Genomic DNA, 50,112 nt, shown 5'->3' on the forward strand with positions numbered 1-50,112 from the left:
CGGGATGCTGACCAGACGCCGCATCGACAGCTCCTCCCCCACCGCGAGTTCGCTGAGGACGGAGGGCCCCGCGCCGCTGACCGCCGACGCCTTGACCGCCGTGGTGGAGGACAGCTCGATCAGCGGGCGGGCGAGGCCGCCGAGTGCCGCGTCGAGGACCTGGCGGGTGCCGGAGCCGCGCTCACGGAGGATGAGCGGCGTGGCGGCCAGCTCCTCCGCCCCCAGGGGGCGCCGGCGGCGGGCCCAGGGGTGTCCGGGCGCGGTGACGACGATCAGCCGGTCGTGGGCGATGACGACGGAGTCCAGGCCCGTCGGGACCGACAGCCCCTCCACGAAGCCCAGGTCCGCCTCGCCGGACAACAGCAGTTCCGCGACCTTCGCCGAGTTGCCGGCGAGGAGCGAGACCGCCGTGTCGGGCCGCGCGGCGTGCAGCGCGAGGAGCCAGCCGGGCAGCAGGTACTCGGCGATGGTCATGCTCGCCGCGACCCGCAGACGCGAGTCCCGGCGGTCGCGCAGGGCCCGCGCGCCCGCGTCGAAGGCCGCCGCGGCCTCCACGACCCGGCGGGCCCAGTCCGTCACCAGGGCGCCCGCGTCCGTGAGCCGGGAGCCGCGCGGCGAGCGGTCGACCAGGGCCACGCCCAGCTGCCGTTCCATGGAGCGGATCCGGCTGCTGGCGGCGGGCTGGGTGATGCCGACCTCGCGCGCCGCCGCGCCCAGACTGCCCAGCCGCGCCACCGCCAGCAGCAGCTCCAGCGCGGCCAGGTCGGGCACCCGGTGCGCCAGTGATGCGGTGTGCTCTCGCTGCCCCTCGACCTCGCTCATAAGACCAGCTTATGCCCTCATAGAAGGGAACTCCCTGGTCAGGGGCGGGCGGCGGAGGGAACGTGGAGTCATGGTCACCGCAGCCCACCCCCTGTCCGCCACCTCGGTGCCCCGGCCCGCCCAGGTCCGGCACCTCGGCCCCAACTGGTACGCCTCCGTCATGGGCACCGCCATCCTCGGCTCCGCCGGTGCCGCGCTCCCCGCGCACTCGCAGGCCCTGCGCGATGTCTTCGCGGGGGCCTGGGCACTCTCCCTGGTCATGCTGGTCGTCCTGCTGACGGCCCGTGCCCTGCACTGGACCCGCCACACCGACCAGGCCCGCGCCCACCTCCTCGACCCGGCCATGGCCCCCTTCTACGGCTGCCTGTCGATGGCTCTGCTCGCGGTCGGCGGCAGCGCCCTGACCGCCGGGCAGCCGCTGATCGGCACCGGCACCGCCGTCGCCCTGGACGCCGTCCTGTTCACCACCGGTACGGCGATCGGACTCGCGGCCGCCGTGGCCGTGCCGTACCTGATGGCCGTACGGCATCGGGTCGACCCGACGCAGGCCACCCCGGTGTGGCTGCTGCCGCTGGTCGCGCCCATGGTGTCGGCCGCGCTCGGCCCGCTGCTGGTGCCGCATCTGCCGCCCGGACAGCCCCGCGAGACCCTGCTGCTGGCGTGCCTGGCGATGTTCGGGCTGAGCCTGCTGGCGACACTGCTGATGCTGCCGCTGGTCTTCGCCCGGCTGATCGGTTCCAGCCCGCTGCCGCTCGCGCTCACCCCGACCCTGTTCCTGGTCCTGGGCCCGCTCGGGCAGTCCACCACCGCGGTCAGCAAGATCGCCGACCTGGCACCCGGGGTCGTACCGGCCCCCTACGACCGCGGCCTCGACGTCTTCGCCGTGCTGTACGGGGTGCCGGTCATGGGGTTCGCGCTGCTGTGGCTGGCGCTGGCGACCGCGCACGTGGTGCGGGCCCGCCGGCAGGGCATGGGGTTCGCGATGACCTGGTGGGCGTTCACCTTCCCGGTGGGCACCTGTGTCACCGGCGCCATGGCGCTGGCCCGGCACACCGGTCTGGAGGCTTACGACGGGCTGGCCGTCGGGCTGTACGCCGTCCTCGCCGCCGCCTGGCTGGCCGCCGCCACCGGCACCGTACGCGGCCTGCTCAGCGGCGAGCTGCTCGCAGGGCCTCGGCCAGCACTCGTGGCGCTGCCCGCAAGGACGGTCCGTACCAGGTCAGGTGCCGCCCGCTGACCAGGGCGCACGGCAGCCCGGGGAAGGCCTCCGGGCCGTCGTCGGCGGTGAAGCGGTAGGGCTCGTCGGGCAGGACCACCAGATCCGGGCCGCTCGCGCGCAGCTCCTCCAGCGGGATGCGGGGGTAGCGCTCGGGGTGGTCGGCGTACGCGTGGTCGATGCCGAGCCGGGCCAGGACGTCGCCCGCGAAGGTGTCCCGGCCGAGGACCATCCAGGGCCGCCGCCAGATCGGGACGACCGCCGTCGTACGCGCCGCGGGCTCCGGCAGCGCGTTCCAGGCCGCCGCCGCCTCCCCCAGCCAGCTCGGGCGTCCTCGCGCACCGCACGCGGCGAGCACCCGCTCCAGCTCGGCGAAGGCCTGCGGCACGCTGCGCACCTCGGTGACCAGCACCCGAAGACCCGCCGCGCGCAGCGCCTCGAGATCGGGGCCGCGGTTCTCCTCCTCGTTGCCGATCACCAGGTCGGGAGCGAGCGCGACGATCCGGTCCACCCGCGGATTCTTGGTGCCACCGATCCGGGTGACGTCCAGCCCCACCGGGTGACTGCACCAGTCGGTGGCACCGACGAGGACCGCGGGCAGCGTGACGGCGACCGCCTCGGTGAGGGAGGGGACCAGCGAGACGACCCGCACCGTGCGACTCCGTGAACTCGGCGAACTCAGCGGGACCGGTCCTGAACCGCCTCGATGTGTTCGGCCACCGCCACCACGATCACCCGCGTGTCCGGCACCGTCGCCCGCCACCGGTGCCGCACCCCACCGGTCAGGTACAGGGTGTCTCCGCGGCCGAGCCGGTACGCACGGCCCTCGGCCTCGATCTCCACCGCGCCGTCGGCGACGTACATCAGTTCGTCGTTGCGGTGCTGGAACTCGCGGCCGGCGTCGTGGTCACCGGTGATCTCGGAGGCGTGCAGCTGGTGGTGGCCGCGCACCAGGGAGCGGGTGCGGGGCTCGAAGTCGTCCTCGGCGGTCGGGTCGGCGCGCACGACGTCCACGCTGGCCGCCGGGTCGGCGGCGGCGAGCAATTCGACGGCCGTGGTGCGCAGGGCGTCGGCGAGCTTCTCCAGGGAGGTGCTGCTGGGGCGCGCCCGGTCGTTCTCGACCTGGCTGAGGAAGGGCACCGAGAGACCGCTGCGTTCGGCCACGGCCGCGAGGGTCAGTTCCAGCGCACGGCGGCGCCGCCGGACGGCCGCGCCCACCCGCACGGGCTGCTCTTTGTGGTCGCCCATCGCTCCGGCTCCCTCCCTCGCTCGTCGTGCCGCTGTCCGGGGGCCCGGGCCGGGGCACACCCCTACTGAAGACTTCTCTGCACCCTACGCATGTTCGGCAAACCGTTTCACGCGCCTGTCACATCCCCGACATGCCGCCGAGCCCCCAACCTCACGGTTCGCGCCAGTGTGACAGGGGTCCGGACCTGCCCGCGACGTGCTCCCGGACCGGGGTGAATATGCCGACCAGCTGGGCCGGGCACCCCGGCGAGGGCCAATGTCCGTCACGGAACGTGGTTGGCCGGATTCTTGTCGTGCCCGGACGGGCTGCGGACGCCGCGAAGGGCGGCCGCGCCGGACGCTCGGCGGCGTCCGGCGGCGGCCGCCCCTCGGGTGGCGGTCCGAGCGGGTCAGGTCACCCGGCCGCCCGACTGCGGGCGTCCTCCTTGGCGACGGGGGCCCACTTGTCGACCAGGCCGGGGTTCGTGCGCAGCCAGGTGCGGACGGCGTCCTGCTCCTTGCCCTTGCCGGCCTTCTGGATCTGCGCCTCAAGGCCGGTGAGCTGCTTCTCGGTCATGGAGAAGTCCTTCAGCCAGCGGCCGACCTGCGGGTTGTCGCCGGTGAAGCCCTTGCGGGCGAGGGTGTGCACACCGTCGCCCTTGCCCCAGGCGCCCTCGGGGTCCTTGAGCTTCTTCAGGTCGTAGTCGTTGTAGGCCCAGTGCGGGGACCACAGGGTGACGACGACCGGCTCCTTCTTGGCGTAGGCGCGCTTCAGCTCGGCGAGCATCGCCGGGGTGGAGCCGTCGATCACCTCGTACGAGTCCTGCAGCCCGTACTCCTTGAGGACCTTGCTCTTGAGCAGGCCCATCTCGCCCGCGCTGGGCTCGATGCCGACGATCTTGCCGCCGAACTCGGAGGCGTGGTCCTTCAGGTCCGCGAGGGAGTTCACGTCCTTCACGTACGAGGGGACGCTCAGCTCCAGGGAGGTGGGGCCGAACCACGAGCCGAGGTCGTCGAGCTGCTTGCCGTACTTCTTCCAGTACTCGGCGTGGGTGGTGGGCAGCCACGAGTCGGTCTCGAAGTCGATCTGGCCGGTGGCGAGACCGGTGTAGAGCGGGCCGGCCGCGTACTGGGTGGTGGTGACCTTGAAGCCTCGCTCCTCCAGGATCTCCTTCCACAGGAAGGTCGAGGCGACGCCCTCGTCCCAGGGGATGTAGCCGATCTTGATCTCCTTGCCCTTGCCGACGTTCGTGCCGGAGGCCTCGGAGGTGCCGGTGGAGGAGCCGAAGACGCCCATGCCGCCCGCGACGAGCGCGAGGACGACCACACCGACGACGGCGACGGCCGGACGCGGGCGGTACGTCCACGCGCGCGTGGGCGCCTTGGCGGCGGCCCTGCGGCCCAGCGGGGAGAGCTGGGTGCCGAGCGCGCCGGTGATCCGGTCCAGGTAGATGGCGAGGACGACGATGCCGACGCCCGCCTCGAAGCCGTAGCCGATGTCGAGCTGGCCGATGGCCTCGTTCACGGCGCCGCCGAGACCGCCGGTGCCGACCATGCCGGCGATGACGACCATGGACAGGCCCAGCATGATCACCTGGTTGACGCCGGCCATGATGGTCGGCAGGGCGAGCGGCAGCTGGACGCGCCACAGGATGTCGCGCGGCGTGGTGCCGAACGCCTCGGCGGCCTCGACCAGTTCGGCGTCGACCTGGCGGATGCCCAGCTCGGTCATGCGGACGCCGGGGGCGAGCGCGAAGATCAGGGTGGCGACGACTCCGGCCGCGGTGCCGAGGCCGAAGAAGAGCATGGCCGGGATCAGCAGCACCATCGACGGCATCGTCTGGAGCAGGTCCAGGACGGGGCGCACGGCCGCGCTGACGGCCCTGGAGCGGGCGGCCCAGATGCCGAGCGGCAGGGAGATGACCAGCGCGATCACGGTCGCCACGAGGACCAGGGCGAGCGTGGACATGGCCCGGTCCCACAGGTCGAGCGAGTCGACCAGCGCGAATCCGGCGAAGGCGAGGACACCGGCGACGAGGCCGCGCAGCCACCAGGCGATGACCGCGAGGATGCCGGCCATCAGCAGCGGCTCGGGCGCGCTGAGCACGGCATCGATGCCGTTGTACATGCCCTCCACGACGGCCTTGACGGCGTCGAAGAGCCAGGAGAGGTGGTCGACCAGCCAGTTGACGCCGGAGTCGACCCAGTCGCCGAGGTGGATCCTAGGCACGGGCGATCACCTTCTCCCCGCCCTTGTCGCCGTTGTCGTCGCATGCCGTGGGCTCGCCCTGTTCGTCGCCGAGGAAGCCGACGAGGCGTCGGCGGGGGACGACGCCGACGAGGGCGCGGCCCTCGCCGAGGACGGCGACCGGGTGGGTCAGCCGGGCGCTGATGGCGCACAGCTCGGTGAAGGGCGTGTCGGGGCTCGCGGTCTCGCAGCCGCAGTCGGCCTCGTCGCCGCGCACGTCGGTGTCCATGACGGCGGCGGCGGTCAGCACGCGCGCGCGGTCGACGTCCTGGATGAAGGAGGCGACGTAGTCGTTCGCGGGGCGCAGCAGGATGTCCTCGGCGGTGCCGGTCTGCACGATGCGGCCGTCGCGCATGACGGCGATGCGGTCGCCGAGGCGCATGGCCTCGTTGAGGTCGTGGGTGATGAAGACGATGGTCTTCTTCAGGGTCTTCTGCAGCTCCAGCAGCTGGTCCTGCATGTCGCGGCGGATCAGCGGGTCCAGGGCGCTGAAGGACTCGTCCATGAGGAGCAGGTCGGCGTCGGTGGCGAGGGCGCGGGCGAGGCCGACGCGCTGCTGCATGCCTCCGGACAGCTCGTCGGGCCAGGAGTCCTCCCAGCCGGCCAGTCCGCACAGGGCGAGCGCCTCGTCGGCGCGGCGCTCGCGCTCGGCGCGGGGCACGCCCTGCACGGCCAGGCCGTAGGCGGCGTTGTCGCGGACGCTGCGATGCGGGAACAGGGCGAAGTGCTGGAAGACCATGCTGATCTTCTTCGAGCGCAGCTCGCGCAGTTCGCGGGCGGTCAGCTCGGTCAGGTCCTGGCCGTCGAAGCGGACGCTGCCCGCGGTCGACTCCAGCAGGCCGTTGAGCATGCGCAGCAGAGTGGACTTGCCGGAGCCCGACAGACCCATGACGACGAAGATCTCGCCCGCCTCGACGCGGAAGGAGGCGTCGATCACGGCGGCGGTGATGCCGTCGGCGCGCAGTTCCTCCCGGTCGGCGCCCTGCCTCAGGCGTCGCACGGCTTCGTCCGGTCGTCTGCCGAACACCTTGAACAGGTGCTCGGTCTCAAGCCTCGGTTGCACGCGTACCTCTCGTCTCGGTGACAGAACTGGAGACGAAGAGTCGCCGACGGTTGAAAAGAGCAACCACTCTCACTCCGAGGCGGCGCCTGCCCAGGTCAAGAGCGGGCAAACCCAGCAGTGGCCGGGCTCACGGCGATGCGCATCACGCAACGCGTTCCGGGACGAAGGGCACCTGTCAGTGCCGTACGGCATGATGCGAGCGTGACCGGACGACTCATGCTCCTCGACACCGCATCGCTGTACTTCCGCGCCTATTTCGGCGTCCCGGACTCGGTGAAGGCACCGGACGGCACGCCGGTGAACGCCGTGCGCGGGCTGCTGGACTTCATCGACCGGCTGGTCAAGGACCACCGGCCGCAGCAGCTGGTGGCCTGCATGGACGCCGACTGGCGGCCGCAGTGGCGGGTGGACCTCATCCCCACCTACAAGGCGCACCGGGTCGCCGAGGAGCACGAGGGCGCCCCGGACGAGGAGGAGGTGCCCGACACCCTCTCCCCGCAGGTGCCGGTCATCGAGGACGTACTGGACGCGCTCGGGATCGCACGGGTCGGCGTCGCCGGGTACGAGGCGGACGACGTGATCGGCACGTTCACCGCGCGCGCCGAGGTCCCGGTGGACATCGTCACCGGCGACCGCGATCTGTACCAGCTGGTGGACGACGCGCGCGGAATCCGGGTGCTGTACCCGCTGAAGGGCGTCGGCACGCTGCAGCTCACCGACGAGGCGGTGCTGCGCGAGAAGTACGGCGTGGACGGCCGGGGGTACGTGGATCTGGCCCTGCTGCGCGGCGACCCGAGCGACGGACTGCCGGGCGTGCCCGGGATCGGCGAGAAGACGGCCGCCAAGCTGCTGGCCGAGTTCGGCGACCTGGCCGGGATCATGACGGCGCTGGACGACCCGAAGGCCAAGCTCACGCCCTCGCAGCGCAAGCGGCTCACCGAGGCCCAGCCGTATGTCGCGGTCGCACCGAAGGTGGTGCGGGTGGCCGACGACGTGCCGCTGCCGGATGTCGACACGGCCCTGCCGCACACCCCGCGCGACCCGGCCGCTCTGGAGAAGCTGGCCGAGCGATGGGGGCTGGGCGGCTCCCTGCAGCGACTGCTGACCACGCTCGCCGTATGACCACGACCGCGGCCACAACCGCACGAGCTTGATCGGAATATTCCGGCAAAGGCCGCCCCTCCGAACTCGGAAAGAGGTGTTTTCCAGAAGCGAGATGCTAACTTAGGTAAACCTAACCGACTCGCAGGAGGTCGTGATGGCAGAGCGCCCGGGACGAGCGCCGCGCAAGCACCGCACCGCCCAGGTGATCCGCACCGAGCGACTGACCCCGCACATGCAGCGGGTCGTGCTCGGCGGCGAGGGCCTCGCCGACTTCGCGGCGGACACCTGCACCGACCACTATGTGAAGCTGCTCTTCGGCCCGGTGGGCGTGACCTATCCGGAGCCCTTCGACCTGGAGCGGATCCGCGCGGAGTTCCCCCGTGAGCAGTGGCCGGTGACCCGGACGTACACGGTGCGAGCCTGGGACGCCGAACAGCGCCGGCTCACCCTGGACTTCGTCGTCCACGGCGACGAGGGCCTGGCCGGCCCGTGGGCCGCCCGCGTCCAACCCGGCGAGACCGTGCGGTTCATGGGCCCCGGTGGCGCCTACGCCCCCGACCCGGCGGCCGACTGGCATCTGCTCGCGGGTGACGAGAGCGCGCTGCCCGCGATCGCGCGGTCCCTGGAGGCGCTGCCCGCCGGTGCCCGCGCACACGCCTTCGTGGAGGTGTCCGGCCCCGAGGAGGAGCAGAAGATCGACTCCGATGTGGAGGTCGTCTGGCTGCACCGCGGGGACCGGCCGGTCGGCGAGGCGCTGGTGGAGGCCGTGCGCGCGCTGCCGTTCCCGGAAGGCCGGGTGCACGCGTTCGTGCACGGCGAGGCGGGCAGCGTGAAGGAGCTGCGCCGGCTGCTGCGGGTCGAGCTGGACATCCCGCGCGAGGACCTGTCGATCTCCGGCTACTGGCGCCTGGGGCACAACGAGGACGGCTGGCAGGCCTCCAAGCGGGACTGGAACGCCCGTATCGAGGTCGAGCAGGAGGGCGGCGCGACGGCCGCCTGAGAGCGGTCCGCTCTCAGGGTGCCGTCTCGTTGATCTTGCCGAAGGGGATGTGCACGCTCGGCGTGGTCCGCGAGGTGCTCTGCAGGTGGGTCACCTGGTCGTCGAAGAAGATGTGCGGTCTGAGGACCTTCATGACCGCGCCCTTCTCTATGCCGCCGAGGAAGAAGGCGCCGTTGACCCGCACGCCCCACTGCTTGAGGCTGCGCACGGCCCGTTCGTGCGCCGGAGCGTTGCGCGCGGTCACGAGAGAGACGTGCACCCTGCTGGTGTAGTCCGGATCGGTCGCGCGCCGCTCCTCCTCCCGCCGCTGTATCCGGTTCACCCCCGCCAGGAAGTCGCGCAGCGGCCCCGGATCGTGCGGGGTCGCCGCGTTGCGGGCCTCGTAGGCGCGGAACTCCTCCAGACCGTCGGTCTGGTACACCCGCTCGGCGGCGTCGCCGGCGAGCACCCCGTCGAAGTCGAAGGCGATCCGCAGCTCGCGGTCGGCGGGGTCGTCCGCGTACGACGATCCGAGCACATGCCCGGCCGGCAGGCCGTCGGCGACCGCCTCGCGCACGTCGTCGCCGTTCGCGGACAGGAACAGGGACATGTTCAGCGCGGTGATGAACGCGTACGGCGATCTGCCCTGCATGAACACGGCCCGGCTGATGGGCAGTTCATGAGCCTGGATCGACCGCATGACCCGCAGGCCGGTGTCGGGGTCGTTGCGGGAGAGGATGATGACCTCGACGAGCGGGTCTCCCGGCTCGCCGAGGTCGTTCAGCGACAGCAGCCGGCGGATGAACGCGAAGGCGACCCCGGGCCGGAGCGTGTCGTCCACCTTCTGCTCCTGGTAGGCCCGGTAGGCCTCCTCGCCCTGCTCGCGGAAGACCGCGTCCGACTCCCGTAGATCGAACAGGGCACTGGAGGCGACACCGACGACGAGTCGGTCCGCGAGGTCATAGGCCGGCATGCGCTACATCATCACACCGACCGCTGGTAGGAGCGGAAGGTGCGGATCGACAGCCACACGGCCGCGATCGCCAGGGCGAGCAGCGCGCCGCCGCGGCCGAGGATGTCGCCCGGGTCGGGATGGTCCGACAGCGCCGAACGGCCCGCGACCATCGCCCAGTCGAGTGGGTTGAAGTCGGCGATGTGCCGCATCCAGCCGGGCATCTGCGCGGGCGCCATGAAGGCGCTGGAGAGGAAGGTCAGCGGCAGCAGCAGGAAGGTGTTGATGCCGATGATCGACTCTCGCTCGCGCACCAGCATGCCGAGCGCGTTGGACAGGGCCCCGAAGACCGTGCCGAGCAGCACGGTGGCCAGCACGAGGACCGCGACACCGCCGACGCCGCCGGGGTAGTCGGCTCCGCCGAGCAGGCCCAGCAGGACGATGACCACCGACTGGAACGCGGTGACCAGCCCGTTGTTGACGACGTTGCCGTTCATGAGCGCGGCCCGGCTGACCGGCGTCGTCAGGAAGCGGTCGAGGGTGCCGCGCTGGATCTCCTCCAGCGTGCCCATGCCGGCCCACATGTTGGAGCCGAGGGCGCTCATCACCACCACGCCCGGCACCAGGTAGTCCAGGTACGAGGTGGTGCCGAAGCCACCCAGCTCGACGACCTTCTTGAAGAGGTTGCCGAACAGGAACAGCCAGATCACCGGCTGGATCAGGGTGACGATCGCATAGGCGGGCTGGCGGGCGAACACCCGCAGTTGGCGCTGCGTCATGTACCAGGTCTGGGTGAGTGCGGCGCTCATCGCACACCCCCGGCGAGGACGGCCTCGGGCCCGGCCTGCACCTCGGCGTAGCGGCGGCCGGCGTGGCGGAGGTAGACGTCGTCCAGCGAGGGCCGGGCGACGGTGGCCGAGGCGACACTGGCTCCGGCCCGGTCCAGCGCGGCGAGCAGCGCGGGCACCGCGGCCGCTCCGTCGTCGACGCGGACGCTGATCCGGCGCCCCTCGCACAGCGCCTCGTGCACGGCGGGCAGTGCGGTCAGGGCGTCGGTGAGCCGGGTGCGGCCGGCCTCGCCGACCGGCTCGCCCAGCTCCATGTGGACGGCGTCGCCGCGCAGTTCGCCCTTCAGGGCGTCCGGGGTGCCCTCGACCACGATCCGGCCGCGGTCGACGATCGCGATGCGCTCGGCGAGCCGGTCGGCCTCCTCCAGGTAGTGCGTGGTGAGCAGGATCGTCAGGCCCTCCTCGCCGGCCAGCCGGCCGATCTCCTCCCACATCGCGGTGCGTGCCTCCGGGTCCAGTCCGGTGGTCGGCTCGTCCAGGAACAGCACCTCGGGCCGGTGCACGAGCCCGAGGGCGACGTCCAGGCGGCGCCGCATGCCGCCCGAGTAGCCCTTGACCGGCCTGCGGGCGGCGTCGGCGAGGGTGAACCGCTCCAGCAGTTCGTCCACCCGGCGGTTCAGCGCGGCGCCGCTCAAGCCGTAGAGGCGGCCCTGGAGTTGCAGGTTCTCGCGGCCCGTCGCGACCGGATCGGCGCCGGACTGCTGGGCGACCACGCCGATCGCGCGGCGCACCCGGCGGGGGTCGCGCAGCACGTCGTGCCCGGCGACGGTGGCGGTGCCGGAGTCGGGGCGGGCCAGGGTGGTGAGGATCTTGACGGTGGTGGACTTGCCGGCGCCGTTGGGGCCGAGGAGCCCGAAGACGATACCGGGTGCCACGGTGATGTCCATGCCGTCGAGGGCGGTGACGTCACCGGGGTAGGTCTTGGTCAGCTGACGCGCCTCCACTGCGGGCGCACGGGTGTTCATGGCGACTGCTCTCCTGAATGAGCGGATGACGGAAGATCCGCCGAGCGAGCGGATCATGGAAGATCCGCGTGAAGAGCGCCGGGCTATCCTGGGTGTGCCGCACCTCGATGGCCCGGAGCCGCCGCACGGCGGATCCGTTTCGGGGTTCGCGACCCCGGCGGAGCTGCTGCAACAGCCCTGCCGGGGTCGGACTTCTCACCTGGGTTCACAGGAATTCGGCCGGCAGCTCCCCCGTCTCGTGATAGCGCCGCCAGCCCTCCACACCTGGCAGCGTGCCCTTGCGGATCTCCTCCAGGAAGCCGCGGACCCAGTCGGTCTGCGCCTGGAGCATGTGCAGCTGGTACTCCGTCTCCACGAGGAAGAGCCGCGGAAGGGTCTCGCAGAGCTTGTCCAGCGCGCCGCGCCCGCCGGCCACCTGCACCTCCAGGGTGCTGAGCCGCTCCTGGAGCAGCCGCACCACGTCGTCGGGGTGCAGGACCCCCATGACGGACAGGGCGGTGTCGAAGATCGGGTACTCCCTGACCGGTACGGCCATCAGGTCCGACAGCCATTCGGTCAGCTCCTGGCGTCCGGCGTCGGTCAGTCCGTACACCGTGCGCTCGGGGCGGTTGCCCTCCCGCTCGACGTCGGTCACCTCCACCAGGTCGTGCTTCTGGAGGCTCTGTACGACCGTGTAGAGCGAGCCGTAGTTGATCTTCGTGCTGTTGTCCTTGCCCTGACGGCGCAGGGTCTGGGCGATCTCGTACGGATGCATGGGCTTCTGCCAGAGGGTCGCCAGGACCGCGAGCGCCAGCGGATTGCCGAGCTTGCGTCGCTTCACGGCCATGGCCATCACCTCGTTCCCGAATATCCGTAGCCGAACATATCGCGTTCCGACCCCGAGGGCAACACACACGATGTATCGCGTCTATTCGGGCCGTACGGAGGGAGGGTCAGTCGCCTCGTACACGGGCGTGCAGATGCATGTCGTGCCAGCCGTCGGGGTGCAGCAGGGCGCTGCGCCGGGTGCCCTCCGGGGCAAAGCCGGCCTTCACGGCCACGCGGCAGGAGGCCTCGTTGTCGGTGGCGTGGGAGAGTTCGAGGCGGTGCAGGCCGATCTCGTCCAGCGCCCAGCGCGACAGGGTGGTGGTGGCCCGCACCGCGACACCCCGGCCGCGCGCCCGCGCGACCGTCCAGTACGCGACCTCGGCGACACCGTCGCCGAGCACGATCTGGCGCAGCGCGACCCGGCCCAGCAGTTCGCCGGTGTCCGCGCCCACGACCGCCCACTGGGCCTGGTTCTCCTCCTTCCAGCAGGTCTGCCACTGCGCGATCCAGCCGGCGACCTCCTCCTCGGAGTCGGCGGCCCTGATGTGCCACTGGTGCATGACGGGATCCTGGAAGGCGGCGTGCACGGCCGGCGCGTCCCGCGCCTGCCAGGGGCGCAGCAGCAGGCCGTCGCCGGTGGGAAGGGTGGGCTGGGCGGTGCGGGCGAGGGTGCCGGCGGGTACGACCGGGCTGGTGAGATACGGCATGATCCACATCCTGCCGAGCGCCCGGCCGCCGGTGCACCCGCATTCCGCCGCCTCGTACCCTTGACCCCGATGAGACGCCGCACGCCACCCCCGCCCGCCCCGCTCCCCCAGCGCGACGGTGTCGATCCCGTGCGGGTGCGGCTGCCGTACGGCGGGACGTGGGCCACCGTGCGGGAGCATCTGGTGGAGCGGCTGACGGGGGCCGGTCCAGGAGTGGTCTCCTCGATGTTCGACGCCGGGCTGGTCGTCGGCGCCGACGGACGGGCGGTGGCGCCGGACGCGCCGTACGAGCCGGGGATGTTCGTGTGGTTCCATCGCGAACTGCCGGCCGAGGTGCCGGTGCCGTACCCGGTGGAGGTGATGTACCAGGACGCGCACATCGTCGTGGCGGACAAGCCGCACTTCCTCGCCACGACCCCGCGCGGCACCCATGTCGCCCAGACCGCGCTGGCCCGGCTCCGTCACGAGCTGGGCATCCCGACGCTGACGGCGGCGCACCGTCTGGACCGGCTCACCGCGGGTCTGGTGCTGTTCACCGTACGGCCGGCGGAGCGCGGGGCGTACCAGACGCTGTTCCGGGACCGGCGGGTGCGCAAGGAGTACGAGGCGGTCGCCCCGTACGACCCCGCGCTGGTCCTGCCCCGGACCGTGCGCAGCAGGATCCTGAAGGAGCGCGGGGTGCCGGCGGCCCGGGAGGTCGAGGGCGAGCCGAACGCCGAGACGTTCGTGGAGCTGACGGAACACCGGGGCGTGCTGGGCCGGTACCGGCTCCTTCCGGCGACCGGGCAGACCCATCAGCTGCGGGTGCATCTGAACGCGCTCGGCGTGCCCATCCTCGGCGATCCGCTGTATCCCGAGGTGACCGCCCCGGTGCCGGCCGGTGACTTCCGGCGCCCGCTGCAACTGCTCGCACGGAGGCTGGAGTTCACCGATCCGGTCACCGGCAGGGCGCACGCGTTCGTCAGCGGCCGTGTGCTCCGGGCGTGGTCGTCCTACGAGGACTGGGCCGAGGGCCAGGGGGCCGGTCCCGTCGGCGACCGCGGCGCCCCCGCGCGGTGGGGCGGGAGCGCGGGCCGAGGCCCGGCCTGATCCAGGTGCGGGGGACCTGGCCTGTGGCCACGCTCCGCGGTCCTTACTCTCCGCGCCACCAGTCGAGCAGGCGCCTCCAGACGCCCCGTCGGCGGGCCGGTCGCGGTGCCGTCGGATAGGGCTCGGCCGCGGCGGGGGGCGGGGTGCTGGGCCGCGGCCCGGCGGCCGGGACCTGCTCGGCGCGCGGGGTGCCGACCTGCCAGGTGGAGCGCTGCGCCGGGACGGCCACGGGCCGGGGCGGGAGGTTGACGTCCTGCTGCGGCTTCGGTTCGAAGCGCACGGGCAGGGCCACCAGATGCCGGGAGGCGATGGACGAGCGCCAGTGCAACTCCTCCTCCGGGCAGTCGAGTTGGACGTCGGACAGCCGCATCAGCAGCGCGTCGACGCCGACGTCGGCGATGGCACGGCCGATGTCCTGGCCGGGGCATTCGTGCGGGCCGCCACCGAAGGCGAGATGGGAGCGGTTGCCCTGCATGCTCGCGGACAGGTCCGGGCGGATGCGCGGGTCGAGGTTGCCCGGCGCGGGCGCGAAGAGCAAGCCGTCGCCCTTGCGGATGCGCTGCCCGCCCAGCTCGGTGTCCTGCTTGGCGTAGTAGCCGAAGACGGTGCTGAACGGCGGCTCGTCCCACAGGGACTGCTCGATCGCCTCCGGCACGGTCATCTGGCCGCCGCTGAGCTGGGCGCGGAAGCCCGGCTCGGTGAGGACCATGCGCAGCGCGTTGGCGAGGAGGTTCGCGGTGGCCTCGTAGGCCGCGAAGAGGACGAGCCGCAGGTGTTCGCGGACCTCGTCGTCGCTGAGTCCGGCCGGGTGGGTGACGAGGTGACTGGTGAAGTCGTCCTCGGGCCGGGCGCGGCGCCGGGTGGTGAGCCGGCTCAGCGCGTCCATGACGTAGGTGTGGCTCTGGATGGCGGTCTCGGTGCCCTTCAGGGCGTCCCGAGCGGCCTGCACCATCCGGTCGTTGTACTCCTCGGGCATGCCGAGGATCTCGCACATGACGGCCATCGGCAGATGCTCGGCGAACTGCGACACCAGGTCGGCCCGGCCGCGTTCGCAGAAGCTGTTGACCAGGCCCTGGGTGTAGCGGCCGATGTGGCGGCGCAGGGTGCGCTGGTCGATGGTGGCCATGGCCGAGGTGACCGCCGCGCGCAGCCGCTGGTGCTCGTCGCCCTCGGCGTGCGAGCAGATCGGCTGCCAGGCGATGTGCGGCATGAGCGGGTGGTCGGGTTTGACGGTGCCGTCCGCCAGCGGGCTCCAGATCCGGCTGTCGCGGGTGTACAGCGAGGGGCTGCGCACCAGATGCAGGTTCTCGGCGTGGCCGAGGACCACCCACATCGGTACGTCCTCGTGCAGCAGCACGGGCGCCACGGTGCCGTGCTGCGCCCGCAGCCGCTCGTAGAGGTCGCCCAGGTCCTGTGCGTCGGGGCCGTAGAGCCGCTGTGGACCACCGGCGCCGAGGCCGTGCGCGGGGCAGCCGGGCGGCGGGCCGGGGGTGGGGTCTGTGTCGGTCAGCGAGGGGGAATCAGGCGTCACGGTGTCGCTCCGGAACGGGAAGGTGTGGGGGTCGTTCGACTGCGGATCGGATCAGGTGAGGGCACGGGACAGGGCGATCGAGTGCAGGAAGCGCATGAGGGTCATCAGCACGTCTCTGCTGGAGGCCCGGCGGCGTACGTCGCACTCGACGATCGGGATCTCCGGGATCAGATCGAGCGCGGTGCGCAGCTCCTCGACGGGGTAACGGGGCGCGTCGGGAAAGGTGTTGACGGCGACGACGAAGGGCACACCGCATTCCTCCAGCCGGCCCATGACGTCGAAGCTGACCTCCAGACGCCGGGTGTCGACGAGGACGACGGCGCCGAGCGCGCCTTCGAACAGCCCGTTCCACAGGAACCAGAAGCGCTCCTGGCCGGGGGTGCCGAACAGATAGAGCACCAGTTTGTCGCTGATGCTGATGCGGCCGAAGTCCATGGCCACGGTGGTGGCCGTCTTGGAGTCGGAGCCGTAGTTGTCGTCCACGCCGATACCGGCCTGGGTCATGGTCTCCTCGGTGGTCAGCGGTCGGATCTCGCTGACGGCACCGACCATGGTGGTCTTGCCGACGCCGAAACCGCCCACGATCACGATCTTCACCGCGGCCTGGGCCGTGTGCGGCAGATGATCCTCGGTGCGCGGGCCGGGGATGGCGTCAGAGGCGTTGAAGTCCATGCATCACCGCTTCGAGGATGGAACGGTCGGGAACCGACTGACGGGCGATCGGGGAGCGGGCCTGCACCAGTTCGGCCGTGATCATCTCGGTGATCAGGACGGTCATCGCGCTGAACGGCAGGTTCAGATAGGCCGACAGCTCGGCCACGGACAGGGGGTTGGTGCACAGCCGCAGTACCGAGCCCTGCTCCGGCGAGGCGGCCGGCTGGGGCGCGGAGCGCGCCACGATCAGCGTCACGAGGTCGAGTTCGGCGCGGGCGCCGTCCTCGGATCCGGCGACCGTGTACAGCCGTTCGGGGTTCTTGGGTTCGGCCTCGCCGTCCGCCTGTTCCGGCGGCTGCGGCTGCGGCTGCGGTGGCTGTGGAGGCGGCGGGGGCTTCGGCTCGCGCCGTTTGCGTCGCGGAGCAGTCATACGGTCTGCCCGTTCCGCCGGGGCGGACTGGTGAGATGGGCGCCGATCCGGACGACGAGGTCGCGCATCATGCCGCTCATCCGGCCGGGCTCGCAGGTCACGTCGGCGAGTACGGCGAGGAAGGCGTTGTCGCCGGCGTTCATGAGGTAGAAGTAGCCGCCGTCGATCTCGAAGACGACGACCTGCATGTCACCGGCGCCCGGGAGTTCCTGGATGATGGCGCCGGCCAGGCTCTGCACGCCCGCGCAGGCGGCGGCCACCCGGTCGGCGGCGTCGGGGTCGCCACCGTAGCGGGCGATACGCAGTCCGTCGGCGGAGAGGACCACGATCATCTCGATGCCCGGCACGCCGTCATTGAGCTGCTTGAGCATCCAGTCGATGTTGCCTCGCTGCTGGATCACTTGAGGTCCCTCTCGTCGTCGGCCTCGGCCTCGCCCTCGCCGGGCTCGTCCGCATAGTCGTTGAGCAGGTGCACGTACTTTTCCGGATGCCGCGTGAAGTCGGTCAGTTCGGGCCCGGTGGCGCCCTCGGGCATGCCCTTGCGCAGGCCGTTCCAGAAGTCCTCGATGCCCTGGCCGATCGGCCGCTCCCTGAGCTTCTTGATCTCGGGGTCCATCTCGGGTTCGGGGTCGGGCTTGGGCTGCGACCAGATGGTGGGCCTGCCCTCGCGCTCGGCGCGCTCGATCTCGGCCTGCTCGGCGATGCGCTGGCTCAGCGGGGTCTTCACCCGGCTGCGGCGCTGCGGCAGACCGCCCGCGGTCCACTCGGTGACGACGGGGACGTCGTCCTCCATGGAGATCCCGGCCGGGATCTTGGGGCTGGTGGGGCGGCGCTTCTTGGGCGGGCGCTTGGGGCCCTCCACGGCGCCGAGTTCGGGCATCGGCGTACCGGTGGCACCGATGCCGTGGGCGGCGCCGACGCCGGGCTCGGTGGTCGTCATCACGCGCGGCACGATGAGGATCGCGCGGACGCCGCCGTAGGCGGAGGCCCGCAGCGAGACCTCCATGTCGAACATCTTGCTCAGGCGGCCGACGACGGCGAGGCCGAGGCGCGGGTTCTCGCCGAGGTTGTGGGCGTCGTCGAGGTTCTTGGCGTCCTCGATCATCTTCTCGATGCGGGCCCGGGACTCCTCGCTGAGGCTGACTCCGGCGTCCTCGATCTCGATGGCGATACCGGCCTGCACCTCGGCCGCGGTGACATGCACCTTGGTCGTGGGCGGCGAGTAGCGGGTGGCGTTGTCGAGGAGTTCCGCGGCGGCGTGGATGACCGGCTCGACGGAGGTGCCCTTGATGTTGATGTTGACGATGGAGTTCAGCTGGATGCGCCGGTACTCCAGGATGCGCGACATGGCGCCGCGCATGGTGCTGTAGAGGGAGACGGGCAGGGGCCACTGGCGGCCGGGGCGGCCGCCGCCGAGGACGCCGATGGTGTCGGCGAGACGGCCGATCAGCGAGGTGCCGTGGTCCAGGCGCAGCAGGTCGTCGAAGACCTCGGGGTTGCGGCCGTGGTCCTCCTCCATCTCCCGCAGTTCGTTGGACTGCTGGTGGACGATGGCCTGGATGCGGCGGGCGATGCTCACGTAGGAGCGCTCGGTGGCGTCGCGCATCGAGATCTCGTGGTCGGCGCCGCGCAGGGCGACCCGGAACATCTCGCGGTACATGTCCGGCAGGGCGCGCAGCTCGGGGTCGACGTCGTAGATGTTCTTCAGGACGTCCCGGAGCGGTTCTCCGGCGCGCAGCCGCAGCAGACCGGTGGGGATGATGTCGGTGGCGAACTTGTCGATCAGTTCGTCCTGGGCGGCGATCCGGTGCTCCAGATACGCGGCGTGCCGGGCGTGCTGGTCCTGTTCCTCGCGGAGCCTGCGCCCACGGCGGGCGGCCTCGGCGCCCGTGGCGAGGACCAGCAGCACGGCCAGGGCTCCGACCGCGCCGATGGCGATCCGGGCCGAAGCCGGCGACAGGGCGACAGCGGCCCCGGTCGCGCCGGCCATCAATATGGCCGGCGGCAACAGCACGCGCGCATAGGGACGTTCACGGCGACCGGGAGGCTTCTGAACACTCACCATGGATGCCTTCTGAGACGAGTCGGCTGGGTGTCGGGAGAGCTTTTGGGGGGAAGATTCATGGAACTGATGGGATCTATCGCATGTTTGGGAACAGGCGCACGAATTCACCTCAACTCGGTGCGCCGCGGGCGAGCTTAGTCCGACCGGATCATCGCCGTGTCATATTCGGCAAGCACCTGAAATCGCCCCCGCAGCCGGAGTACGCTCATCTTCATTTACACACTCAGCTGCTATTCGAACACGTTCGGTAACGGCATGCGGGCATACGAAAACCGCCCACTCCTTCGAGTGGGCGGAGGGTCAACTGCCCCGAGGGGCGCGGGGAACTGCGCACACGACCGCAGCCCACCCGCACCCGCGGACCGAGCAGGTCACCCCACCGACGAGTAGGCGACCACACCTCGCAGCAACTGGTCGACGGCCTTCCGCGCGCTCTTGGCCACGGTCGAACCCTGCACGGGCGCCGCCGCCGAGATCTGCCCCAGCACGTCGATGACCTGCTTGCACCACCGTACGAAGTCCCCCGCGGGCATCTCCGCCTCGCGCAGCACCTCGTCGAGCCCCTTGCCCGAGGCCCACATGTACGCGGCCCAGGCGAAGCCGAGATCCGGCTCGCGCTGGCCGACGCCCTCGGTCTGGTTGATCCGGAACTCCTCTTCCAGAGCGTCGAGCCGGCCCCAGATCCGGACCATCTCACCGAGCGCGGCCTTCGCCTTGCCCGAGGGCAGCTTGGGCGCCATCGCGTCGTCGCCGACCCGCGCCTCGTACACCAACGCCGACACGCACGCGGCGAGTTCGGCGGGGCCGAGGTCCTCCCAGACGCCCTCTCGCAGGCATTCGCTGGCCAGCAGGTCGAGTTCGCCGTACAGCCGGGCGAGTCGCCTGCCGTGCTCGGTGACCTCGTCGGCGCGCAGATAGTCGAGTTCGGTCAGCAGCGCCACGATCCGGTCGAAGGTCCGCGCGATGGTGTTCGTACGGCCCTCGATGCGACGCTCCAGCTGTGAGGTGTCGCGCAGCAGCCGGTGGTAGCGCTCGGCCCAACGGGCGTGGTCCTCGCGGTCGTTGCAGCCGTGGCAGGGGTGGGCCCGGATCTCGGTGCGCAGCCGGGCGATCTCCTGGTCGTCGGCGGCCTGCGAACGCTTCTTGCGGGCGCGCTCCGGCGGGATGTGCCCGGCCTTGGAGCGCAGCGCGGAGGCCAGGTCCCGGCGGGACTGCGGGGAGCGCGGGTTGAACGACTTCGGGATCCGCATCCGGTCCAGCGGCTCGACCGGCACGGGGAAGTCCATCGACGCCAGCCGCTTGACCTGCCGCTCGGCGGTGAGCACCAGCGGACGCGGGCCGTCGTGGTGGTCGAAGCCGCGATGGCCGTTGGAACGGCCCGCGGGCAGGCCGGGGTCGAGCACCAGGGCCAGCCCGGCGTACTTGCCCGTGGGGACGTGGATGACGTCGCCGGGCCTGAGCCGCTCCAGGGCGGTGACGGCCTCGGCGCGTCGCTGGTTGACGCCCTGCCGGGCCAGCTCGGTCTCGCGGTCCTTCAGCTCGCGGCGCAGCCGCGCGTACTCCTCGAAGTCGCCGAGGTGGCAGGTCATGGAGTCCTTGTAGCCGGCCAGGCCCTCTTCGTTGCGCTGCACCTGGCGGGAGATCCCGACGACCGACTTGTCGGCCTGGAACTGCGCGAAGGAGGTCTCCAGAAGCTCGCGCGAGCGGTGCCGGCCGAACTGCTCGACCAGGTTGACCGCCATGTTGTACGACGGCCTGAAGCTGGAGCGCAGCGGGTACGTGCGCGTGCCCGCGAGACCCGCCAGGTGCTCGGGGCTGATACCGCGCTGCCACAGCACGACCGCGTGGCCCTCGACGTCGATGCCGCGGCGGCCCGCACGGCCGGTCAGCTGGGTGTACTCGCCGGGGGTGATGTCGGCGTGCTGCTCGCCGTTCCACTTGACGAGCTTTTCCAGCACCACCGAACGGGCGGGCATGTTGATGCCGAGGGCGAGGGTCTCGGTGGCGAACACCGCCTTGACCAGGCCGCGGACGAACAGCTCCTCGACGACCTCCTTGAAGGTCGGCAGCATGCCCGCGTGGTGGGCGGCGATACCGCGCTCCAGGCCCTCCAGCCATTCGTAGTAGCCGAGGACGTGCAGGTCCTCGGTCGGGATGGAGGCGGTGCGCTCCTCGACCAGGGCGCGGACCCGCTCCCTCGCCTCCTCGTCATTGAGCCTGAGGCCCGCGTACAGGCACTGCTGGACGGCGGCCTCGCAGGCGGCGCGGCTGAAGATGAAGGTGATGGCCGGGAGCAGACCCTCGGAGTCGAGGCGCTCGATGACCTCGGGCCGGCCCGGTGTCCACACGCGCGAGCGCTGTCTGCGCTCGCGCTCCCGGTCGGCCTCGCGCATCGCCCGGCCGCGCCTGCGGTCCTGGTACGACGGTCTGGTGGCCTCCATACGGGCCAGGCGGACGAGGTCGGGGTTGACGGCCTTCTTGTGGCCCTCGCCCTCCTCGAACAGGTCGTACATCCGGCGCCCGGCGAGCACGTGCTGGAACAGCGGCACGGGCCGGTGCTCGGAGACGATCACCTCGGTGTCGCCGCGGACGGTGTCCAGCCAGTCACCGAACTCCTCGGCGTTGGACACGGTCGCCGACAGTGACACCAGGGTCACCGAGGCGGGCAGGTGGATGATCACCTCTTCCCAGACGGCGCCGCGGAAGCGGTCGGAGAGGTAGTGCACCTCGTCCATGACCACATGACCGAGGCCGAGGAGGGTCTGGGAGCCGGCGTAGAGCATGTTCCTCAGGACCTCGGTGGTCATCACGACCACCGGGGCTTCGGAGTTCACGCTGTTGTCGCCGGTGAGGAGGCCGACCTTGTCCGTGCCGTAGCGCCGGCACAGGTCGGCGTACTTCTGGTTCGACAGCGCCTTGATGGGTGTCGTGTAGAAGCACTTCTTGCCCTGCTGGAGGGCGAGGTGGACGGCGAACTCGCCCACGATCGTCTTGCCCGAGCCGGTGGGGGCGGCCACCAGCACGCCCTTCCCCGCCTCGAGCGCCTCGCAGGCCTCGATCTGGAAGGGGTCGAGGCCGAAGTCGTACATCTCGCGGAAGGAGGCGAGCGCGGTGGCCTGCTCGGCTGCCCGCCTGCGGGCTGCCGCATACCGCTCGGCCGGTGAGAGGTCCTCTGTCATCGTGCTTTCGAGCGTACCGGGCCCCACTGACAACCGGACGATCATTATCCCGATCGTGCGCCTCACGGGACGACGGTGGCGACGGAGGTGAGCGCCCGGATGCCGGTGCCGACACGGCGATGCCCCCGCCGGTGGGGCGGGGGCATCGTGCGCGGCCGGGTGGGGCCTGGGCTCAGGTCACGTCGTCGTAGCCGTTGACCCGGTCCGTGCTCGACTGCTCGGGCAAGGCCCGGCTGGCCGGGACCGGCTCGACCGCACCGATGTCCTCGGGGGTGAGGTCCAGGTCGGAGGCCTCGTCGTCGTCCGGACCGTCTTCCTCGCGCCGTCGCTTGCGCCGGTCGTTCGCCAGCGAGAAGAGCACCGCGCCGAAGTACAGCACCCAGATCGGTCCGGCGAGGGCCAGCATGGAGAGCGGGTCGGTGCTGGGCGTGGCCACGGCCGCGAAGACCGTGATGCCGAGGATCATGCCGCGCCACCAGCCGAGCATGCGCTGGCCGGTCAGTATCCCGGTGAGATTGAGCATGATCAGCAGCAGCGGAAGCTCGAAGGAGAGACCGAAGACGATCACCATGCGGGTGACCAGCTGGAGCAGGTCGTCCAGCGGCAGCAGGTTCTTGATGTTGCCGTTCGGCGTGAAGTCGATCAGCACCTTCGCCGTGGTGGGCAGCACCTCGTAGGCGAAGAAGGCACCGGCGAAGAACAGCGGGGCGCCGGTGAAGACGAAGGCGTAGGCGTACTTCTTCTCGTGCCGGTGCAGACCCGGCGCGACGAACGCCCACAGCTGGTAGAGCCAGATCGGCGAGGCGGCGACGACGCCCGCCGTCAGGGAGACCTGGAGCGCCAGCGTGAACGGGGCGAGGAGCCCGTTGATCGTGATCTCCGCACACTGGTGCTTGGTGGAGGACTTCGCCAGCTGTTCGAAGGTCTCAGCGCAACCGACCGAGTCGAGGATCGGCTTGGTCAGGAAGTTGATGATGTCGTTGTAGAAGAAGGCGGCGACGATCGTCACGACGACGATGGCCAGCAGCGCCTTCGCGAGCCGGTTGCGGAGCTCACGGAGATGATCCGCGAGGGGCATCCGCCCCTCGGGGTCTCTCTCCTTCTTGCGGGCAGACTTGGGCAACCCACGTCCTCATCTCGTGCGGGAGGCCGGGGACTTCCGGCCCTGCGTCAGCGCTGGTTGGTGTCCGTCGGCTCGTTGACCGGCCGCGAGCTGGTCACGTCGCCGGGGGACGCCTGGATGGTGCGCTGAGCCGGAGGCTGTTCGTTGGAGGCGGGCGCCTGGGCGGAGGTGTTGCCCTCCTCCTTCATCGCCTTGGCCTCGCTCTTCAGGATGCGGGCGGACTTGCCGAGCGAGCGGGCCATGTCCGGAAGCTTCTTCGCGCCGAACAGCAGCACGATGACGACGAGGATGAGAATGATCTCGGGGGCTCCGAGCCTTCCGAACATAAGTCTTTACCTTCTCACCGAGGCGGCTGGGGTGGGATGCTGTCCGACCAGTCGGACATGTGTCCGATGGTCGTGCTGGCAGCGATCGTAACGCTCAGGGGTAAACGTGAGGCAATCCCCGTGCGTACTCCCGGTCCGCGGTACGGGCCTCGTTCTCCACACCGCGACAAGCAGCGTACCTGTCCCGATGGGCGGCGTGACAGGGCGAAGTGACACAAAGCGCTTGCGTCGCGGGGTCCGCAGACGTCACCCGGCGAGGCTCACAGGGCGTCCGCGGCGCGGGCCGCGCCGGCGGCGGCACGCTCCAGGTCCTCGGCCGCCCTGTTGATACGGCCGGCGGAGTCCGCGACCTGCCGCCCGAGCCGCCGCGCCTCCAGGAAGACCCGCACGGCGAGCACCCCCAGCACCGCGAGACCCAGGAAACCCACCGCTACCGCGAACATCGGCCAGAACATGAGGTCGAGACTAGACCGTCCCCGGCCCCGCGCCGCAGCCACCCACACCCCGTGCGGCCCGGCGGGGCTTCCGCCGACGCCGTCGTGCCCTACACCGTGGAGTGCAGCCGCAGTGTGCTGACACCGCCGCCGGTCAGCAGCTCGACGATGCGCTCCCCCGCGGGCTTGCGGACGGCGGCGCCACAGTCGGGGCAGGTGAAGGAGTAGAACGTCGTACGGCTGCTGGCGCCGATGGCGAGGCGCAGCGCGCCCGCAGCGAGCTCGAAGCGGCCCCGGCAGTCCGGGCAGCCCGCCTTGAACACCACGGGGACCACTCTTCTCATCCCGGCGAAGGCGGCCGCCACCGTCATCTCATCCCCACCGGACACCGGAGACTCGCTCAAAGCCCTCGCTCCTCATTCTCTGGTCGTTCGCCCTCGGGGCGCCGACGCTCCGCCGCACGTGCCGCGATGTGCCGTCCTCGGTCAGCGGCGCCGCCGCGGCCGGACGCGCCCGTGCGGCGGAGCCACAGGTCCGACCCGGCACCACGCCCCTTCGGGGCCTCGCCTCACCGGCCGGAGCCCGCCGGCTGCGCCGTGTCGTACGCCGCCAGCGCCTCGCGGGCCGCGCGGCGGGCACTGTCGGCCAGGTCGGGCGGAGAGACGATCCGGCCGTCCGGGCCGAGCCGCAGCGCCAGCCGGCGCAGCGAGGCCGGATCGGGGGTGCGCAGAGTGATACGCAGCCCGCCGTCGGCAAGCTCATCCGCGCTGTCGTGCGGGTAGTACTCGGCCACCCAGCGACCGCCCGGGCCGACCTCGATCACGACCTCCGGATCCTCGGCGGCCGGCTGCACCAGGGCCTCGGAGAGGTCACGCAGTTCTATCTCCGGCGGCGCGGACGGCTCGTCCAGGATTCTGATCTCGGCGACCCGGTCGAGCCGGAAGGTGCGCCTGGCCTCGGAGCGGCGGCACCAGGCCTCGACATAGGTGTGTCCGACGCTGACCAGGCGGATGGGGTCGATCTCGCGCTCGGTGACCTCGTCCCGCGCCGGGGAGTAGTAGCGGATCCACAGCCGGCGGCGCTCGGAGATCGCCCGGTCGACGTCGGCGAAGACCCCGCCCTCGGACTCGAACGTCACCGACAGCCGGGAACTGGCGCCCGCGGCCTCACCGGCGGCGGCCTCCACCTTGGCGGTGGCCCGCAGCAGCGCCTGCCGGTCGCCCTCGCGCAGGCCCGGCAGGGTCGCGACCGCGCGAGCGGCCACCAGCAGGGCGGTGGCCTCGTCGGCGGCGAGCCGCAACGGCTCGGCCGCCTCCTCGCCGAGCGCGGCCGAGTTGTGCCACCAGATGCGCTCGCCGTCGGTGTCGATGTCCAGCAGATCGCCGCCGCGGAAGCTGGTGCCGCACATGGGCAGCAGATCGAGGTCGGCGACCAGCTCGTCCTCGGTGATGCCGAAGGCGCGCGCCACATCGGCGATCCGGGCGCCGGGGCGCTCCCGGAGATAGGTCACCAGCGAGAGCATCCGCCGGGTCTGGTCGATGGCGTTCACGGGCCTGACCGGTTTGCCTGCCACAGTCCTGCTCCCCCTCAGCCCTTGGCCACGGCCCGCAGCCGGTCGACCACGTCCGCCCGCAGCTCGGCCGGCTCCAGGACCACCACGTCCGGCCCGAACTCCACCAGCCAGGCGTCCAGGCCGTGCCCGTACGGAATCTCCAACTCGTCCCAGCCGTCGCCGAGTTCCCGGACTCCGGCGGCCTTCGCCCGAAGGGGGTAGCCCGAACCGGAGCGCAACCGGATCAGGGCCGTGCCGTCGGCGATCTCGCCGGCCCAGCTCGCGACGGTCTCGCGCACCGTGACCACGTCGGGCACGTCCGCGGTGAAGCCCGTACCGCGCGAGCGGACCCGGCCGGTGATCCTGGAGAGCCGGAAGACGCGCTCGGCGCCCCGGTCCCGGTCGAAACCGGCCAGATACCAGTGCCCGCGCCAGCACTCCAGGGCCCACGGCTCCACATGCCGGGGCTCGGGGCGGGCGGCGGAGGCCTTGCGGTAGTCGAAGACGACCGGGCGGCGATCGCGGCAGGCCAGCATCAGCGGCTCGAAGGCGGCCTCGTGCACCGGGATACGGGGTTCCAGGGCACCGTGCGCCTCGTACGGGTCGACGTCCTCGGGCAGCCCCGCGGCACGCAGCTTCTGCAGGGCGCCGCTGGCGGCGCCGGCCAGCCGGGCCTGCTGCCACACCTTCGCGGCGAGACCGAGCGCCGCGGCCTCCTCGGCGTCCAGGGTGATGGGCGGCAGCCGGTTGCTGTCGCGGCGGGCGAGATAGCCGACCTCGCCGTCCAGGTTCTCGACCGTCTCGATGACCAGGCCCAGCTCGCGCAGGTCGTCCTTGTCCCGCTCGAACATCCGGTTGAAGGAGTCGTCGTTGCCCGCTTCGAGGTAGGCCTCGATGGACGCACGCAGCTCGCGCTTGCTGAGTGGCCGCCGTGCGCCGAGCAGACACAGCGCCAGATTCATCAGCCGCTCGGCCTTGGCAATGGCCATCGACGCCCTTCGCCTTTCCTCAGGTGCTTCCGGGCGATGACCGTACCGCTCCGGAGTGTGGTGACAAAAGCCGAGGGCCCATGCCCGGACAGGCATGGGCCCCAGATGATCGGATCCGATCAGACGGCGATGAGGTCGACCACGAAGATCAGGGTCGAGCCGGCCGGGATGAGCGGGCTCGGGCTCTGGTCGCCGTAGGCGAGGTGGGCGGGGATGGTCAGCTGGCGCCGGCCACCGACCTTCATGCCCTGCACGCCCTGGTCCCAGCCCTTGATGACCCGGCCGCCGCCCAGCGGGAAGCGGAACGGGGAGTTGCGGTTCCAGCTGGCGTCGAACTCCTCACCCGTCTCGAAGGTCACACCCACGTAGTGCACGGTGACGGTCTGGCCGGCCTGCGCGACCTCGCCGTCGCCCTCCCAGATGTCCTTGATCTCAAGGTCCTTCGGGGGCTCTCCGCCCGGGAAATCGATCTCGGGCTTGTCGATGCTCACGTCAAAAGCTCCTGCTTGTGTACGACACGAAACGCCAACAGTCTTTCATCTCCGCAGCTCGCATACCCGCCGCGGGCACCCGAGGCTACATCGCCGCGAGGACGTCCACCGTGAACACCAGCGTCGAGCCCTTCTTGATGACACCACCGCTCGGCGGAGTGTCGCCGTAACCCAGCTCCGGCGGGACCACGATCAGCACCCGGCTGCCCACCTTCTTGCCCGTCAGACCCTGCGCCAGGCCCTTGACCGCCTGCTGCATCTGCTCCAGCGCGAACTGGCTCAGCCGCCCCGAGCCGTACGTCTGCTGGAACGTCTTGCCGCCGTCCCAGACCAGCCCCTGGAACTGGCACAGGACCGTCTGGTCGGACGTCAGCTCCGGCCCGTCGCCCTCCAGGACATATGTCGACACGAGCTTCTTCGGCGCGTCCGTCTTGGGAATCGTGACCTTGGGGGCGTTGCCGTCCGTGTTCGTGGCCACCTTCGGCAAGGAGGCGTCGCCCTGCGCGACCGGCTTGCCCTTCGCCGAACTCTTCGAGTTGAAGGAATCGATCACATCGATCACGAACACCAGCGTGTCCGTGCCCTTGATACCCGCCTGCGGCTCACCCGACTTGCCGTAACCCCAGGTGGGCGGCACCGCGATCGCGATACGGCTACCGGTCTTCCGGCCCGTCAGCGCATACCGCCAGCCGTCGATGACACTGCCCTCGGCGAGCTGCAGCACCAGCGGACGCTTCTTGTCGTAGGAGTTGTCGAAGACCTTGGCCGTGTCCCAGATCTGACCCAGGTAGTTGGCCTGGACGAAGTCGTTCTCCGCGACCGCGCGACCACCGCCCGCGATCACCGTCTTCACCGCCAGATTCTTCGACGGCTCCCCCGGCCCCTTGGCCACCGTCGGCTTCTCGCCGAACTTCACGCCCGCCGTGATCGCCGGCAACGGCCCGTCCACGATCTTCGGCGGCGGCACCGACGGCACCGACGGCGACGGCGAGGCACTGGCCTTGCTGGAAACGGACTTGCCGTCACCACACGCGGCGAGTGTGACCAGTCCTGCGGGAACAGCGGCGAGGAGAAGTGAGCGTCGGCGCACGGAAGAGCCTCGTAATCGGTCGATCTTGCGGATGACGTGCGCGCAACTCTACGGCGTGAGAAGGGCGCCGTACGAGAAACGTACGGCGCCCGTGTGGCGTTCCGGCATTTCGCACCCGAAACGCTCGACTCACTCGCTTTTCGCTACATTCCGGCGATCAGCTTCTCCACCCGGTCGTCCACCGAACGGAACGGGTCCTTGCACAACACGGTGCGCTGCGCCTGGTCGTTGAGCTTCAGATGCACCCAGTCGACCGTGAAGTCCCTGCGCTGCTCCTGCGCCCGCCGGATGAAGTCGCCGCGCAGCCGCGCACGAGTGGTCTGCGGCGGAACCGACTTGCCCTCGAAGATCTTCAAGTCGTTGCAGATCCGCGCCGCTTGGCCCTTGCGCTCCAGCAGGTAGTACAGCCCACGACGGCGGTGGATGTCGTGGTAGGCGAGGTCTATCTGAGCGACCCGCGGATGCGACATCGTCATGTTGTGCTTGGCCCGGTACCGCTCGATGAGCTTGTACTTCATCACCCAGTCGATCTCGGTGGCGATCCGGTCAAGCTCCTCGCTCTCGATCGCGTCCAGCGTACGACCCCACAGCTCGAGAACCTGGGCGACCGTGCCGGTACGGATACCGCGGCGGTCGCAGAAGTCCACCGCCTTGTCGAAGTACTCGCGCTGCACCTCCAGCGCCGAGGCCTCCCGGCCACTGGCCAGACGCACCTTGCGCCGACCGGTGATGTCATGGCTGACCTCGCGGATCGCCCGGATCGGGTTCTCCAGGGTCAGATCACGCATCACGGTGCCCGCCTCGATCATGCGCAGCACCAGGTCCGTGGCACCGACCTTGAGCAGCATCGTCGTCTCGGACATGTTCGAGTCACCGACGATGACATGCAGCCGGCGGTAGCGCTCCGCGTCCGCGTGCGGTTCGTCGCGGGTGTTGATGATGGGCCTCGAACGGGTCGTCGCCGAGGAGACCCCCTCCCAGATGTGCTCCGCGCGCTGGCTGACGCAGTACACCGCGCCACGCGGCGTCTGCAGCACCTTGCCGGCACCGCACAACAACTGCCTGGTCACCAGGAACGGGATGAGGATGTCCGCGAGTCGCGAGAACTCCCCGTGCCGAGCCACCAGGTAGTTCTCGTGGCAGCCGTAGGAGTTGCCCGCCGAGTCGGTGTTGTTCTTGAACAGGTAGACGTCGCCCGCGATTCCCTCCTCGTGCAGGCGTCGCTCCGCGTCCACCAGGAGTCCCTCGAGAATGCGCTCGCCGGCCTTGTCGTGGGTGACCAGTTCGATCACGTTGTCACATTCGGGTGTCGCGTATTCCGGATGTGAGCCCACGTCGAGATAGAGCCGGGCGCCGTTTCGCAGAAAGACATTGCTGCTGCGGCCCCATGACACGACACGGCGGAAGAGGTACCGCGCCACCTCGTCAGGAGACAGGCGCCGCTGTCCCCTGAACGTGCACGTGACGCCGTACTCGTTCTCCAGCCCGAAAATGCGGCGGTCCATGACTGAACATTACGCCCGATCCCCCGAGCTGAAACGGGGTTCGACAGCACGATTTGGATCATTTTCCGATGAAGCCGCAACGACCCCGCCCCGCGCGGGAGCTGCGAGGACCCGCCCCGTGGCGAGCAGGACCAGCAACGACACGGCCCCCGCCGCACCCGGCACCGCGAAACCCCACACCGTGCCACCGGCCTGGACCACAGGCCCCGCCACCCCCGTCCCCACCGACGCGCCCACGGTGAACGTCGTCACAAGCCAGGAGAACGCCTCGGTGACCGTCCCGCTCGGCGCATGCCGGTCCACGATGATGAACGCGCAGGCGATACACGGCGCCAGGAACACCCCGGACAGCACCGACAACGCCACCATCGCGGGCGCGCCCGGCACCGCCGTCAACGGCAGATAACACACCGCCAGAAGCGCCACCAGAACCCGCAGTCGCCGCTCCGGCACACCCGCCCACTGCCGCGCGCCGTACACCGTGCCGCCCACGAGCGCACCCAGACCGAGCCCCGCCATCATCCAGCCGTAGACCGCGTCACCACCATGGCCGTCGGCGTACGACACCGAAGCCACCGTGATCGAACCCAGCGCGATCCCGACGAACAGGAAGGCCCCGAGCAGCGCCAGCAGACCCGGCGCACGCAGCGCGCCCAGCCAGTGCGCCTCACGCGGAGCCGACCGCCACGCGCGCGAGGGCGGCGAGATCACCACCGACAGCGCACCCAGCACCCCGAGGAGGTTCAGCACCAGCAGAGCGGCCCGTTCGTCCCACACCGACACGCACAGCGTCACCAGCAGCGGCCCGACCGTGAACATCACCTCCTGCGCGATCGCGTCCATGGCGTAGGCGGTGTGCACCTGCTCCTCACGGCGCAGCACCGACGGCCACAGGGCGCGCAGGCCCCCCTCCAGAGGCGGCGTGAACAGACCCGACGCCGCCACGGCCGCGTAAGCGAGCGGCAGCGGATCGGTGCCGCAGAACGCGAACAGCGTCATGGACAGGGCCGCGAGCACGGCCGCGGGCAGCTGGACGCGCGGCTGCCCGTACAGATCCACCAGCCGGCCCAGCACCGGCTGACCCACCGCGTTGGCAACCCCGTACACGGCCGCCAGCCCGCCCGCGAGGCTGTACGTCCCGCCCTCGGCACGGACGAACAGCACCAGCGCGATCGCGGCGGTCGCATTGGGCAGCCGGCCCACCAAAGTGCCCGTGAGCAGCCGCAGCGCATGCCTCGCCCGGAGTATCTCCAGATATCCCGTGGACATGTGCTCGCCTCCAGCGGCTCGACCAGAACGCCGCGACCGGAACGCCGCGACCATCCGACGTTGTACGTATAACTTCCGCTCCCATACGTACCATGTGCGCTGTTCACACGTCCAGACGAACGACCCCGCGAAGGAGCATGCCCACGGTGGCACGCAGCAGCACGCGCCCGACCAGCCGGGACGTCGCCCAGGCGGCAGGAGTCTCCCAAGCCGCCGTCTCACTCGTCCTGGGCGACAAATGGCGCGGCCGCGTATCCGAAGCCACCGCCGAACGAGTCCGCCACGCCGCACGCGAACTCGGCTACCGCCCCAACCTCGCCGCCCGCAACCTCCGCCTCGGCCACACCCGCACCGTCCTCCTGGTCGTACCCGCCCTGACCACGGAATTCTTCGCCGGCGTCTACACCGGCGCCGCACGCGTGGCCGCCGAGAGCGGCTTCGGCGTCGTCCTCTACCCCTCCCCCGAAGGCATCGGCCCCGCCCGCGACCCCTTCGCCTCCGCACAAGCGGCCCTCGACGGCGTCATCGCCTCCTCCATGGCCGCCGACGCGCTGACCGCCATCCGCGGCGACCAACTGCCACTGGTGATGCTGGACAGCGACCCCGAAGGCAGCCTCGGCGCCGCCACTGTCAACCTCGACATCGCCGACGGCGTCCGCCAGGTCACCGAACACCTCCTGGACCTCGGCCACCGCCGCATCCTGCACCTCGCCGCCGACGTCCCCTCATGGACCTTCGAGATCCGCGCACAGGAACTGGCCACCCGCCTGGCCGCCGTACCCGGCACAGAACTGCGCACCGCCCGCGCCCCCATCGCCATCGACGGCGCCCTGTCCGCCATCGAAGCCGCGCTCACCGCACCCGGCCCCCGGCCCACCGCCGTCGTCTGCGACGACGACAAACTCGCCGCCGGCGCCTACAAGGCCCTGCGCCGACTCGGCCTGCGCATCCCCGACGACATCTCCGTCACCGGCCTCGACGACCTCGCCCTCGCCACCGCCATCGACCCCGAGCTGACGACCGTACGCCTGGACGCCGAGCTGTTCGGCGAACGCGGCATGCAGGCCCTGCTCGCCGTCCTGGAGGGCCGCAGCCCGCAGGGCGGGGACATCCCCGTCCACCTGGTCGTCAGAGGCTCCACCGCCCCGCCACAGGCCGCCTAGCCACCCCCGAACGCCGTGTGCCCCGGCCGGAAGAACGGCCGGGGCACACGCAAGGCGAACAGGCAGCGCTGCGGGTCACTCCTCCTCGGAGTCGTCCTCCTCGGCGCTCTCCGCCTCCGTGGCCGCACCGTCCGCAGCCAGCAGACGCGACAGCTGACGCCCGACGATCCGCTTGAACTTGCGCTTCTGCGGACGCGTACGATCCAGCACCGCCACCTCGAGGCGCTCCGCGGGAATCTCCCGCTCACTGCCGTTGGTGTCACGGGACAACGCCTGCACGGCCAGCTTGAGAGCCTCCGCAAGGCTCATGCCGTCACGATGCCGCTGGTCCAGGAAACTGCTGATCTGCTCCGCGTTGCCACCCACCGCGACCGAACCGTGCTCGTCCACGATCGAACCGTCATGCGGCAGCCGATAGATCTGGTCGCCCTCCGGAGTCTCCCCGACCTCGGCCACGACCAGCTCCACCTCATACGGCTTCTCGGCCGCCGAGGAGAAGATCGTGCCGAGCGTCTGGGCATACACGTTCGCCAGACCACGGGCGGTGACATCATCCCGGTCGTAGGTGTAACCCCGCAGGTCGGCGTAGCGGACGCCGCCGATGCGCAGGTTCTCGTACTCGTTGTACTTGCCGGCGGCCGCGAAACCGATCCGGTCATAGATCTCGCTGAACTTGTGCAGCGCACGGGACGGGTTCTCACCGACGAACACGATCCCGTCGGCATACTGCATGACCACCAGACTGCGGCCACGGGCGATGCCCTTCCGGGCGTACTCCGCCCGGTCGGCCATGGCCTGCTGAGGTGAGACATAGAACGGCGTCGACACCGGTTATCCGTCCCTTTCTGTCATGGTCACTGGATCACCTTGATAAGAGAAAGCGGGCCCGCTCTCAGAGCAGGGCGGCCTTGGGGCCGTCCGGCTCCTCCAGACGCCGCTGCAGCACCGCACGGGACACCTCGGAGGCCTCGTCCTCGGTGAGCCGGCGGAAACCGTCCTCGGTGATCACGGTGATGATCGGGTAGATCCGGCGGGCGACATCAGGACCACCGGTCGCCGAGTCGTCGTCAGCCGCGTCGTAGAGGGCCTGCACCACCAGCGTGGTCGCCTGCTCCTCGGACAGATCGTCACGGAACAGCTTCTTCATCGCACCACGCGCGAAGATCGAGCCGGAACCCGTCGACGCGAAGTTGTGCTCCTCGGAACGACCGCCCGTGACGTCGTAGGAGAAGATCCGCCCCCTGTCCCGGTCCACGTCGTACCCGGCGAAGAGCGGCACCACGGCCAGGCCCTGCATCGCCATGCCGAGATTCGACCGGATCATCGTCGACAGCCGGTTCGCCTTGCCCTCCAGCGACAGCTGCGCGCCTTCGACCTTCTCGAAGTGCTCCAGCTCCAGCTGGAAGAGCTTGACCATCTCGACGGCGAGACCGGCCGTGCCGGCGATACCGACGGCGGAGTACTCGTCGGCCGGGAACACCTTCTCGATGTCCCGCTGGGCGATGACATTGCCCATCGTCGCCCGGCGGTCACCGGCGAGCACCACACCACCGGGGAAGGTCACCGCCACGATCGTCGTGCCGTGCGGCGCCTCGAGCACGCCCTGCGTGGGCGGCAGCTGCCGGTTGCCGGGCAGCATCTCCGGCTGGTGCTCCGCCAGGAAATCCATGAACGAAGACGACCCAGGCGTCAGGAAGGCAGCTGGTAGACGCCCGGTGCCACGAGTATTGGCTTCCACGAGTTTCCTTCCAGATAGGCAGCGGCTCGGCGTACGACTTCGGGGTCGTCCCTCAACAGGCCGAGGCCGGAATTGCAGTTGAAGCACAGTACGCCACGGACCCTACCCGTCTTGTGGCAGTGATCCACATGCGCGGCTGGGGCGTCCGGACAGATCGCACACAGTGCCCATTGGGCGACGATCATCGCGTCACGCTCGGCTTCAGTGAGGCCATACTTGCGCTTGAAGTAGCTAGCCCGATTCCGCTCCGCGCGGCAGGACCGGCAGTAGCTCGCCCAGCCGTCGGACGAGGTCTTGTTCCGCTCCCACTCCGCGTACGGCTTCACAACGCCGCACTGCGGACACCGCTTGTGGTCTGGCGGTACGGAGACCTTCTCTCGCACCTTCTTGCCCTTGGCCTCCTGGCGCTGCCGGTAGTACTCGGCGGAGCACTCCCGACAGTAGGCCTGGAGACCGTCTGACATGGACCTATTGTCGGCGAACGCTGCTCGCGGCAGGTGTTCCCTGCACCGCGAGCAGCGCTTCGCCGGAGGATTTTCGCTCACCCCACCGCCCCCCTCACCGCCTTCAATTCGAAGGGAAAAGGGTCTACTGGCCTCCCTTTTGCACGAAGGACCTCACGAAATCCTCGGCGTTCTCCTCCAGGACGTCATCGATCTCGTCCAGCACGGAGTCCACGTCATCACTCAGCTTCTCGTGCCGCTCCTTGAGGTCTTCGGAGGCCTGCGCGTCCTGCGTCTGCTCCTCGACCTCTTCGGTGGATCGCGTGGCCTTCTGCTGTCCGCCGCCGGTGTCCTTGGTTGCCATAACCCTCACCCCGCTCAGTTCGCCTGCCGATCGGTGATGATCAGACCCTACAAGCCGGGTCCGACATCGGCCCCGCAGTTTCTGCAACGTACGGGGGCCATCTCGATGATTCCCGGACGGTGGGATTTCCACCCCGTCCGCCCGGGGCGGGCCGGGTGCCCGCGTGGCTCGCTCAGCCGCCCGACAGGACCTTGACCAGGTCTTCCGCGGTGCGACAGCGGTCCAGCAGCTCCTTGACGTGATTTCGCGTTCCGCGTAGCGGTTCCAGGGTTGGAACGCGCTGGAGGGAGTCGCGGCCGGGGAGATCGAAGATGACCGAGTCCCAGCTGGCCGCGGCGACGTCGTCGGCGTATTGCTCCAGGCAGCGGCCACGGAAGTACGCCCGGGTGTCCTCCGGCGGCTTCGTCATGGCCCCCTGGACGTCCGTCTCGTCCAGGAGCCGCTTCATGCGGCCCCGGGCGGCGAGGCGGTTGTACAGGCCCTTCTCGGCGCGTACGTCGGCGTACTGGAGGTCGACGAGGTGCAGCCGGGCGGCGTCCCAGTCGAGGCCGTCGCGGCGGCGGTAGCCCTCCATGAGTTCGCGTTTGGCGACCCAGTCGAGTTCGCCCGCGAGGCTCATGGGGTCGTTCTCGAGCCGGCCGAGAGTGTCCTCCCAGCGGGTCAGGACGTCCTTGGTCTGTTCGTCGGCGTCGGCGCCGTAGCGTTCCTCGACGTATTTGCGGGACAGCTCGAAGTACTCCATCTGGAGTTGGACCGCGGTCAGAGTCCGACCACTACGCAGCGTGACCAGGCGCTTGAGCGAGGGGTCGTGGGAGACCTGGTGCAGGGTCCGTACGGGCTGGTCGACCGCCAGGTCTACCGCGATGAAGCCGTCCTCGATCATGGACAGGACCAGGGCGGTCGTGCCCAGTTTGAGGTACGTCGAGATCTCGGAGAGGTTCGCGTCGCCGATGATCACGTGGAGGCGGCGGTACTTCTCGGCGTCTGCGTGCGGCTCGTCGCGTGTGTTGATGATCGGGCGCTTCAGCGTCGTCTCCAGGCCGACCTCGACTTCGAAGTAGTCGGCGCGCTGGCTGATCTGGAAGCCGTGTTCGTGGCCGTCCTGGCCGATGCCGACGCGGCCGGCTCCGGCGAAGACCTGGCGGGAGACGAAGAAGGGGGTGAGGTGGCGCACGATGTCGGAGAAGGGGGTTTCCCGCTTCATCAGGTAGTTCTCGTGCGTGCCGTAGCTGGCGCCCTTGTTGTCGGTGTTGTTCTTGTAGAGGTGGATGGGCTGGGCGCCGGGGAGCTGGGCGGCTCGCTCGGCCGCTTCGGCCATGATCCGCTCGCCGGCCTTGTCCCAGAGGACGGCGTCGCGGGGGTTGGTGACCTCGGGGGCGCTGTATTCGGGGTGGGCGTGGTCCACGTACAGTCGCGCGCCGTTGGTGAGGATCACGTTGGCGAGGCCGATGTCCTCGTCGGTGAGCTGGCTGGAGTCGGCGGCCTCCCGGGCGAGGTCGAACCCTCGCGCGTCCCGCAGCGGGTTCTCTTCCTCGAAGTCCCAGCGGGCCCGGCGGGCCCGGTGCATCGCCGCTGCGTAGGCGTTGACGATCTGGGACGAGGTGAGCATGGCATTGGCGTTGGGATGGCCGGGGACGGAGATCCCGTACTCCGTCTCGATGCCCATTACTCGCCGTACGGTCATGCGGCCCTCCTTGCCGGGCGGCACCCTCGGTCGTGGGCGCCGCTCAAGTACCGCTGGTGCTCCGGTGCGTGTGCGGTGCCCGTCCCCGCACTGCGCGACTCGGCGGTAGGAACGAGCCTAGAACGCCTTTGCGCTGGTGGGGAGATCATTTGCGTCATTGCCTGCTCAGGTCGTGGCCTGAAAAACAGAGGGCTGCGGGTGCCCGTGGAGGGGACCCGCAGCCGCCCTGCTGTTACAGGTACTGGCCGGTGTTGGCCACGGTGTCGATGGAGCGCCCGGTGTCCGCGCCCTGCTTTCCGGTGATGAGGGTACGGATGTAGACGATCCGCTCGCCCTTCTTTCCGGAGATGCGGGCCCAGTCGTCGGGGTTGGTGGTGTTGGGCAGGTCTTCGTTCTCCTTGAACTCGTCCACGCAGGCCTGGAGGAGGTGGGAGACGCGGAGGCCCTTCTGGTTCTTCTCGAGGAAGTCCTTGATCGCCATCTTCTTGGCGCGTCCGACGATGTTCTCGATCATGGCGCCGGAGTTGAAGTCCTTGAAGTAGAGGACTTCCTTGTCGCCGTTGGCGTAGGTGACCTCCAGGAAGCGGTTCTCCTCGGATTCGGCGTACATCTGCTCGACCGCCGTCTGGATCATGCTCTGGACGGTGGTGGTCTTGTCGCCGCCGTGTTCGCCGAGGTCGTCGGCGTGCAGCGGGAGGCGCTCGGTGAGGTACTTGCCGAAGATGTCCTTGGCGGCTTCGGCGTCCGGGCGCTCGATCTTGATCTTCACGTCGAGCCGACCGGGGCGCAGGATGGCGGGGTCGATCATGTCCTCGCGGTTGGAGGCGCCGATGACGACCACGTTCTGCAGGCCTTCGACACCGTCGATCTCGGCGAGCAGCTGGGGGACGATGGTGTTCTCCACGTCCGAGCTGACGCCGGAGCCACGGGTGCGGAAGAGGGACTCCATCTCGTCGAAGAAGACGATGACGGGGGTGCCCTCGCTGGCCTTCTCACGGGCACGCTGGAAGACGAGGCGGATCTGTCGCTCGGTCTCGCCGACGTACTTGTTGAGCAGCTCCGGGCCCTTGATGTTCAGGAAGAAGCTCTTGCCGGACGCCTGGCCGGTGACCTCGGCGACCTTCTTGGCGAGCGAGTTCGCGACGGCCTTGGCGATGAGTGTCTTGCCGCAGCCGGGGGGGCCGTAGAGCAGGACGCCCTTGGGCGGGCGCAGCTCGTGCTCCTTGAACAGGTCCGGGTAGAGGTACGGCAGCTCGACCGCGTCGCGGATGGCTTCGATCTGGTTGCCGAGTCCGCCGATCTGGTCGTAGCCGATGTCGGGGACCTCTTCGAGGACGAGTTCTTCGACCTCGCTCTTGGGGACGACCTCGTAGACGTAGCCGGAGCGGGGTTCGAGCAGGAGGGCGTCGCCGGGGCGGATGGTGACGTCCAGCAGTGGTTCGGCGAGCCGTACCACCCGCTCCTCGTCGGTGTGCCCCAGCACGAGGGCGCGCTCGCCGTCCTCGAGGATCTCCTTGAGGGTGACGATGTCGCCGACGCTCTCGTACTCCATGGCCTCGACCACGTTGAGCGCTTCGTTGAGCATGACTTCCTGGCCGCGCCGCAGGTCGTCGAGGTCGACGCTTGGGCTGACGTTCACCCGCAGTTTGCGGCCGCCGGTGAAGATGTCGGCGGTGGCGTCTTCGTTGGCTTGCAGGAAGACGCCGAAGCCTGCGGGCGGCTGGGCGAGCCGGTCGACCTCTTCCTTGAGGGCCACGATCTGGTCGCGGGCCTCGCGGAGGGTGTTGGCCAGCCTTTCGTTCTGGGCGGACACGCCGGCCAGGTTCGTCTGCAGCTCGACGATCCGCTCTTCGAGAATCCTCGTGTGTCGCGGAGAGTCGGCGAGCTTGCGTCGCAGGACGGCGATCTCCTGCTCAAGGTAGGCGATCTGCCCGGCCGGGTCGTCGGACCCTCGTCCCGGGCGGATGCCGCGGTTCATGTCGTCGTCGTGGGCTGCCACGGTCCTCACCTCCTCCAAGGGGAGCTGGACGCTTCCAGACCCTACCTGGGTGGGTGTCGATTGAAACCCCTAGATCACCAAGACTGTCAAGGTGTGTCGTCGGTCACCCGGTGCGCTCTCCCTCGCACGGAGGGGATACCCACTCAACGTGATGTGGAAGCGGCTTGTTCCAGGCATCGCGTCGTCAAAACCCTTCAGGAGTGGGCGGAGTTGTCCGCCCACGGGGTGTGCGGGCCGGATGCGGGCAGCGGGCGGTGCGCTCCTGCGATCGTTACGCAGAGCGACGGTATGGGCGGTCGGTGTCACCGTCGGCCCGGCTTGAAGTGGTCGCTCCCTCGGTGGGAGCGCCTGTGTCCTGGTCGGGCGCTGGTACCCGAGCGGACGGGGGTGGAAACCCGGTGGCGGTGGAGGCCGGGCGGAGTGTGGGCGGAGGTAGGGTCGAGGGTGTTCAACAGCCGCTGGAGCGGACCCGGCTGGCCCTCGGGGTGCCGGTGCCGCCCGGCGTATCGAAGGCAGGAGAGGTGACCGTGCAGCAGGAGGCCCCGGGCGGGGAGGCGCTGGAGGTCTGGATCGACCAGGATCTGTGTACGGGTGACGGGATCTGTGCCCAGTACGCCCCTGAGGTGTTCGAGCTGGACATCGACGGGCTGGCCTATGTGAAGGGCCCGGACGACGAGCTGCTGCAGGCGGTGGGGGCGACGGCAGCGGTGCCGCTGCCGTTGCTGGTGGATGTGGTGGACTCGGCGAAGGAGTGTCCCGGCGAGTGCATTCATGTGCGCCGGGTTTCGGACAGGGTCGAGGTGTACGGGCCCGACGCGGGGTGAGTGCGGTGCGGGCCCGGGTCAGACGCTGTGGGCGTCGGCGGGTGTGGAGCGGATGAACGCGTTGCCGTTCCAGTGCCACTTGGCGGGGGTTTTGACGTCGGGGCAGCAGTTGGGGACGGCGTCGGAGGAGTAGCCGAGCAGGGTGGCGCCGACCGTGCCCGTGCGCAGGGAGAAGTCGGTGACGGTGAACCGGTCCTTGGGTTCGACGAGCGTGGCCACGATGCGGGGTTTGCCGGTGTCCGCGGAGCGGGTGAGGACGTAGACGCCGTCGGGCGGGGTGCCCATGCCGGAGTCGCAGTGCACGACAGCGACGGTTTCCGGTCGGCCGTCGCCGTCGAGGTCGCCGGTGGCTTTCTTGGCGACGACGGCTTTGACGGGTCCGCACTGCAGGGGGAAGTCGACGCCGGTGGTGCTGGGCGGCTGGACGGCCGTGGCGGCGGACTTGTTCTGGGTGGCGGTGGTGGCCTGGGCGGCCGTGGCCGATCCGGGCTGTACGACGGAGGAGAGGGCCACCACACCGGCGACGGCTGTGGCGGTGGCGACCCAGTGGATGGGCCGGGTCTGGGTGTGGGCGAGCTCCGGAACGGCGGATTGCTGCACGAGGAGTGTCTCCTGTGAGGGCTGTGCCGGTGGGGGTGGGCAGCATGGTGCCACACGTCACAGTGCGGGGGAACGGCGGGGTCCGGGATTCCCGCAGGCGGGGGCCCACGTGTGGGCGGGCGTTGGGGCTGTGGGGCGCGGGGCTCCTGGTGTGGTGTCAACGGACGGGCGCCGTGCCCGAGTTCCCGTCGGTCGGTGGGAACTCGGGCACGGCGCCCTTTCGTTGTGTGGTGTGCGGGGTGGGTCAGCGGCCGGTGCCGCCGTCGGCGTTGGGGCCGGCGTAGTCCTCGCCGTAGGCGCCCTTGGCGGGGCGGCGGCGGCGCATGGGGGGCTCGACGCCGTCGGCGAGGCGGCGGGCGGTGAGCAGGAAGCCGGTGTGGCCGATCATGCGGTGGTCGGGGCGGACGGCGAGACCCTCGATGTGCCAGTTGCGGATCATGGTTTCCCAGGCGGTCGGCTCGTTGAAGCAGCCGATCTCGCGGATGGACTCCACGGTCCGGGCGAGCTGGGTGGTGGTGGCCACGTAGCAGCACAGGATGCCGCCGGGGACGAGTGCCTTGGAGACGGCCTCCAGGCATTCCCAGGGGGCGAGCATGTCGAGGATGACGCGGTCGACGTCGGTGTCGGACAGGTTGTCCTGGAGGTCGCCGACGGTGAGCTGCCAGGCGGGGTGGGGGCCGCCGAAGTAGCGCTCCACGTTCGCCTGCGCGATCTCGGCGAAGTCCTCGCGGCGCTCGTAGGAGTGCAGCATGCCCTGGTCGCCGATGGCGCGCAGCAGGAAGCTGCTGAGCGAGCCGGAGCCGACGCCTGCCTCCACGACGCGGGCGCCGGGGAAGATGTCGGCGAAAGCGAGGATCTGCCCCGCGTCCTTGGGGTAGACGACGGCTGCCCCGCGGGGCATGGACAGGACGTAGTCGGGGAGCAGGGGGCGCAGCGCGAGGTAGGCGACGTTGCCGGTGGTGCGGACAACGCTGCCCTCGGGAGCGCCGATCAGTTCGTCGTGCGGGAAGGAACCCTTGTGGGTGTGGAAGTTCTTTCCGGCTTCGAGCGTGAACGTGTAGTGGCGGCCCTTGGGGTCGGTCAGCTGTACCTGGTCCCCGACCTTGAAGGGCCCGCGCCTGCGGGCGGCACCGGTCGGTTCGGACATGTGACCAGCCTACCGGGTCCGTGCGGCCGTCTCTGACCGTCGCGAGGATGCCCCCGCGCCTGTGCGGGGGCGCTCGTGCCCGGCGTGCGGTCAGGCGGGTCTTGCCATTGCCCTGACGAAGGCTCGCTCCACGTCCGCCGCCGACAGGACGCCGAAGATCTCGCCCGACTCCTCGACCACGAGGTATTCGGTGGCGGGGGTGGCGCGCAGGACGTCGAGGAGTTCTTCTCCGGCGAGTTCGGCGGAGACGCGCATGCCGTCGGTGAGTTCCTGGGCGAGTCCGCTGACGGCGACCCAGGGGCGGCGGTGTTCGGGTACGCCGACGATGGCGGACTCGCGGACGAGGGAGAGGGGGTTGCCGTGGGCGTCGACGACGACGAGGGCGCGGGCTCCGGCGGCGTTGGCGCGGCGCAGGGCTTCGGAGAGGGGGGTGTCGGTCTCGACGGGTACGGCGCGGCGGGTGAGGGTGCGGGCCCGCAGTTCGGGGAGGTGTTCGCGCAGGCGGGCCATGCGCAGGCTGTTGCCGGCGCCGGTCCAGATGATCGCGGCGAGGATGGCGGCGAGCAGGGCGTCGGTGACGGTGTCCATGCCGCCGGCGTCGGTGTTGTCGCCGCCGAGCGCGCCTGACTGGTTGAGCAGGGGCAGGCCGATGAGGACGGTGACGGCGAGGGCTCGGCCGACCCAGGCGGCGGCGACGGTGCCGCTCATGGGTTTGCCGGTGATTTTCCAGACGACGGCGCGGAGCATGCGGCCGCCGTCGAGGGGCAGTCCGGGCAGGAGGTTGAAGATCGCGACGATGAGGTTGGAGATCATCAGGCCGGCCAGCAGGACGCCGGGGACGGTGCCGGGTTCGACGAGCTTCATCGCGAGGTAGAACAGCCCGGCGAGGACGAGGGAGAGCAGGGGGCCGACGAAGGCCAGGACGAACTCCCGGCCCGGGGTCTCGGCCTCTTTCTCGATCTCGGAGACGCCGCCGAAGAACTGCAGCTGGATGCGGCGGACGGGAAGCTTGAAGCGGATCGCGGCGACCGTGTGGGCCAGCTCGTGGACGAGGACGGAGGCGTAGAAGGCCACGGCGAAGAACAGGGAGACCAGGTAGCGGGCGGCGCCCAGTTCGGGCAGCACGCGGTCGAGCTGGCCGCCGAAGACCCAGGTGATCAGTGCGGCGACGAGGAACCAGCTCGGTGCGACGTACACCGGCACGCCGAAGGGCCGGCCCATGAGGATGCCTCCGCCGGGTTCCTTGGGCCGCGGTTGCGGCGGCTCGCCCTTGGCGATGCCCGCGTGCGCGAGGGAGCGGTGGTCGGAGTGGGGGTCGTGCGCGGTGCCGGGGGTGTCGGTGGGGGTGCCCGTCGTGCGGGCGGTGTCGGCGGGCCGGGGGCCGCCGGTGGGGTCGTCGGTGTGTGCGCCGGCGGGCTCCGTGCCGCCGGAGGAGTCCTCGGCGTCCGCGTCGCCAGGGGTGCCGGTGGTCTCGCCCGGTGCGCCGTCGTCACCGGTGGTCCGCGTGTGCGGGTCGTCGCCGGTGCCCGTGCCGGTGCTGTCGGAGTGCCGCGGGGTCCCGGCGGGGTCTGGGGCGGCCTCGGTGGAGGAGGCGGCCGCCGGTCGGCCGGACGCGTCCTGGGTGTCCGCGGCCTCGGCCGGGCGCCGGGTCCTTGCGTCCTCGGGGCGGCCTGTGCCGGGCGCGTCGGAGCGGGGCTCCGGGCCGGGCTGGGGGGTGGGGCCGGTCGTCGGGGCCGTTGGACCCGCGGGGTGCTCGGCCGGCTCGTCGTTGCCGGACCGCGGTTGCCCGCTCCCGCCGCTCACGTCCACGGTGTCCCCTCGTTCGAAGCATCTTCCGTACCTGTGGGACGGAAGGGTCTGTGGTCGATGGTATGCGGCCGTGGTAACGCGTTTCGCCCCGGCACCCCTTGTGTTTGCCCCGCGGTCGCGCGGCCGAACACCGCGGCGACCGGGTCACTGTCAGTGGTGGGCCGTAAGGTCTGTGGACATGGACAGCAGCATCGAGGACGCGGGCGCCGCGGCGGGCGGCACCGCGCAGACGGATCCGGCCGGGACCCCGCGGCCGACGCCCACGACAGCTCCGCCGACCCCCGCGCAGAGTCCCTCGACACCGGCGCCGACGACCGCGGCACACCTCCCGTCCGAGGAGGCGCCTCGCACGTCCGACGCCGCCCCCGCACCGGATGCCGAGCGGGTAGCCGTCGCGCCCAGTTCGCTCTCTCCGTCCCGGGCCGGCGATTTCATGCAGTGCCCGTTGCTGTACCGGTTCCGGGTGATCGACCGGCTGCCGGAGAAGCCGAGTGCGGCGGCGACCCGGGGCACGTTGGTGCACGCGGTGCTGGAGCGACTGTTCGACGCGCCTGCCGCGGAGCGGACCGCGCCGCGGGCCAAGGCGCTCATCCCGGGCCAGTGGGACCGGCTGCGGGAGAGCAGGCCGGAGGTCACGGAGCTGTTCGCCGACGACCCTGACGGGGCGCGGCTGGCCGGGTGGCTCCAGGAGGCGGAGCGGCTCGTCGAGCGCTGGTTCACGCTGGAGGATCCGACGCGGTTGGAGCCGGCCGAGCGGGAGCTGTTCGTGGAGGCCGAGCTGGATTCGGGGCTGCGGCTGCGCGGGATCATCGACCGGGTGGACGTGGCGCCGACCGGCGAGGTCCGGATCGTCGACTACAAGACGGGGAAGGCGCCGAGAGCGGAGTACTCCGAGGGCGCGCTGTTCCAGATGAAGTTCTACGCCTTGGTCGTGTGGCGGTTGAAGCGGGTGGTCCCGCGCCGTCTGCAGCTGGTGTATCTGGGCAGCGGGGACGTGCTGACGTACGACCCGGACGTCGCCGACCTGGAGCGGGTGGAGCGCAAGCTGCACGCGCTGTGGGAGGCGATCCGGCAGGCCACGGAGACCGGCGAGTGGCGGCCCCGTCCGACCAAGCTGTGCGGCTGGTGCGACCACCAGGCGCACTGCCCGGAGTTCGGCGGCACTCCCCCGCCCTATCCGTTGCCGGTGAGGGCGGGCGAGTCCGGTCCCGGCACGCAGGGCAGAATGGGCCCGGACTAGCGAAGGAGTGTCACGTGGCCATCCGTGTCCTACTGGTCGACGACCAGCCCCTGCTGCGTACGGGTTTCCGGATGATCCTGGAGGCCGAGCAGGATCTCGCGGTCGTCGGCGAGGCCGGTGACGGCTTGCAGGCCCTCGATCAGGTGCGGGCTCTGCAGCCGGACGTCGTACTGATGGACATCCGTATGCCGCGGATGGACGGGGTGGAGGCGACCCGGCAGATCACCGGCCCCGACCGGTCCGGCCCGGCGAAGGTGCTGGTGCTGACCACGTTCGACCTGGACGAGTATGTGGTGGAGGCGCTGCGCGCGGGCGCCAGCGGCTTCCTGTTGAAGGACGCGCCGGCCAACGAGCTGGTGCAGGCGATCCGGGTGGTGGCGGCGGGCGAGGCGATGCTGGCGCCGAGCATCACGCGCCGGCTGCTGGACAAGTACGCCACGCATCTGCCCTCGGGCGACGAGCCGGTGCCGGACACGCTGAACACCCTCACCGATCGTGAGGTGGAGGTGCTGAAGCTGGTGGCGCGCGGGTTGTCGAACGCGGAGATCGCGGCCGACCTGTTCGTCAGCGAGACGACGGTGAAGACCCATGTGGGGCATGTACTGACCAAGCTGGGTCTCCGGGACCGGGTGCAGGCCGCGGTGTACGCGTACGAGAGCGGCCTGGTGCGCCCCGGCGCCCAGTGAGCTTGACGGATCCGGTACGGCCCGCAGGGCGCCGTACGGCCCCGTGCGATCCCGAAGGGCGCCCCTCCCGCGTGGAGAGGGGCGCCTTTGGTGTCGACGGCGTCAGCGCGTCGACGGGGGTCAGCTCTTGCTGAGTTCCCAGAACCGGAACACCGTGGAGGCGTCCAGGCAGTACTCCAGGCCGTAGACGCCGTCGCGGGCGACCGCGTACTGCTTGGCCTGCCAGACCGGCAGGACGGGCAGTTCGGTGGCGACGATGTTCTGGAGCCGGCCGAAGTCCTTGTCGGTGGCGCCGCGGTCGCTCTGCGCGGCCGTGTCGGGGATGAGCGTGCCGGTGATGGTGCGGTTGTCGTAGTTGTTGTCCAGCACGTTGCCCTTGCCGAAGAAGGGCGCGGTGAAGTTGTCGGCGTCCGGGTAGTCCGGCACCCAGCCCTTGACGTAGACGCCGTACTTGCCGCCGGCGATGTCCTTCTCGTACTGGTCGAAGGTGACCGACTTGACGTCGGCGTCGAACAGGCCGCTGGCGTTGAGCTGGCCGGCGATGGCCTTCAGCTCCTCGTCGGTGGCGGGGCCGTACCGCGACGGCGTGGACCACAGGGTGAGCTTGACCTTGCCCGTGATGCCGTCGCCGCGCAGTGCTTCGGCGGCCTTGGCGCGGGAGGGGCGGGCGCCGTAGGTGTCGAAGAAGGCGGTGTTGTGGCCGGCGATGCCCGCCGGGATGATCGAGTACAGCGGGGTGGCGGTGCCCTGGTAGACGTTCTTGATGAGGGCGTCGCGGTCGATGAGATAGGCCATGGCCTTGCGGACACCGGGCTTTCCGGCGACCGGGTCCCTCATGTTGAAGACCAGGTGCTGGACTTCGGCGCTGGAGCCCTCGATGACGTCGACGCCCTTGCTGCCGTCCTGTTCGTCGAGTCCGGCGATGTCGGAGGCGGACAGGCCTCGGTAGGCGATGTCGACGGTGCCGTCGAGGAGGGCCTTCTTCAGGGCGCTGCGGTCGCCGTGGAAGAACTTCAGGGTGACGCCGGAGTTCTTGACCGCGGCGGTGCCCTTGTAGTTGCCGTTGACGGAGAAGACCGCCCGGTCCTTGTCGAAGGAGTCCAGCTTGTAGGGGCCGGAGCCGACGGCCTGCTGGTCGGTGCGCAGGCCGCTCGCGTCGTACTGGCGGTGGTCCACGATGGAGCCGGCGCCGGAGGCGATCTTGCTGGGGAAGGTGGCGTCGGAGGCGTTCAGATGGAAGACCACCGTCTTCGCGTCGGGTGTGGCGATGTCGCCGAGCAGCGGGAACATGATCGCGGGCCCGGCGGGGTCGTTGATCTTCATCATGCGGTCGAAGGAGAACTTCACGTCCTTCGAGGTGAGGTCGTCACCGTTGCTGAACTTCAGGCCGTCCTTCAGCACGCATCTGTAGACCGTGGCCCGGGAGTCGCTGAAGGAGCACTCCTTGGCCAGTTCGGGCTGGGGTTCGGTCGCGCCCTTGGGGAAGCTCAGGAGCGACTGGAAGACGTTGTCGAACAACAGCCAGGAGCCCGGGTCGTAGCCGGATGCCGGGTCCGTGGCGAGGACGTCGTCGGACATCCCCATCACCACGGAGGAGCCGGTCCCCCCGGAACCACCGCTCTCCGAGCCGCAGCCGGTCAATAGGCCGGAGGCCAGTCCCGCCGCGATGGGCAGAACTGGCCACTGGTTACGCATGTTCACTCGCGTGTGCCTTATTCGTCGGTTCGTCACCCCGGGGCCGCCGTCCTGGCCCCGGGTCACCGGGGCAGCCGTCCCTGGCCCCCGGAGGAGAGAGCCGTCAGCCGCTCACACCGCGGCCGAGCTCCCACAGCTGAAGCGTCGAGGAGGAGTTGAGGGCGTAGGCGACACCCGTGATGTCGTCCCGCGCGGCGACGTACTGCTTGCCCTGCCACAGCGGCAGGACGGGGACGTCCTCGGCGACGGTGTCCTGGATCTCGGTGAGGCTCTTGGCGGCGGCGAGCCGGTCGGCCTCGCGCCGGGACTCCGGGATCAGGGTGCGCTGGATGGTGCTGTTGGAGTACGGCGAGCCGAGGAAGTTGTCCTTGTCGAGGAAGGGCGCGATGAAGTTGTCGGCGTCGGGGAAGTCGGGGAACCAGCCCATGCCGTAGACGTCGTACTGGCCCTTCTGCTCAGCGGGGCGGAAGGTCTCCCAGGGGTGGCCCTGGATGGACACGGAGAACAGACCGCTGTCGTTGAGCTGCTTCTGCAGGACCTCGAATTCCTTCTTCGTGGCGGAGCCGTAGTGGTCGGTGGTGTAGTGCAGGGTCAGCTTGACCGGGGCGGTGATGCCGGCCTTGCCGAGCAGGCTCTTGGCCTTGTCGACGCTGGGGTTGCCGTACTTGTTGAAGAACGAGTTGGAGTGGCCGGTGATGGTGGCCGGGACCAGCGAGTACAGCGCCTCGGCCTGGGTGCCGTAGACCTTGGAGACCAGTTCCGCGCGGTCGATGATCTGGGCCATGGCCTGGCGTACGGCCTTGGACTTCACGGTGGGCGCGTTGGTGTCGAAGGCCAGGTAGCGGATTTCCAGGCCGGGCATGTCGACGAGGCCGACCTTGTCGTCGCCGCCGGCGTCCAGCTTCTGGATCTGGGCGGGCGACATGGTGCGGGTCATGACGTCGATGTCACCCTTGTCGATGGCGGCGCCCATGGCGTCGGCGTCGGTGAAGGAGCGCAGCTCGACCTTGTCGTTGTTCACCTTCACGGAGCCCTTGTAGTTGGGGTTCTTGGTGAAGGTGGCGGTGGTGATGGCCTTGCCGTCGGTGTCGGCGTGGAAGGTGTACGGGCCGGAGCCGTCGATCTCGAAGCCGTCGCGCAGCTTGTCCTTCTGGTAGTCCTTCGGGTTGATGATGCCCGCGACCGGAGTGGACAGCTTGTACGGGAACGTGGCGTCGGCGGTCTTGAGGTGGAAGATGACCTCGTGGTCGCCCTGCGTCTCGATGGTGTCGATGGTGTTCAGCAGGGAGGACACACCGCTGCTCGACTTGATGCGCAGGGCGCGCTCGATGGAGTACTTGACGTCCTGGGCGGTGACCGGGTCGCCGCTCGCGAACTTCAGGCCGTCGCGGAGCTTGCAGGCGTAGCGCTCGCTGCCGCTGTCGGTGAAGGAGCAGCTCTCGGCGGCGTCCGGGACGGGGTCGCCTTCGCCCTTGGGCTGAGCCATCAGGGTCTGGACGCTCTGGCGCAGGATGTTCCAGGTGCCGACGTCGTAGGCGTAGGCCGGGTCGAGGGGCGCCGGGGCGTCGCTGGTGGCGGTGAACCGGTCCGTGGTACCGACGACGATGGCGTCGCCGCTCTTGCTCCCGCTGCCGGACCCGCCGCATGCGGCGAGAACCGGGGTGAGCAGGCCGGCCACCGCCGGCAGCACCAAAGTCTTGCGGTTCATGCGGGGGTTTCTCCAGAGCTGTTCGGGTCCGTGTATCCGGCATGCATGGGTGGTGCGACGGATCACGGGGGGTTACGGCGATGTTCTCGCGATGAGATTAGTCCGCGTCCGCAGGGGGCTTCACGGTCGCGTGAGTTGACCCCTCATCACGCAGTGGAACCGGGTGTGGACGCACCGAAAACCCGACAGCGGCAGGATTAGTGCAGCCTCCCATCAATCGGGACACAAAGGCCCGTCGTTCCGGCCCGAAAAGGGTCGTTCAGCACACCCGCCGCAACCTGTCGAGAGTCGCCGGAGTGGTGAACGTCACACATCCAACTGTGCGACGAGTCAGCGGAATTCAGCCGGACGCCCCGGCTGGAATTCCACGTCCGTGTACTCCCCCGGAAATTTGTCCGGCCGGACCATTGGAGTTTTCACGCTGGGTGAACGGCTAGAGCATTTCCGTCATCAGGCCGCGGAGAAATGCCAGGTCGACCTGTTCCAGAGAGCTGACCACGGTGCGCCCCTCGGCCGGGGTGATGGGGGCGATGGAGGGTACGGCGACCACACGGCAGCCGGCGGCCTCGGCGGCGGCGACGCCTGTCGCGGTGTCCTCGACGACCGCGCACCGGTCGGGCTGTGCGCCGAGCCCGGCGGCGGCGAGCAGATAGGGGTCGGGGAAGGGCTTGGTGCGCGAGACCTCGTCGCCGGCGATGGACAGGGCGAAGTGCTGCGGGCCGAGCACCCTGAGCACACGGTCGATGATGCGCCGGTGGGAGGCCGAGACGAGGGCCGTGGGGATGCCGTGCTCATGGAGTTCGGCGAGCAGGCGGGCGGCGCCCGGCATCAACGGCAGGGTTCGGCCGATGCGGTCCTCGAAGCCCTCGTTGAGCAGCGTGGTGAGTTCGTCGAGGGTGATGTCGGCGCCGGTGGCCTCGATGAGGAAGCCGGCACTGCGGGTCATGGGCCCGCCGACCACGACATGCCGCCAGGAATCGTCCAGGGCGTGGCCGAGGGCGGCGAAGATCTCGACCTCGACGTCCCACCAGAAGCCCTCGGTGTCCACCAGGGTGCCGTCCATGTCGAGAAGCACCGCCTGCAGGGCGGAGCCTTCGGCCGTACGGGTTCCGAGCGCGGGGACCGTGCTGGTCATCCGGGCGCACCTCCTTGAGGGACGACCAGGCCGGTTCCCGGACAGGGAACCGGCCTGCAGTGGACCGACAAGTGTACGTCTCCGGCGCCCGAAGCGCCTCGTTTATCAGTCGAGCCCCGGGGTACCCCCATGAAACACCCCCGGCGCAGGCCAGAGGGCCTTCGCGATGCCCGCAGCGGCAGCGCTCCGGCCCCTGGGAGCAGTGGGGGAACCGGTGACCGGCTCCCCCACACAGCGGCACTCGCGCACGGTCTGACGCGACTCGGCGAGTGGGCGGCCCGGCCGAAACCCCGGAGGGCTCAGCGGGCGTTGAAGTACTTCGCCTCCGGGTGGTGGATCACGATGGCGTCGGTGGACTGCTCGGGGTGCAACTGGAACTCCTCGGACAGATGGACGCCGATCCGCTCCGGTCGCAGCAGGTCCGCGATCTTGGCGCGGTCCTCCAGATTCGGGCAGGCGCCGTAGCCGAGGGAGAAGCGGGCACCCCGGTACTTCAGGGAGAACATGTCCTCGATGTCGGCCGGGTCCTCGCCGCCGAAGCCGAGTTCGGCGCGGACGCGGGCGTGCCAGTACTCGGCGAGCGCCTCGGCCAACTGGACGGACAGGCCGTGCAGTTCGAGGTAGTCGCGGTAGGAGTTGGCCTCGAAGAGCTTCGCGGTCTCCTCGCCGATGCGCGAGCCGACGGTGACGACCTGGAGGCCGACGACGTCGGTCTCCCCCGACTCCTCCGGGCGGAAGAAGTCGGCCAGGCACAGTCGGCGGCCGCGGCGCTGGCGCGGGAAGGTGAACCGGGTGCGCTCGTTGCCCTGCTCGTCCAGGATGATGAGGTCGTCGTCCTTGGAGACGCAGGGGAAGTAGCCGTGGACGACGGCGGCTTCCAGGAGGTTGTCCGTCTGGAGACGGTCCAGGAGACCGCGCAGCCGGGGGCGGCCCTCGGTCTCCACCAGCTCCTCGTACGTCGGACCCTCACCGGTGCGGGCCTGCTTGAGCCCCCACTGGCCCTTGAACAGCGCGCCCTCGTCCAGCCAGCTCGCGTACTCCTTGAGCTGGATGCCCTTGACGATCCGGGTGTCCCAGAACGGCGGGGCCGGTACCGGGTTGTCGACGGCGACGTCGGAGCGGACGTGGCCCTCCTCCGGGCGCTCGTCGACCTCGACGGAGGCCGTGGCCCGTACCCTGCGCGGCTTGAGTTCGGGCAGCGTCGCGCCGGGT

47 protein-coding genes (1 of these 47 only partly in view) are annotated in these 50,112 nt (G+C 70.2%); 8 read left to right on the forward strand and 39 right to left on the reverse strand.

The window, feature by feature from the left end; genetic code table 11:
- A protein-coding gene (locus AQI95_RS36415) for a LysR family transcriptional regulator (RefSeq protein WP_067134353.1) crosses the window boundary here: on the reverse strand, window positions 1–822 show its 5' portion. It extends 102 nt beyond the left edge of the window; 822 of the gene's 924 nt are visible here — the first part of the coding sequence; the start codon lies at window positions 820–822; its stop codon lies beyond the left edge, outside the window.
- Between the two features lie 70 nt (window positions 823–892).
- Between AQI95_RS36415 and AQI95_RS36420 the strand changes: the two genes are divergently transcribed.
- Window positions 893–2,059, forward strand: coding sequence for a TDT family transporter (locus tag AQI95_RS36420; RefSeq protein WP_067134355.1), 1,167 nt, complete (start codon window positions 893–895; stop codon window positions 2,057–2,059).
- On the opposite strand, the gene AQI95_RS36425 is transcribed toward AQI95_RS36420, so the two are convergent.
- The 4 genes from AQI95_RS36425 to AQI95_RS36440 form a co-directional block, all read right to left on the reverse strand.
- Window positions 1,971–2,690 (reverse strand): helical backbone metal receptor, encoded by a 720-nt coding sequence (locus tag AQI95_RS36425; protein WP_067134357.1) that lies wholly within the window; start codon window positions 2,688–2,690, stop codon window positions 1,971–1,973. The two genes, AQI95_RS36420 and AQI95_RS36425, sit on opposite strands and share 89 nt — an antisense overlap.
- Before the next feature lie 26 nt (window positions 2,691–2,716).
- Window positions 2,717–3,286, reverse strand: a complete 570-nt coding sequence (locus AQI95_RS36430; RefSeq protein WP_067134360.1) for a helix-turn-helix domain-containing protein — start codon at window positions 3,284–3,286, stop codon at window positions 2,717–2,719.
- 394 nt (window positions 3,287–3,680) lie between these two features.
- The gene (locus tag AQI95_RS36435) at window positions 3,681–5,495 is read right to left on the reverse strand and encodes an ABC transporter permease/substrate binding protein (RefSeq protein WP_067134362.1); all 1,815 of its coding nucleotides are present in this window, start codon (window positions 5,493–5,495) and stop codon (window positions 3,681–3,683) included.
- Window positions 5,488–6,576, reverse strand: coding sequence for a quaternary amine ABC transporter ATP-binding protein (locus tag AQI95_RS36440; RefSeq protein ID WP_067134364.1), 1,089 nt, complete (start codon window positions 6,574–6,576; stop codon window positions 5,488–5,490). The genes AQI95_RS36435 and AQI95_RS36440 overlap by 8 nt, the downstream gene beginning before the upstream one ends.
- Before the next feature lie 201 nt (window positions 6,577–6,777).
- On the opposite strand from AQI95_RS36440, the gene AQI95_RS36445 reads away from it, so the two are divergent.
- Together AQI95_RS36445 and AQI95_RS36450 are read left to right on the forward strand one after the other, a co-directional pair.
- On the forward strand, window positions 6,778–7,698 hold the full coding sequence (locus tag AQI95_RS36445; protein ID WP_067134366.1) for a 5'-3' exonuclease: 921 nt from the start codon (window positions 6,778–6,780) through the stop codon (window positions 7,696–7,698).
- Between the two features lie 136 nt (window positions 7,699–7,834).
- Entirely contained in the window at window positions 7,835–8,680 is an 846-nt protein-coding gene (locus AQI95_RS36450; protein ID WP_067134368.1) for a siderophore-interacting protein, read from the forward strand.
- A gap of 13 nt (window positions 8,681–8,693) precedes the next feature.
- Here the strand turns inward: AQI95_RS36450 and AQI95_RS36455 are convergent, their stop codons facing one another.
- From AQI95_RS36455 to AQI95_RS36475, 5 genes are all read right to left on the reverse strand, one after another.
- Complete coding sequence (locus AQI95_RS36455) at window positions 8,694–9,632, reverse strand: 5'-nucleotidase (RefSeq protein WP_067134370.1); 939 nt, start codon at window positions 9,630–9,632, stop codon at window positions 8,694–8,696.
- Window positions 9,633–9,643: 11 nt separating this feature from the next.
- A complete protein-coding gene (locus tag AQI95_RS36460; protein ID WP_067134372.1) occupies window positions 9,644–10,420 on the reverse strand; it encodes an ABC transporter permease in 777 nt (258 codons plus the stop codon).
- Window positions 10,417–11,424, reverse strand: a complete 1,008-nt coding sequence (locus tag AQI95_RS36465; protein WP_067134374.1) for an ABC transporter ATP-binding protein — start codon at window positions 11,422–11,424, stop codon at window positions 10,417–10,419. The genes AQI95_RS36460 and AQI95_RS36465 overlap by 4 nt, the downstream gene beginning before the upstream one ends.
- A gap of 205 nt (window positions 11,425–11,629) precedes the next feature.
- Window positions 11,630–12,250: a PadR family transcriptional regulator gene (locus AQI95_RS36470; protein WP_067134482.1), complete on the reverse strand. Its 621-nt coding sequence runs from the start codon at window positions 12,248–12,250 to the stop codon at window positions 11,630–11,632.
- A 106-nt stretch (window positions 12,251–12,356) separates the two neighbouring features.
- The gene (locus tag AQI95_RS36475) at window positions 12,357–12,938 is read right to left on the reverse strand and encodes a GNAT family N-acetyltransferase (RefSeq protein ID WP_067134488.1); all 582 of its coding nucleotides are present in this window, start codon (window positions 12,936–12,938) and stop codon (window positions 12,357–12,359) included.
- 69 nt (window positions 12,939–13,007) lie between these two features.
- On the opposite strand from AQI95_RS36475, the gene AQI95_RS36480 reads away from it, so the two are divergent.
- Entirely contained in the window at window positions 13,008–14,027 is a 1,020-nt protein-coding gene (locus AQI95_RS36480; protein WP_067134376.1) for an RluA family pseudouridine synthase, read from the forward strand.
- Between the two features lie 43 nt (window positions 14,028–14,070).
- On the opposite strand, the gene AQI95_RS36485 is transcribed toward AQI95_RS36480, so the two are convergent.
- From AQI95_RS36485 to AQI95_RS36560, 16 genes are all read right to left on the reverse strand, one after another.
- Complete coding sequence (locus tag AQI95_RS36485) at window positions 14,071–15,558, reverse strand: cytochrome P450 (RefSeq protein ID WP_067134378.1); 1,488 nt, start codon at window positions 15,556–15,558, stop codon at window positions 14,071–14,073.
- Window positions 15,559–15,609: 51 nt separating this feature from the next.
- Entirely contained in the window at window positions 15,610–16,230 is a 621-nt protein-coding gene (locus AQI95_RS36490; protein ID WP_067134380.1) for a GTP-binding protein, read from the reverse strand.
- A complete protein-coding gene (locus tag AQI95_RS36495) occupies window positions 16,211–16,642 on the reverse strand; it encodes a DUF742 domain-containing protein (RefSeq protein WP_067134382.1) in 432 nt (143 codons plus the stop codon). The genes AQI95_RS36490 and AQI95_RS36495 overlap by 20 nt, the downstream gene beginning before the upstream one ends.
- Complete coding sequence (locus AQI95_RS36500; protein WP_067134384.1) at window positions 16,639–17,043, reverse strand: roadblock/LC7 domain-containing protein; 405 nt, start codon at window positions 17,041–17,043, stop codon at window positions 16,639–16,641. Before AQI95_RS36500 ends, AQI95_RS36495 begins: the two co-directional genes overlap by 4 nt.
- Window positions 17,040–18,707, reverse strand: a complete 1,668-nt coding sequence (locus tag AQI95_RS36505; protein ID WP_244188963.1) for an ATP-binding protein — start codon at window positions 18,705–18,707, stop codon at window positions 17,040–17,042. The genes AQI95_RS36500 and AQI95_RS36505 overlap by 4 nt, the downstream gene beginning before the upstream one ends.
- Before the next feature lie 371 nt (window positions 18,708–19,078).
- The gene (locus tag AQI95_RS36510) at window positions 19,079–21,931 is read right to left on the reverse strand and encodes a DEAD/DEAH box helicase (protein ID WP_067134388.1); all 2,853 of its coding nucleotides are present in this window, start codon (window positions 21,929–21,931) and stop codon (window positions 19,079–19,081) included.
- Between the two features lie 127 nt (window positions 21,932–22,058).
- Entirely contained in the window at window positions 22,059–23,009 is a 951-nt protein-coding gene (gene tatC / locus AQI95_RS36515) for a twin-arginine translocase subunit TatC (RefSeq protein ID WP_079071767.1), read from the reverse strand.
- A 47-nt stretch (window positions 23,010–23,056) separates the two neighbouring features.
- A complete protein-coding gene (gene tatA, locus AQI95_RS36520; protein ID WP_067134393.1) occupies window positions 23,057–23,335 on the reverse strand; it encodes a Sec-independent protein translocase subunit TatA in 279 nt (92 codons plus the stop codon).
- Between the two features lie 260 nt (window positions 23,336–23,595).
- Window positions 23,596–23,790, reverse strand: coding sequence for a hypothetical protein (locus AQI95_RS36525; RefSeq protein ID WP_067134395.1), 195 nt, complete (start codon window positions 23,788–23,790; stop codon window positions 23,596–23,598).
- Between the two features lie 89 nt (window positions 23,791–23,879).
- Window positions 23,880–24,140 (reverse strand): hypothetical protein, encoded by a 261-nt coding sequence (locus AQI95_RS36530; protein WP_067134399.1) that lies wholly within the window; start codon window positions 24,138–24,140, stop codon window positions 23,880–23,882.
- 197 nt (window positions 24,141–24,337) lie between these two features.
- The gene (locus tag AQI95_RS36535) at window positions 24,338–25,342 is read right to left on the reverse strand and encodes a helix-turn-helix transcriptional regulator (protein WP_067134401.1); all 1,005 of its coding nucleotides are present in this window, start codon (window positions 25,340–25,342) and stop codon (window positions 24,338–24,340) included.
- 14 nt (window positions 25,343–25,356) lie between these two features.
- The gene (locus AQI95_RS36540; RefSeq protein WP_067134403.1) at window positions 25,357–26,310 is read right to left on the reverse strand and encodes a helix-turn-helix transcriptional regulator; all 954 of its coding nucleotides are present in this window, start codon (window positions 26,308–26,310) and stop codon (window positions 25,357–25,359) included.
- Between the two features lie 119 nt (window positions 26,311–26,429).
- The gene (locus AQI95_RS36545; protein ID WP_067134405.1) at window positions 26,430–26,801 is read right to left on the reverse strand and encodes an FKBP-type peptidyl-prolyl cis-trans isomerase; all 372 of its coding nucleotides are present in this window, start codon (window positions 26,799–26,801) and stop codon (window positions 26,430–26,432) included.
- Between the two features lie 85 nt (window positions 26,802–26,886).
- The gene (locus AQI95_RS36550) at window positions 26,887–27,891 is read right to left on the reverse strand and encodes an FKBP-type peptidyl-prolyl cis-trans isomerase (protein ID WP_067134407.1); all 1,005 of its coding nucleotides are present in this window, start codon (window positions 27,889–27,891) and stop codon (window positions 26,887–26,889) included.
- A 143-nt stretch (window positions 27,892–28,034) separates the two neighbouring features.
- On the reverse strand, window positions 28,035–29,396 hold the full coding sequence (gene pafA / locus AQI95_RS36555; protein WP_067134409.1) for a Pup--protein ligase: 1,362 nt from the start codon (window positions 29,394–29,396) through the stop codon (window positions 28,035–28,037).
- 9 nt (window positions 29,397–29,405) lie between these two features.
- Complete coding sequence (locus AQI95_RS36560; protein WP_067134411.1) at window positions 29,406–30,665, reverse strand: MFS transporter; 1,260 nt, start codon at window positions 30,663–30,665, stop codon at window positions 29,406–29,408.
- A 146-nt stretch (window positions 30,666–30,811) separates the two neighbouring features.
- Here AQI95_RS36560 and AQI95_RS36565 point away from each other — a divergent pair, with 146 nt between their 5' ends.
- Window positions 30,812–31,828 carry a LacI family DNA-binding transcriptional regulator gene (locus AQI95_RS36565; RefSeq protein WP_067134490.1) on the forward strand — a complete coding sequence of 339 codons (1,017 nt, stop codon included), beginning with the start codon at window positions 30,812–30,814 and terminating at the stop codon, window positions 31,826–31,828.
- 75 nt (window positions 31,829–31,903) lie between these two features.
- Here the strand turns inward: AQI95_RS36565 and prcA are convergent, their stop codons facing one another.
- The 6 genes from prcA to arc form a co-directional block, all read right to left on the reverse strand.
- The gene (gene prcA, locus AQI95_RS36570; RefSeq protein WP_067134413.1) at window positions 31,904–32,656 is read right to left on the reverse strand and encodes a proteasome subunit alpha; all 753 of its coding nucleotides are present in this window, start codon (window positions 32,654–32,656) and stop codon (window positions 31,904–31,906) included.
- A gap of 64 nt (window positions 32,657–32,720) precedes the next feature.
- On the reverse strand, window positions 32,721–33,566 hold the full coding sequence (gene prcB / locus AQI95_RS36575) for a proteasome subunit beta (protein WP_067134416.1): 846 nt from the start codon (window positions 33,564–33,566) through the stop codon (window positions 32,721–32,723).
- Window positions 33,518–34,030 (reverse strand): endonuclease VII domain-containing protein, encoded by a 513-nt coding sequence (locus tag AQI95_RS45525; protein WP_079071768.1) that lies wholly within the window; start codon window positions 34,028–34,030, stop codon window positions 33,518–33,520. The genes prcB and AQI95_RS45525 overlap by 49 nt, the downstream gene beginning before the upstream one ends.
- A gap of 124 nt (window positions 34,031–34,154) precedes the next feature.
- Window positions 34,155–34,373 (reverse strand): ubiquitin-like protein Pup, encoded by a 219-nt coding sequence (locus tag AQI95_RS36580; protein WP_067134420.1) that lies wholly within the window; start codon window positions 34,371–34,373, stop codon window positions 34,155–34,157.
- Window positions 34,374–34,545: 172 nt separating this feature from the next.
- Window positions 34,546–36,057 (reverse strand): depupylase/deamidase Dop, encoded by a 1,512-nt coding sequence (gene dop, locus AQI95_RS36585; protein ID WP_341849492.1) that lies wholly within the window; start codon window positions 36,055–36,057, stop codon window positions 34,546–34,548.
- Window positions 36,058–36,289: 232 nt separating this feature from the next.
- Entirely contained in the window at window positions 36,290–38,056 is a 1,767-nt protein-coding gene (arc, locus tag AQI95_RS36590; RefSeq protein ID WP_067134424.1) for a proteasome ATPase, read from the reverse strand.
- A gap of 521 nt (window positions 38,057–38,577) precedes the next feature.
- Here arc and AQI95_RS36595 point away from each other — a divergent pair.
- Window positions 38,578–38,880, forward strand: a complete 303-nt coding sequence (locus AQI95_RS36595) for a ferredoxin (protein WP_067134492.1) — start codon at window positions 38,578–38,580, stop codon at window positions 38,878–38,880.
- An 18-nt stretch (window positions 38,881–38,898) separates the two neighbouring features.
- Here the strand turns inward: AQI95_RS36595 and AQI95_RS36600 are convergent, their stop codons facing one another.
- The 3 genes from AQI95_RS36600 to AQI95_RS36610 form a co-directional block, all read right to left on the reverse strand.
- Window positions 38,899–39,480, reverse strand: a complete 582-nt coding sequence (locus AQI95_RS36600; RefSeq protein WP_067134426.1) for a hypothetical protein — start codon at window positions 39,478–39,480, stop codon at window positions 38,899–38,901.
- A gap of 244 nt (window positions 39,481–39,724) precedes the next feature.
- Window positions 39,725–40,627 (reverse strand): tRNA (adenine-N1)-methyltransferase, encoded by a 903-nt coding sequence (locus tag AQI95_RS36605; protein WP_067050546.1) that lies wholly within the window; start codon window positions 40,625–40,627, stop codon window positions 39,725–39,727.
- 90 nt (window positions 40,628–40,717) lie between these two features.
- Window positions 40,718–42,436: a site-2 protease family protein gene (locus AQI95_RS36610; RefSeq protein ID WP_067134427.1), complete on the reverse strand. Its 1,719-nt coding sequence runs from the start codon at window positions 42,434–42,436 to the stop codon at window positions 40,718–40,720.
- Between the two features lie 178 nt (window positions 42,437–42,614).
- Between AQI95_RS36610 and AQI95_RS36615 the strand changes: the two genes are divergently transcribed.
- Both AQI95_RS36615 and AQI95_RS36620 read left to right on the forward strand, forming a co-directional pair.
- A complete protein-coding gene (locus tag AQI95_RS36615; RefSeq protein WP_079071770.1) occupies window positions 42,615–43,676 on the forward strand; it encodes a RecB family exonuclease in 1,062 nt (353 codons plus the stop codon).
- Window positions 43,677–43,690: 14 nt separating this feature from the next.
- Window positions 43,691–44,362, forward strand: coding sequence for a response regulator (locus AQI95_RS36620; RefSeq protein WP_067134429.1), 672 nt, complete (start codon window positions 43,691–43,693; stop codon window positions 44,360–44,362).
- A 120-nt stretch (window positions 44,363–44,482) separates the two neighbouring features.
- Here the strand turns inward: AQI95_RS36620 and AQI95_RS36625 are convergent, their stop codons facing one another.
- The 4 genes from AQI95_RS36625 to AQI95_RS36640 all read right to left on the reverse strand — a co-directional run.
- Window positions 44,483–46,063 (reverse strand): ABC transporter substrate-binding protein, encoded by a 1,581-nt coding sequence (locus AQI95_RS36625; RefSeq protein ID WP_067134431.1) that lies wholly within the window; start codon window positions 46,061–46,063, stop codon window positions 44,483–44,485.
- A gap of 97 nt (window positions 46,064–46,160) precedes the next feature.
- Window positions 46,161–47,765: an ABC transporter substrate-binding protein gene (locus AQI95_RS36630; RefSeq protein WP_067134433.1), complete on the reverse strand. Its 1,605-nt coding sequence runs from the start codon at window positions 47,763–47,765 to the stop codon at window positions 46,161–46,163.
- A 433-nt stretch (window positions 47,766–48,198) separates the two neighbouring features.
- Window positions 48,199–48,900, reverse strand: coding sequence for an HAD family hydrolase (locus AQI95_RS36635; protein WP_067134435.1), 702 nt, complete (start codon window positions 48,898–48,900; stop codon window positions 48,199–48,201).
- A 299-nt stretch (window positions 48,901–49,199) separates the two neighbouring features.
- Window positions 49,200–50,112 (reverse strand): vitamin B12 dependent-methionine synthase activation domain-containing protein (locus tag AQI95_RS36640; protein ID WP_279617042.1); only part of this gene is annotated, 913 nt, incomplete at its 5' end.

The organism is Streptomyces yokosukanensis (assembly GCF_001514035.1).
Lineage (GTDB): Bacteria > Actinomycetota > Actinomycetes > Streptomycetales > Streptomycetaceae > Streptomyces > Streptomyces yokosukanensis.

Bases quoted from the DNA above. Each gene is read 5' to 3' on its own strand.
- AQI95_RS36525 (WP_067134395.1), bottom strand. From the start codon at position 23,790: ATGTTCTGGCCGATGTTCGCGGTAGCGGTGGGTTTCCTGGGTCTCGCG.
- AQI95_RS36470 (WP_067134482.1), bottom strand. From the start codon at position 12,250: ATGGCCGTGAAGCGACGCAAGCTCGGCAATCCGCTGGCGCTCGCGGTC.
- AQI95_RS36540 (WP_067134403.1), bottom strand. From the start codon at position 26,310: ATGGCCATTGCCAAGGCCGAGCGGCTGATGAATCTGGCGCTGTGTCTG.
- AQI95_RS36495 (WP_067134382.1), bottom strand. From the start codon at position 16,642: ATGACTGCTCCGCGACGCAAACGGCGCGAGCCGAAGCCCCCGCCGCCT.
- dop (WP_341849492.1), bottom strand. From the start codon at position 36,057: ATGACCGTACGGCGAGTAATGGGCATCGAGACGGAGTACGGGATCTCC.
- AQI95_RS36460 (WP_067134372.1), bottom strand. From the start codon at position 10,420: ATGAGCGCCGCACTCACCCAGACCTGGTACATGACGCAGCGCCAACTG.
- AQI95_RS36510 (WP_067134388.1), bottom strand. From the start codon at position 21,931: ATGATCGTCCGGTTGTCAGTGGGGCCCGGTACGCTCGAAAGCACGATG.
- AQI95_RS36480 (WP_067134376.1), top strand. From the start codon at position 13,008: ATGAGACGCCGCACGCCACCCCCGCCCGCCCCGCTCCCCCAGCGCGAC.
- AQI95_RS36450 (WP_067134368.1), top strand. From the start codon at position 7,835: ATGGCAGAGCGCCCGGGACGAGCGCCGCGCAAGCACCGCACCGCCCAG.
- AQI95_RS36475 (WP_067134488.1), bottom strand. From the start codon at position 12,938: ATGCCGTATCTCACCAGCCCGGTCGTACCCGCCGGCACCCTCGCCCGC.
- AQI95_RS36560 (WP_067134411.1), bottom strand. From the start codon at position 30,665: ATGTCCACGGGATATCTGGAGATACTCCGGGCGAGGCATGCGCTGCGG.
- AQI95_RS36605 (WP_067050546.1), bottom strand. From the start codon at position 40,627: ATGTCCGAACCGACCGGTGCCGCCCGCAGGCGCGGGCCCTTCAAGGTC.
- AQI95_RS36630 (WP_067134433.1), bottom strand. From the start codon at position 47,765: ATGAACCGCAAGACTTTGGTGCTGCCGGCGGTGGCCGGCCTGCTCACC.
- AQI95_RS36580 (WP_067134420.1), bottom strand. From the start codon at position 34,373: ATGGCAACCAAGGACACCGGCGGCGGACAGCAGAAGGCCACGCGATCC.
- AQI95_RS36420 (WP_067134355.1), top strand. From the start codon at position 893: ATGGTCACCGCAGCCCACCCCCTGTCCGCCACCTCGGTGCCCCGGCCC.
- AQI95_RS36430 (WP_067134360.1), bottom strand. From the start codon at position 3,286: ATGGGCGACCACAAAGAGCAGCCCGTGCGGGTGGGCGCGGCCGTCCGG.
- AQI95_RS36465 (WP_067134374.1), bottom strand. From the start codon at position 11,424: ATGAACACCCGTGCGCCCGCAGTGGAGGCGCGTCAGCTGACCAAGACC.
- AQI95_RS36530 (WP_067134399.1), bottom strand. From the start codon at position 24,140: ATGACGGTGGCGGCCGCCTTCGCCGGGATGAGAAGAGTGGTCCCCGTG.
- AQI95_RS36455 (WP_067134370.1), bottom strand. From the start codon at position 9,632: ATGCCGGCCTATGACCTCGCGGACCGACTCGTCGTCGGTGTCGCCTCC.
- pafA (WP_067134409.1), bottom strand. From the start codon at position 29,396: ATGGACCGCCGCATTTTCGGGCTGGAGAACGAGTACGGCGTCACGTGC.
- AQI95_RS36505 (WP_244188963.1), bottom strand. From the start codon at position 18,707: ATGGTGAGTGTTCAGAAGCCTCCCGGTCGCCGTGAACGTCCCTATGCG.
- AQI95_RS36615 (WP_079071770.1), top strand. From the start codon at position 42,615: ATGGACAGCAGCATCGAGGACGCGGGCGCCGCGGCGGGCGGCACCGCG.
- AQI95_RS36490 (WP_067134380.1), bottom strand. From the start codon at position 16,230: ATGGACTTCAACGCCTCTGACGCCATCCCCGGCCCGCGCACCGAGGAT.
- tatA (WP_067134393.1), bottom strand. From the start codon at position 23,335: ATGTTCGGAAGGCTCGGAGCCCCCGAGATCATTCTCATCCTCGTCGTC.
- AQI95_RS36635 (WP_067134435.1), bottom strand. From the start codon at position 48,900: ATGACCAGCACGGTCCCCGCGCTCGGAACCCGTACGGCCGAAGGCTCC.
- AQI95_RS45525 (WP_079071768.1), bottom strand. From the start codon at position 34,030: ATGTCAGACGGTCTCCAGGCCTACTGTCGGGAGTGCTCCGCCGAGTAC.